Source organism: Lysinibacillus sp. OL1 (genome assembly GCF_004332175.1).
GTDB classification, from domain to species: domain Bacteria; phylum Bacillota; class Bacilli; order Bacillales_A; family Planococcaceae; genus Lysinibacillus; species Lysinibacillus capsici.
On record NZ_SJDS01000008.1, the window covers coordinates 173015 to 230685 of the forward strand.

General features: G+C 38.4%; 51 protein-coding genes and 3 riboswitches (1 of these 54 cut by a window edge). Of the genes, 18 read left to right on the plus strand and 33 right to left on the minus strand.

The window, feature by feature from the left end; all coding sequences use genetic code 11:
• The 3 genes in view from EW028_RS15650 to EW028_RS15660 are tightly spaced (at most 14 nt apart) and all read right to left on the minus strand, a layout consistent with a single transcriptional unit that may run on beyond the window.
• Positions 1-450: the beginning of a sirohydrochlorin chelatase gene (locus tag EW028_RS15650; RefSeq protein WP_131521541.1), read on the minus strand. 531 nt of this gene lie to the left of the window's left edge; only the first 450 of its 981 coding nucleotides appear in the window; the start codon lies at positions 448-450; its stop codon lies off the left edge, out of view.
• A 14-nt stretch (positions 451-464) separates the two neighbouring features.
• Positions 465-2132 (minus strand): precorrin-3B C(17)-methyltransferase, encoded by a 1668-nt coding sequence (cobJ, locus tag EW028_RS15655; protein ID WP_131521542.1) that lies wholly within the window; start codon positions 2130-2132, stop codon positions 465-467.
• Positions 2133-2136: 4 nt separating this feature from the next.
• Positions 2137-2508 carry a (2Fe-2S) ferredoxin domain-containing protein gene (locus EW028_RS15660; protein ID WP_004231296.1) on the minus strand — a complete coding sequence of 124 codons (372 nt, stop codon included), beginning with the start codon at positions 2506-2508 and terminating at the stop codon, positions 2137-2139.
• Positions 2509-2654: 146 nt separating this feature from the next.
• Positions 2655-2836, minus strand: a riboswitch (cobalamin riboswitch).
• A gap of 251 nt (positions 2837-3087) precedes the next feature.
• A riboswitch (cobalamin riboswitch) is annotated at positions 3088-3272 on the plus strand.
• Positions 3273-3421: 149 nt separating this feature from the next.
• On the opposite strand from EW028_RS15660, the gene EW028_RS15665 reads away from it, so the two are divergent.
• From EW028_RS15665 to EW028_RS15685, 5 genes are all read left to right on the plus strand, one after another.
• Positions 3422-4168 (plus strand): energy-coupling factor ABC transporter permease, encoded by a 747-nt coding sequence (locus EW028_RS15665; protein ID WP_115673360.1) that lies wholly within the window; start codon positions 3422-3424, stop codon positions 4166-4168.
• Positions 4169-4171: 3 nt separating this feature from the next.
• On the plus strand, positions 4172-4444 hold the full coding sequence (locus EW028_RS15670) for an energy-coupling factor ABC transporter substrate-binding protein (protein ID WP_009370241.1): 273 nt from the start codon (positions 4172-4174) through the stop codon (positions 4442-4444).
• Positions 4445-4449: 5 nt separating this feature from the next.
• Complete coding sequence (gene cbiQ, locus EW028_RS15675) at positions 4450-5223, plus strand: cobalt ECF transporter T component CbiQ (protein ID WP_054549197.1); 774 nt, start codon at positions 4450-4452, stop codon at positions 5221-5223.
• Positions 5220-6056, plus strand: coding sequence for an energy-coupling factor ABC transporter ATP-binding protein (locus tag EW028_RS15680; RefSeq protein ID WP_131521543.1), 837 nt, complete (start codon positions 5220-5222; stop codon positions 6054-6056). Before cbiQ ends, EW028_RS15680 begins: the two co-directional genes overlap by 4 nt.
• Before the next feature lie 147 nt (positions 6057-6203).
• Positions 6204-9701 carry a S8 family serine peptidase gene (locus tag EW028_RS15685; protein ID WP_131521544.1) on the plus strand — a complete coding sequence of 1166 codons (3498 nt, stop codon included), beginning with the start codon at positions 6204-6206 and terminating at the stop codon, positions 9699-9701.
• A gap of 97 nt (positions 9702-9798) precedes the next feature.
• Here the strand turns inward: EW028_RS15685 and EW028_RS15690 are convergent, their stop codons facing one another.
• Together EW028_RS15690 and EW028_RS15695 are read right to left on the minus strand one after the other, a co-directional pair.
• The gene (locus EW028_RS15690; RefSeq protein WP_048392339.1) at positions 9799-10239 is read right to left on the minus strand and encodes a GNAT family N-acetyltransferase; all 441 of its coding nucleotides are present in this window, start codon (positions 10237-10239) and stop codon (positions 9799-9801) included.
• 117 nt (positions 10240-10356) lie between these two features.
• Entirely contained in the window at positions 10357-11445 is a 1089-nt protein-coding gene (locus tag EW028_RS15695; RefSeq protein ID WP_131521545.1) for a glycosyltransferase family 4 protein, read from the minus strand.
• A gap of 256 nt (positions 11446-11701) precedes the next feature.
• Here EW028_RS15695 and EW028_RS15700 point away from each other — a divergent pair, with 256 nt between their 5' ends.
• From EW028_RS15700 to EW028_RS15710, 3 genes are read left to right on the plus strand one after another with little or no spacing between them, the layout of a single operon-like run.
• Entirely contained in the window at positions 11702-12301 is a 600-nt protein-coding gene (locus tag EW028_RS15700) for a glycosyltransferase family 2 protein (protein ID WP_016993848.1), read from the plus strand.
• Between the two features lie 30 nt (positions 12302-12331).
• Complete coding sequence (locus EW028_RS15705; RefSeq protein ID WP_131521546.1) at positions 12332-13360, plus strand: polysaccharide biosynthesis protein; 1029 nt, start codon at positions 12332-12334, stop codon at positions 13358-13360.
• Positions 13357-14211, plus strand: coding sequence for an SDR family oxidoreductase (locus EW028_RS15710; RefSeq protein WP_131521547.1), 855 nt, complete (start codon positions 13357-13359; stop codon positions 14209-14211). Before EW028_RS15705 ends, EW028_RS15710 begins: the two co-directional genes overlap by 4 nt.
• A gap of 47 nt (positions 14212-14258) precedes the next feature.
• On the opposite strand, the gene EW028_RS15715 is transcribed toward EW028_RS15710, so the two are convergent.
• Genes EW028_RS15715 through EW028_RS15725 form a run of 3 tightly spaced genes read right to left on the minus strand, consistent with a single transcriptional unit; the run spans position 14259 to position 17720 of the window.
• On the minus strand, positions 14259-15011 hold the full coding sequence (locus EW028_RS15715; RefSeq protein ID WP_112118346.1) for an alpha/beta fold hydrolase: 753 nt from the start codon (positions 15009-15011) through the stop codon (positions 14259-14261).
• Between the two features lie 24 nt (positions 15012-15035).
• Positions 15036-16274, minus strand: a complete 1239-nt coding sequence (locus tag EW028_RS15720) for a DNA polymerase IV (RefSeq protein WP_004231271.1) — start codon at positions 16272-16274, stop codon at positions 15036-15038.
• A 48-nt stretch (positions 16275-16322) separates the two neighbouring features.
• On the minus strand, positions 16323-17720 hold the full coding sequence (locus EW028_RS15725; RefSeq protein ID WP_131521548.1) for an aminotransferase-like domain-containing protein: 1398 nt from the start codon (positions 17718-17720) through the stop codon (positions 16323-16325).
• 128 nt (positions 17721-17848) lie between these two features.
• On the opposite strand from EW028_RS15725, the gene EW028_RS15730 reads away from it, so the two are divergent.
• Positions 17849-19012, plus strand: coding sequence for an aminotransferase-like domain-containing protein (locus EW028_RS15730; RefSeq protein WP_048392333.1), 1164 nt, complete (start codon positions 17849-17851; stop codon positions 19010-19012).
• A gap of 42 nt (positions 19013-19054) precedes the next feature.
• Here EW028_RS15730 and EW028_RS15735 read toward each other — a convergent pair whose 3' ends face one another.
• Positions 19055-19609: a helix-turn-helix domain-containing protein gene (locus EW028_RS15735; RefSeq protein WP_131521549.1), complete on the minus strand. Its 555-nt coding sequence runs from the start codon at positions 19607-19609 to the stop codon at positions 19055-19057.
• Between the two features lie 113 nt (positions 19610-19722).
• On the opposite strand from EW028_RS15735, the gene EW028_RS15740 reads away from it, so the two are divergent.
• Positions 19723-20310, plus strand: coding sequence for a LysE family transporter (locus EW028_RS15740; RefSeq protein WP_131521550.1), 588 nt, complete (start codon positions 19723-19725; stop codon positions 20308-20310).
• A gap of 41 nt (positions 20311-20351) precedes the next feature.
• Here EW028_RS15740 and EW028_RS25905 read toward each other — a convergent pair whose 3' ends face one another.
• From EW028_RS25905 to EW028_RS15765, 6 genes are all read right to left on the minus strand, one after another.
• A complete protein-coding gene (locus EW028_RS25905; RefSeq protein ID WP_004231260.1) occupies positions 20352-20474 on the minus strand; it encodes a hypothetical protein in 123 nt (40 codons plus the stop codon).
• 319 nt (positions 20475-20793) lie between these two features.
• Entirely contained in the window at positions 20794-21789 is a 996-nt protein-coding gene (bioB, locus tag EW028_RS15745) for a biotin synthase BioB (protein ID WP_048392330.1), read from the minus strand.
• On the minus strand, positions 21786-22379 hold the full coding sequence (locus EW028_RS15750) for a biotin transporter BioY (RefSeq protein WP_048392329.1): 594 nt from the start codon (positions 22377-22379) through the stop codon (positions 21786-21788). The genes bioB and EW028_RS15750 overlap by 4 nt, the downstream gene beginning before the upstream one ends.
• The gene (gene bioA / locus EW028_RS15755; protein WP_115673368.1) at positions 22372-23748 is read right to left on the minus strand and encodes an adenosylmethionine--8-amino-7-oxononanoate transaminase; all 1377 of its coding nucleotides are present in this window, start codon (positions 23746-23748) and stop codon (positions 22372-22374) included. The genes EW028_RS15750 and bioA overlap by 8 nt, the downstream gene beginning before the upstream one ends.
• Entirely contained in the window at positions 23729-24433 is a 705-nt protein-coding gene (gene bioD / locus EW028_RS15760; RefSeq protein ID WP_131521551.1) for a dethiobiotin synthase, read from the minus strand. The genes bioA and bioD overlap by 20 nt, the downstream gene beginning before the upstream one ends.
• A gap of 191 nt (positions 24434-24624) precedes the next feature.
• Complete coding sequence (locus tag EW028_RS15765) at positions 24625-24807, minus strand: DUF4177 domain-containing protein (protein ID WP_004231251.1); 183 nt, start codon at positions 24805-24807, stop codon at positions 24625-24627.
• A 139-nt stretch (positions 24808-24946) separates the two neighbouring features.
• Between EW028_RS15765 and EW028_RS15770 the strand changes: the two genes are divergently transcribed.
• Together EW028_RS15770 and EW028_RS15775 are read left to right on the plus strand one after the other, a co-directional pair.
• Positions 24947-25411 carry a hypothetical protein gene (locus tag EW028_RS15770; protein WP_131521552.1) on the plus strand — a complete coding sequence of 155 codons (465 nt, stop codon included), beginning with the start codon at positions 24947-24949 and terminating at the stop codon, positions 25409-25411.
• A gap of 163 nt (positions 25412-25574) precedes the next feature.
• Positions 25575-26276, plus strand: a complete 702-nt coding sequence (locus tag EW028_RS15775; RefSeq protein ID WP_131521553.1) for a response regulator transcription factor — start codon at positions 25575-25577, stop codon at positions 26274-26276.
• Between the two features lie 21 nt (positions 26277-26297).
• Here the strand turns inward: EW028_RS15775 and EW028_RS15780 are convergent, their stop codons facing one another.
• The 4 genes from EW028_RS15780 to EW028_RS15795 form a co-directional block, all read right to left on the minus strand.
• Positions 26298-31433 (minus strand): ATP-binding protein, encoded by a 5136-nt coding sequence (locus EW028_RS15780; RefSeq protein WP_131521554.1) that lies wholly within the window; start codon positions 31431-31433, stop codon positions 26298-26300.
• A gap of 22 nt (positions 31434-31455) precedes the next feature.
• The gene (locus EW028_RS15785; RefSeq protein ID WP_131521555.1) at positions 31456-33123 is read right to left on the minus strand and encodes an HD-GYP domain-containing protein; all 1668 of its coding nucleotides are present in this window, start codon (positions 33121-33123) and stop codon (positions 31456-31458) included.
• Between the two features lie 749 nt (positions 33124-33872).
• Positions 33873-34913 (minus strand): beta-carotene 15,15'-monooxygenase, encoded by a 1041-nt coding sequence (locus tag EW028_RS15790; protein WP_131521556.1) that lies wholly within the window; start codon positions 34911-34913, stop codon positions 33873-33875.
• A 98-nt stretch (positions 34914-35011) separates the two neighbouring features.
• Positions 35012-35905 (minus strand): AraC family transcriptional regulator, encoded by an 894-nt coding sequence (locus EW028_RS15795; RefSeq protein ID WP_131521557.1) that lies wholly within the window; start codon positions 35903-35905, stop codon positions 35012-35014.
• Positions 35906-36011: 106 nt separating this feature from the next.
• Between EW028_RS15795 and EW028_RS15800 the strand changes: the two genes are divergently transcribed.
• Positions 36012-36929 (plus strand): DMT family transporter, encoded by a 918-nt coding sequence (locus EW028_RS15800; protein WP_131521558.1) that lies wholly within the window; start codon positions 36012-36014, stop codon positions 36927-36929.
• A 160-nt stretch (positions 36930-37089) separates the two neighbouring features.
• Positions 37090-38139, plus strand: a complete 1050-nt coding sequence (locus EW028_RS15805; RefSeq protein ID WP_131521559.1) for a Cj0069 family protein — start codon at positions 37090-37092, stop codon at positions 38137-38139.
• Positions 38140-38170: 31 nt separating this feature from the next.
• Here the strand turns inward: EW028_RS15805 and EW028_RS15810 are convergent, their stop codons facing one another.
• The 3 genes from EW028_RS15810 to EW028_RS15820 form a co-directional block, all read right to left on the minus strand.
• A complete protein-coding gene (locus tag EW028_RS15810) occupies positions 38171-38803 on the minus strand; it encodes a LysE family translocator (protein ID WP_048392317.1) in 633 nt (210 codons plus the stop codon).
• A 114-nt stretch (positions 38804-38917) separates the two neighbouring features.
• On the minus strand, positions 38918-39661 hold the full coding sequence (locus tag EW028_RS15815; RefSeq protein WP_131521560.1) for a tetratricopeptide repeat protein: 744 nt from the start codon (positions 39659-39661) through the stop codon (positions 38918-38920).
• A gap of 90 nt (positions 39662-39751) precedes the next feature.
• Positions 39752-41464: a methyl-accepting chemotaxis protein gene (locus EW028_RS15820; RefSeq protein ID WP_131521561.1), complete on the minus strand. Its 1713-nt coding sequence runs from the start codon at positions 41462-41464 to the stop codon at positions 39752-39754.
• 202 nt (positions 41465-41666) lie between these two features.
• On the opposite strand from EW028_RS15820, the gene EW028_RS15825 reads away from it, so the two are divergent.
• The 3 genes from EW028_RS15825 to nspC all read left to right on the plus strand — a co-directional run bounded on the left by EW028_RS15825 (position 41667) and on the right by nspC (position 44684).
• Positions 41667-41873, plus strand: coding sequence for a hypothetical protein (locus EW028_RS15825; RefSeq protein ID WP_131521562.1), 207 nt, complete (start codon positions 41667-41669; stop codon positions 41871-41873).
• Positions 41874-42318: 445 nt separating this feature from the next.
• The gene (locus EW028_RS15830) at positions 42319-43548 is read left to right on the plus strand and encodes a saccharopine dehydrogenase family protein (RefSeq protein WP_048392314.1); all 1230 of its coding nucleotides are present in this window, start codon (positions 42319-42321) and stop codon (positions 43546-43548) included.
• Positions 43545-44684: a carboxynorspermidine decarboxylase gene (nspC, locus tag EW028_RS15835; protein WP_131521563.1), complete on the plus strand. Its 1140-nt coding sequence runs from the start codon at positions 43545-43547 to the stop codon at positions 44682-44684. The genes EW028_RS15830 and nspC overlap by 4 nt, the downstream gene beginning before the upstream one ends.
• Positions 44685-44729: 45 nt before the next feature.
• On the opposite strand, the gene EW028_RS15840 is transcribed toward nspC, so the two are convergent.
• The 6 genes from EW028_RS15840 to mce form a co-directional block, all read right to left on the minus strand.
• Positions 44730-45611, minus strand: coding sequence for an amidase (locus tag EW028_RS15840; RefSeq protein WP_227744963.1), 882 nt, complete (start codon positions 45609-45611; stop codon positions 44730-44732).
• A gap of 43 nt (positions 45612-45654) precedes the next feature.
• Positions 45655-45745, minus strand: a riboswitch (cyclic di-GMP riboswitch).
• A gap of 137 nt (positions 45746-45882) precedes the next feature.
• Positions 45883-46371 carry a chemotaxis protein CheW gene (locus EW028_RS15845; protein WP_048392313.1) on the minus strand — a complete coding sequence of 163 codons (489 nt, stop codon included), beginning with the start codon at positions 46369-46371 and terminating at the stop codon, positions 45883-45885.
• Between the two features lie 23 nt (positions 46372-46394).
• Positions 46395-47510: a M20/M25/M40 family metallo-hydrolase gene (locus EW028_RS15850; RefSeq protein WP_131521565.1), complete on the minus strand. Its 1116-nt coding sequence runs from the start codon at positions 47508-47510 to the stop codon at positions 46395-46397.
• A gap of 134 nt (positions 47511-47644) precedes the next feature.
• Entirely contained in the window at positions 47645-48598 is a 954-nt protein-coding gene (locus EW028_RS15855; RefSeq protein WP_131521566.1) for a hypothetical protein, read from the minus strand.
• A gap of 106 nt (positions 48599-48704) precedes the next feature.
• Positions 48705-50252, minus strand: coding sequence for an acyl-CoA carboxylase subunit beta (locus tag EW028_RS15860; protein ID WP_131521567.1), 1548 nt, complete (start codon positions 50250-50252; stop codon positions 48705-48707).
• A 5-nt stretch (positions 50253-50257) separates the two neighbouring features.
• Positions 50258-50671, minus strand: coding sequence for a methylmalonyl-CoA epimerase (mce, locus tag EW028_RS15865; protein WP_004231207.1), 414 nt, complete (start codon positions 50669-50671; stop codon positions 50258-50260).
• Between the two features lie 125 nt (positions 50672-50796).
• On the opposite strand from mce, the gene prli42 reads away from it, so the two are divergent.
• Positions 50797-50892 carry a stressosome-associated protein Prli42 gene (prli42, locus tag EW028_RS25050; protein WP_009370219.1) on the plus strand — a complete coding sequence of 32 codons (96 nt, stop codon included), beginning with the start codon at positions 50797-50799 and terminating at the stop codon, positions 50890-50892.
• Positions 50893-50914: 22 nt separating this feature from the next.
• Here prli42 and EW028_RS15870 read toward each other — a convergent pair whose 3' ends face one another.
• The 5 genes from EW028_RS15870 to EW028_RS15890 form a co-directional block, all read right to left on the minus strand.
• Positions 50915-51925, minus strand: a complete 1011-nt coding sequence (locus EW028_RS15870; RefSeq protein ID WP_131521568.1) for an aromatic acid exporter family protein — start codon at positions 51923-51925, stop codon at positions 50915-50917.
• Between the two features lie 152 nt (positions 51926-52077).
• Complete coding sequence (locus EW028_RS15875; protein ID WP_004231203.1) at positions 52078-52518, minus strand: BrxA/BrxB family bacilliredoxin; 441 nt, start codon at positions 52516-52518, stop codon at positions 52078-52080.
• A gap of 161 nt (positions 52519-52679) precedes the next feature.
• Complete coding sequence (meaB, locus tag EW028_RS15880; RefSeq protein WP_131521569.1) at positions 52680-53777, minus strand: methylmalonyl Co-A mutase-associated GTPase MeaB; 1098 nt, start codon at positions 53775-53777, stop codon at positions 52680-52682.
• Positions 53777-55930: a methylmalonyl-CoA mutase gene (gene scpA / locus EW028_RS15885; RefSeq protein ID WP_131521570.1), complete on the minus strand. Its 2154-nt coding sequence runs from the start codon at positions 55928-55930 to the stop codon at positions 53777-53779. Before scpA ends, meaB begins: the two co-directional genes overlap by 1 nt.
• On the minus strand, positions 55927-57630 hold the full coding sequence (locus EW028_RS15890) for a methylmalonyl-CoA mutase family protein (RefSeq protein ID WP_131521571.1): 1704 nt from the start codon (positions 57628-57630) through the stop codon (positions 55927-55929). Before EW028_RS15890 ends, scpA begins: the two co-directional genes overlap by 4 nt.
• Positions 57631-57671: the final 41 nt, after the last annotated feature.

Consider the following 57671-nt stretch of genomic DNA (forward strand, 5'->3'; position numbering starts at 1 on the left):
ATAAAAATCACCATTAGCAGATGGATCACTGCCACCTCGTGCAATCAATAAAATCGCTGTGTCTTCCTGCTCTTGTTCTGAATTAAAGCCAATTTCAGCTAGGCGATCTTGTAAAATGGCAAAGATTTCATCATGGATACCAATTGTTTGACCATATGTGAAGGTAATCGCTGGATAATGCTCACGCGCATGCTCGATTTCCGCTGGAATATGCAGCTTTGAATGGCCTGCATGCAGTAAAATGATTGGAATTACATGTACCTCTGTAGCTCCCTTTTTCACACAGTTTGTAATACCTTCTTCGATGTTAGGTGAAGCAAATTCAAGGAAACAAGTTTCCACTAAAAATTGTTCATCAATACGAGGTGTCATTTGTTCGATAAATGTACGAACCTCATCATTTCCTGCTGCTAAACGGCTCCCATGGCCGACAAATAAAATAGCTTTCATCTCTCTACTCCTTACTAGTCGCCGCACGGAGCTGGCTCTACTTTTATTTTGGAAGACATATCTTGATACGTAAAATGCAGTATTTTTTTCACACGTTTAAAATATTTAAATAAGCGTTCATTTGGATGAGCATTTGCTTTATATTCTTCAATAATATCTGTAATGAGTGGAATCAGCTGCTCAGGCTCCAGCCCTTCTACAACAGGCTGTGCTGCGTGTGCTGTACGACCGACTGGTTTTGCTCCAATAAAGACATCGAATTTACTTTTGCGGTAGACGATGCCAATATCATCAAATACAGCCCGATAACAGGCCATCCCACAGCCATTAAAGCCAATATTTAATGTCTTCGGTAAGGACATACCGCCTAGTTTTTCTTGTATTTCCTCTGCATATGGTATTGAATCAGCCTTTTCACCGTAGCAAAAATCACAAGCCTTCAGTGATAACACATCACCAATCGGGGCTAATAAAAACCCTACTTTCTGTAATTTCTCTGTGATCTGTTCAGGGGCAGTCGTTGGTATTTTCAAATGAATTTGATGATCTGGTGTGTATTCCATCGTCCCCTCATCCCCAACGACCTCCGCTAACGTCATCATTTGCTGGGGAGTAAAAAACTTATTGGCTACACCAGGACTTACTGCTAATTCAAAAATAGATTCTATTTTTTGCTGTACAAGCTTCGGTGTTATTTTGACTGCGCTTGTCCCTTTTACCATTGCAAGTGCCGCTGTAGCCATTTCAAGAGCTGTTTTTTTCGGCTTTGGCGTAGCGGCTATACTGGGTTTATTAAAGCGCCCTGCATTAGGGTCAGCCGTAAAGTCATTTCGCGCTGTTCCTGTCTCTTGGTTCATTGCCCAAGGTTCATTTTCTTCGCGTAAACGTTGATGTGGACGTAATGGCTGTTTCTCTTCACCCAGGGTATATTTACGTTGGTAACCGCGGGGCGTAATCATCTTATTGTCATAGAAAAATGTTGACGAATTCCCGATAATGACAGTTGTCAGCATACCAATATCATGTTCTAGCATTTCTGCTAGTGTTGTCATGGTCACTTCTTGACGTTCTCGATAGGCACTTTTCACAAGCCCAACTGGTGTGTCTGGCGAACGATATTCTAAGAGTATTCGTTGAGCCTCGACAATTTGTCTTGTTCGACGTCCACTTTTAGGATTGTATAAAGCAATGACAAAGTCCGCCATTGCAGCTGCCTCGACACGCTTTGCAATTAAATTCCAAGGTGTTAGATGGTCACTCAAACTGATTGTACAAGCATCATGCATAATAGGTGCACCAAGTATGCTAGCGCATGAATTAATCGCAGAAATCCCAGGAACAATTTCTACTTCAATTCCTGTAGCTTCTGTCCAGCCTAGCTCAATTAACACCTCATAGACTAATCCTGCCATGCCATAGACGCCTGCATCACCACTCGAAATTACTGAGACGATGCTCCCTGCTTCGGCTTGACGAACGGCTTCCTGTGCACGCGACACTTCTTCTGTCATGCCTGTACTAACAATCGATTTTGCACTTACTAAATCTTGAATCAGCTCTACATAGGTTTTATAGCCTATAATCATATCACTTTGTTGTAAAGCCTCTACTGCACGTGTCGTAATATGCTTAAAATCTCCAGGTCCAAAGCCTACTACGAAAATTTTTCCTTTTTGCGCCATGTTGTTACCCCTCTTTCACCTTTTCGATCCCTTTAATGGCAGTTGTTTGAGCAGTACGCTGTAATGTACCTTCACGAAGTGTAAAGACATGTTCGTTGTATAAGGATTCATGATGTAAATCTTGTACTAGTGTTCTAGCATGCTCTGTTGATGGCACACGATACCAGTTTCCTTGAGGATAAGCGATTACCACACAAGCATCCTTGCAGCGTCCATTACAGCGCGTTCTTGTCGTATGTATTTCCTGATCGAGTGCTTGCCGCTGTATCTCATCTCGAATGGCTAAGGTAATTTCCTCCCCATCCTTTTTCATGCAGCTACTGCCATTGCAAATAAAGAGATGTGTTTTCATCCCCTCTAAATTCCAAGTTGTCATGTTCTGTCTCCCCTCATTTGCTTTTTGGAAAAAGAAAAACCTTTACTCTATAACGAAGAGTAAAGGTTTTGTAGAAGCCAAATAAAAACGAATAGAATGAAATACAGGTACCCGCTTTCGCTTCAACTTCTCCCTCCGAAAAGTTTGCATGCACAATCAAATAAGCAGGTTTCCTGACTTAAGCTTCATTTTACTGTCGCACCTTCCCAAGTTTGTACCAGTGGCTTTGCGATTTCATCAGCTATTACAGTAGCGGGGGCTGTATTGGATTTTCACCAATTTCCCTATTATCTCGAGCTATTCGAGCACTTATTGACGTTTTATATGAAATTTTTAGTAGAATTTTAAATAGAAAACTGTCTTTATCATATCTTATTATTTTAAAATTTCAATATTTCTTTAAAAATTTATGACAAATTTATCAATTTTGAATGGAACTAGGTATGAAATTTATACAATCTATATAATTTGCGCACAAACTTTTATCAGAATATTCACCGTTGACCTTTAATTTAAAAAATTTCATAAAAGGTATAGCATATTTATGGAAATTCATGTTACACTTTGTCGTGAAATCTCACAATTTGAATGTTTTTCGGTGCAAAGTGCTTGTCATTTTGCTTAAAAGGGAAGCCGGTTTGAGTCCGGCGCGGTCCCGCCACTGTAATAGGGAGCTTTATAGAATATGTCACTGTCCAACGGATGGGAAGACCTATAAAGCATTGAACTAGAGCCAGGAGACCTGCCGAAAAATAAGTGATCGTTTCAACCTACGAGGATAGGTGTGCGGCTTAGCAGATGAGACTGTTATTTGCTTTTTTAGCTATGCACTTTTCCACCTAAGGAGAAGTGCTTTTTTTAATTACGCACGCAATATTCTAAAAATCTATTAATTAGTTAGGAGGAAAGCTTTTTGACATTATCATGGTGGAAACTTAGTTATTTTTTACTGGCCTTTTTAATCGTGCCAAAACGTGCCTTTGCCATGCATATCATGGAAGGTTTTTTACCAATCGAATGGGCTATTTTTTGGTGGGTGATCTCTATCCCATTTATCATTCTAGGATTGCGTTCTATTCGAAAAACCATTGATGAAAATCCTGAAACCAAAATGCTTTTGGGGCTTTCAGGAGCCTTTGCCTTTGTGCTATCCGCCCTAAAAATCCCTTCAGTTACAGGTAGTTGCTCTCACCCAACTGGTGTAGGACTTGGGACAGTACTCTTTGGCCCTCTAGCAATGAGTGTAATTGGAACAATCGTTTTATTATTTCAATCTTTATTATTAGCTCATGGAGGAATTACAACTTTAGGGGCTAATGCCTTTTCTATGGCTATTGTTGGTCCTTTTATTGCTTACTTTGTCTTTAAAGGGGCTCAAAAAGTAGGGTTGTCATTTTCACTAGCCATATTCTTTGCAGCTATGCTTGGTGATTTAGGTACATACATTGTGACTTCTGTACAACTAGCACTAGCCTTTCCTTCAGAGGTTGGAGGCTTTATGGCATCCTTTACAAAGTTTGCAGGTATTTTTGCCTTAACTCAAATTCCTTTAGCAGTGAGTGAAGGAATTTTAACGGTCATTGTGATGAATTTCTTGAAAAAATACAATGTTAGCGAATTAAAAACGTTACGTGTTTTCTCAACAAAGGAGGCACATTAACAAATGAAAAAAAATTTATTGTTATTAGCAATTGTTGTGTTGTTAGCCATCATTCCCTTATTCATACAAAAAGGTGCTGAATTTGGTGGTGCTGATGGAGAAGCAGAAGCAGCTATTGGTGAAATTAATGCGGAATATGAACCATGGTTTGAAAGTCTATGGGAGCCACCAAGTGGTGAAATCGAAAGCTTATTATTCGTGCTACAGGCAGCTATAGGAGCTGGCTTTATTGGCTACTTCATCGGCTATATGCGTGGCAAACACAAAGAAGGTTAACCATTATGTTACTCATTGATAAGTATGCCTATCTGAATAAGCTAGCGTCCGTTCATCCGCTAGAAAAAATGATATTTTCACTTGGACTACTTCTCATAACGCTCATCATGAGAGATGAACGACTTTCACTCATTACATTTTTTGTAATGAGTGCTTTTATCATTTTAGGTGCAAAAATTCCGCTTGCATACTACGGCAAATTATTATTGCTACCTAGCTTTTTCTTATTAACAAGTCTCGTATCTATTTTACTTTCCTTTACATCATCAACGAATACACTCCCTGCCCATATTTGGTCGTTTACATTTAGGAATTGGACTGTCTTTATCGGGAATGCAAGTGTGTTAGCAGCGCAACAGCTGTTCTTTATTGTCCTTGGCAGCATTAGTTGTTTATACTTTTTAATTCTAACCACTTCCGTACAAGGAATATGTTATGTGCTACGACAATGGCGACTCCCCTCTTTATTAGTGGAGCTCGTCGAACTAATCTATCGTTTTATTTTTATGTTTTTAGAAAGCATGCAAAATATACATCTCGCCCAGCAAGCACGTCTTGGCTATCATTCACCGATGCAATGGCTACGCTCTGTCTCCATGCTTATTGTGGCATTATTTGTGGAAATGTTTCAGCGTAGCCGAGAGCTCAACAATGCCATGCAATCACGTGGAGGCGAGGCCGTCTACTGGCAAGAGATGGGCTCTTATAGCAAGAAAAATTGGCTAGGCATGGCAGCTATTTTACTAGTCCTCATCGTATATGGAGGGTATTTTACATGACAGCATTTTATTTTGAACTCAACCAATTATCTTATGCCTATGCGGATGGTACGAAGGCGTTGTCAGATATTACATTAGACATTCCAAAAGGTAAAAAAATCGCCATACTCGGACATAATGGCGCAGGAAAATCGACTTTATTTCAGCATCTTAACGGTATTTTAAAACCTACAGCTGGAACGATTGTATTCGAAGGCAACGATCTGGAATATAGTCGAAAAGCTTTAAAGGCCCTACGCCAAAAAGTCGGCATTGTTTTTCAGAATGCAGATCATCAGCTTTTTTCAGGGACCGTCAAGCAAGATATAGCATTTGGCCCATTGAATCTCGGCTGGTCTACTGAAAAAACGGAAGAAAAAATAGCATGGGCCGTTGCGCAAACCGAAGTGGAAGATTTGCTTGATAAACCCATTCATTTTTTAAGCGTAGGTCAGAAAAAACGTGTAGCAATGGCAGGTGTTTTAGCGATGGAGCCCTCTGTCCTTTTGTTAGATGAACCAACAGCAGGTCTTGATAATTATTATGCTACACAAGTATTACAATACTTAGCCAAATTAGATGATGGTGAGAGAACCATTTTACTAGCAACCCATGACATACCTCTCGCCTATGAATGGGCAGATCTAATCATTGTTATGGAGGCTGGAAAAATTATTTATAACGGTGATCCAATCACCTTGTTTTATGAAGACGAATTGTTACATCGCGCGCATCTTGAACGTCCATGGATTTTTGAAATGGTCATAGCTTTGCAAAAAAAGAAGCTATTGCAGGAAAATATCAACATCCCTCGTTCCAAGCAGGAGCTACAACAATTAATAGAAATGATCTAAAGCTTTTAACAATGCTAGGTTTTTTCGTTAAACCTACCAAAAATTAAAATAGCAAAGAAAAATTTTCCTACATTACGAAACTTTTCTAATCTTTGTCCGTATTAATATAGTCGAGATTTAATTTATAACACCAAGGAGAGATAACAATTGAAAAGTTGGTATAAAAAATCAGTCGCTGTTGTAGCATCTGCTGCACTCATGGTTCCTACTGCTTCTGCCTTTGCTGAGGCACCTCAGCATAAAGCGAAAAACATGCTGGCAAACAGTGCGAAACAAACAGAGAAGAATGAAGAAAAATGGATGAGTAAGGATACAATTGTTATCAAGCATTCAGGTCTTGATAAAAACGTACATAAAAAAATTGGCTCCAAGGTCATCCGCTCCATTCCTTCATTAGGGTATGATGTTGTACAACTAAATAAAGGCGTATCGATCGAAAAAGCCGTCTCTTACTATTTAAAGCAAAACGGAATATCAAGTGTATCTCCTAGTTACATCTATCATTCTTTTAATAAAGAAGCTGATCCTAAAAAACAAGAGATGTATCATTTAAACTTACTGCAAATGGATAAGGCACTAGAATTAGCAGGCAACCATGATGTCACAGTTGCTGTCATTGATTCTGGTGTAGATTTTAAACACCCCGATCTAAAGTCACAAGTACTCCCACCCTATAATGCAGCAGCACCTGCTAATACTACCTATTCAGGCGATCACGGAACACATGTGGCAGGTATTATCGCCGCAGCAAAAGATAATGGCGTAGGTGGGCATGGGATTAATCCGAATGCAAAGTTACTGCCAATTGATGTATTTAATGGCAAAGAAGGTGCTAATGATTTCATCATTGCACAGGGTATTCTTTATGCAATTGAGCAGGGCGTTGACGTTATTAATATGAGTCTAGGAGGCTATGGTGAATCTCCCCTGATGAAGGAAGCCGTTCAGAAGGCGATTGATAGTGGGATTACAATTGTGGCGGCCGCAGGCAATGAATCGACAGATGAATATTCCTTCCCCGCTTCTTACGAAGGTGTCATTAGTGTTGGTTCAACAAACGAACGCAACAAACTATCAAGCTACTCCAATTACGGCCCGTCTGTGGATATTGTTGCACCAGGTGAAGACATTTATAGTACCGTTCATGATGCGAAGAAAGGATCATCTTTTGTCAAGTTTAGTGGAACATCCATGGCCTCTCCTGTCGTGGCAGGTATCGCCTCTCTTCTTAAATCCAAAGACCCATCTTTAAAACCGCATCAAATAGAAGCGATTTTAGAAATGACCGCGCAAGATTTGGGCGAGAAAGGCTATGATCTTACTTATGGTCACGGATTAGTTGATCCTGTAAAAGCATTACAATTTGATTTAAATAAATTGCCTAAGCATTATTCAGAGACAAAGGAAGATCGTATTAAGAACGCCAAGATCCTTGCTAAAAATAAGCTAAATACAGAACAGGGTGCTTTTGAACAGCAAGACGAAAAGAAATGGTATAAAGTCGATTTAGAAGAAAATGAATATGCTCAATTAACATTAAAAGGCGCTGACAAATACGACTATGCCTTTGATTTATATTTCTACCCAAATAGCGGGATTGGAGATGTAGAGCCTATCCATGTCAATGATGTTCGCGTAGGAAAAAAAGAAGGTTATCTATTTAAAGCAGATCAAAAGGGAACGCTTGTCATTGGTGTCAAAGATCATAATGGAAGCTATAGTTTAAAAGGCAAATCTACTTACATTTTTACAGCACAAACGACGAAGGACTTGCCAATTGATACAATAGACAAGTCTACGATGGAGCTTATTAAAAAGTTCCCATATAGTACAGCAGGTAAAAACTATACATTACTGTCAAAAGATCAACAACAAGATCAAGATTACTTCACGTTCTCTGTCAAAAAACCGACGACGTTACAATTTGATCTATCGGGAATTCCAGGTGTCACTGCCTCTATGGAGCTTTATCTAAAAGATGACTTTAATCCTGTGCCACCAGAAGAAATCGATCAAGCTGAAAATGATGAAGGTGAAGAAGAAGCCTATCCAATGCAGACCGCTTATGGTACAGCAAAAGGTGAACCGGTTCGTATGATTATCGATGCTGTTCCAGATCAAGAGTACGTTTTAAGTGTATCTAATGAAAGTAATAGCGAGTTTTCTATGGAGATGTTCTTTAGTGGCGGCATCGAAAAAGAAGAAACGATCAGTGAATCGATGATCCCTTACACATTAAAAGGCGAAGTAGTTTCCCTCCCACCTGATGAGGATGGTCTCCCTATAGATGAAGCCATGATCGAAGAAAATGTTCCAGAGAGCCAATTACCGCTTATAGAAAACAACATAAAAAAACGTAATGAAATTGACAGCCTGATGAGTATGTTATTGAATCCTACGGCTTCAGGCAACCTAGAAAATGTTGACCCTATCATTAAGCAGGCAATCCGGTTTGAAATAGGTGACGATCAAAAAGCTTATTTCCAAACAGATTATGATGAGGATTATTTCTTATTTAAAGCGAAGGAAGACGCCCTTTATAGCTTCAGCTTTTTGAAAGGCATGAACCAAATGCCGACAGGTACAGTGTTTGAATATGATGAAGAAACAAAAGAATTAATTCCCGTTTCTTCCTTAACTAATGACCTTGGTATACTGGCACTACTACTTGGTTCAGCTGGTAACGAAGACGATGCAAAGGTCATCCCATTGAAAAAGGACAAAACATACGTGGTAGCCGTTGTCAATGCTGGAGAACGATCTGCTGAGCCTTATACATTGAAAACAAAGAAAATAGGCGATATTCCAGCAGAGTACAATCCAAACAATCATGAGGAAGCAAAAGCGCTAAAAATTCAACCAGGTACAACTTATAAAGACCACCTGATTTATCAAGATGATGTAGATTATTACTACTATAAGCAACAAGGCAATGATGAGGTCATGAGTCTGCTTCTTTCTTCGGTTCCCTTTACAAATGAACAATTAGCTCAGCTACCTAAAGAACTACAAAAAGACTTAAAATTTGCAGGAGCTATCATCGAAGATACGAACGGCAATATGAAGATTGATGCCAAAGAAATGGAAACAGAAATTCCATTCGGACTAGGTGATAATATTCTTGAAATGTTACTTGGAATGATGGGTACAAACGATGTAAATACATCGTTTAAGGCAAAGAAGGATCGAGGCTATTTTATTCTAGTCAACAGCATGGGGCTTGGCCAAGTATCGATTCAGCCTTATACATTAACATTGTTTGATCATAAGCATGTGGATGAAGATGCGGATTCAAAATTAGTAAATGGAGTACCTAGCAAGCCATCTGTTCTTGTGAAAAAGGATGAGAAATGGGTTGCAACGCAATATTTAAATGCAGGTATACCATTTGGTGATAAAGACTATTTTGAATGGAATAACGACCAGAAACGCGAAGTCTTCTTCTCACTCCAAACCGAAAAAGCGTTGGATGGTGTTATTCGAGTGTTAGATGCAAACGGAAAAACCGTCAAAACATTCGATCTTTACGGTGTTGGTGATGCCGAGGTTGGTACGGTGGAGCTAGATGCGGGTAAATATTATATTGAAGTAAGTGAGTTTGATGGCAAAGCTAGCACACAACCCTATACACTTGAAATAAAATAGTTAGAATTAAAAATATCCCCTAGATCAAAACGATCTAGGGGATATTTATGATCTGAAAGAAGCATTTTCATCCAACGATGTGCTTCACCACTTCAGCTTACATAAAATATTTAACATAATTACAATATTCATCTTGCTTCATTTGTAGCTTTTCATAAAGCTTACGTGCATTTACATTATCAGCCGCCGTTTGTAACGTGACATAGCGAGCATACTGTTGCTCGCAATAATGAAATACCTTTTCCATCAATGCCTTGCCCACCCCTAGGCCTCTAGCATCTTCTGTTACATAAATATCATTTAAAATATAGGCTCGCTGTAAAGCAATGGACGAAAATGTTGGATATAATTGTGTAAATCCAATTATCTTGTCATCCATCAGCGCGATAAAAATGACGGATTCTTTCAAGGCCAATCGTAATTGTAAAAATGCCTTGGCACTGCTTATATCTGACTCAATTCCATAAAATTGACGATATTCATCAAACAGTTTTGCTAAGTCCTCTAGTTCATCCATTGTTGCTTGTAGTATTTCCATTCTAGTCTCCCCTTGTGTCTACCCATGATTGTCTAGCTTTATAAAACTAGTTTTTATTATATAGGAAATACTGGTATAAAGAAAAGAATCTCCTCTCAATCCAGAAAAGATTCACTTTTATTCACCTAAATAATTGGCAACCTTCTTGACGATCTGCCTCCAATTTAATTCCTTGCGGGCAAATGCTTGAAGCTGGACACAAGTATCTGCCAATAATGATTCCTGTGCTGCAACTTGTTGCAATGTCCGACCTATCGCCTCCCAATCATGTGTAGGATGGATTGTACCAAAACGCTGTTGTTGTGTAATATCAGCAGCACCATCCACATCTGTTGTCACGATATAGCAACCATTTTTAGCTGCCTCCGCAAAGACATGGGCATAGCATTCGACTAAAGACGTTAAGCAAAAAATTTTAGCCTTACGATACTCCTCTTCTAGCTGGACCTTATCAACAATAGGTCCTACCATCGTTACTTGAGCGGCAAGCGGATGACTATCTAGTAATAGTCTCAGCTCTTCTTGAAATGAGACTGACATCGGCCCTACTAAACGAAGCTCCCAATCTGGCAGTTGTGCTGCTAAAAATGCCTTGACTGTCAAAATTGTTTGCTTCTCTGGTGCATCCAATCGCCCAACTGTTAGAATTCTATTTTCTTTCTCATGAAACGGCACTGGCTCAGTGGGAAAATGTTCATAAAAACCATTGGGTATATGTTTAACATCCGATTGTGAAAAGTCTTTGATGGCTGTTTGAATAGATATGCATTCAGAGGTAAGGAGATCACAAAGCTGCAACAACTCTAAAAAATAGGGATAGGTTTTTAATCGATTTAGCCAAAATCGATTAACATCTAATTTCATATAAATTTTGCCATTTGGATTAAAATGCTTATAGTTTTTCAAAATAGCTAAATAGGATGGATAGGGTCCAATAGCAAAGGCAATGTCGATGTCCCTTGCATGCTGGGCTAAATAAGCATTCATATTCACCACATAATCATCTTCAAATGGTACAGACTCAAATTTTACAGTGGGAAAGACTTGTTGAAGTAGAGCTTCATTCATTTCTGTCGTGACAATAGTGACCTCATAGCCTAAATGTTCCCCCAACAAAATAGGCACTAGACACAAATCTTTGAAAATATGGGCATCCGAAAGTTTGTAAGATTCTACGCTACAAATAAATGCTATCCTTTTTGTCATCGTATCCCTCTTTCTAAAAAAAGCGCTCTCGCTAGTTTATGACCTCTCTTGCTAAATGTGCTTATGTTAGTAAATTTTCGTCTTTCTTATGCCATATCTCTAGTAACCATAAAAATTCTATCTAAAAACACTCTCTTAAAAACATCCTAAAATAAGCAATTGCCTACAGTAGCACTACGTCTACGCATATTGTATTAAAGGATCTACTCAGTCACATGGAACAACTCTACTAATGAACATAGAATGGAGGGATCAGATGAAGATTAGTTTTTTATCACCTGCATTTAATAGCGAAGAATGGATCGTAACGATGCTTGATAGTATTCCTAAAGAATATGCCTATGAAATTATTGTGGTAGATGATGGCTCTACAGACAATACGCTAGCCATTTTACAGGATTATCAGAAAAACTGTGCAGCTTTAAAAATCATCGTTCATCCTACGAATTTAGGTGCAAGTGTTGCCTACAATCGATGTATTGCAGAAGCGACAGGAGATTATATAGCCATCATCGATAGTGATGACCACTATTTACCTGCTATTCGCAATGTACTAGCACAAGTGGATGGCACATTTGATATTTACTATTACAACATGATTATTAAAAATGGCTTTGCTTTTATTAAAGATGAATCCAACCGCTATTCCTTGCCCGGGCAATTTAAGATTATCAGGAGAAGTTTAATTGGAGATGCGAAATTTACGATACGGAAAGATATTGCAGGAGATTGGGATTTTAATTGCGCCCTGATGGATAAAAATCCGACAAGTAAATATACTAACGAATTTGCTTATTGGTACAACTACCCTAGGGAGAACTCAGAATGTGACCTACATCAAAGAGGATTGAAATAAGAGCATGCAGGAGGTGTAACGAACTATACAATGTTTACAGATAAAATATTATTGATTACTGGAGGCACGGGCTCTTTCGGGAACGCCGTATTAAAGCGATTCTTAAATACGGATATCAAGGAAATTCGGATTTTTTCAAGGGATGAAAAAAAGCAAGATGATATGCGAAAACACTATCAGCATACAAAAATTAAATTTTATATCGGGGATGTCCGCGATATTCAAAGCATTCACAATGCGATGTATAATGTTGACTATGTATTTCATGCCGCCGCTCTCAAGCAAGTTCCCTCCTGCGAATTTTTTCCCTTAGAAGCTGTGAAAACCAATATTTTAGGAACAGATCACGTACTAACAGCCGCCATTCAAGCTGGCGTCAAGAAAATCATTTGCCTGTCAACAGATAAGGCCGCGTACCCTGTCAATGCGATGGGTATATCCAAGGCAATGATGGAAAAAACGTTTATTGCGAAGTCACGAATGGTTGACCCTCGCCATACCCTAATTTGTGGCACTCGATACGGTAATGTCATGGCTTCACGAGGCTCGGTTATCCCATTATTCATTGAACAAATAAAGGCTGGGAAACCTTTAACGATTACGGACCCTCATATGACACGTTTTATGATGAGCCTTGAGGAAGCGGTAGAATTGGTATTGTACGCATTCTCACATGCTCAAAACGGGGATATTATGGTGCAAAAATCACCTGCTGCCACAATAGCAAATTTAGCACAGGCTTTACTTGAGATCTTTCAAGCAAACAACGCCATACAAATTATCGGAACACGGCACGGAGAAAAAATGTATGAAGTATTATGTACGAAGGAAGAAGCGGCAAAAGCTATTGATATGGGCCATTTCTATCGAATCCCCGCGGATAATCGGGATTTAAATTATGGAAAATACCTCGATGAGGGCTCTCCAAAAATTACATTAACGGATGAATATAACTCGAACAATACCCAACAATTAAGTGTGGCTGACATTAAAGTAAAGCTATTAACATTGCCTCTTATACAAGAAGAGCTCCTTCATTGGACAGGAGGAAAACCATGAAATTTTTAGTGCTCGGTGCTACAGGCATGGCTGGTCATACTATTGCCATCTATTTATGTGAACAAGGGCATGATGTAACAACATACTCTCGAACCCCTTTTCCCTATGGCAATAATAGAACAGGTGATGTGACAGACGCCCATTTTTTAAGGTCGCTACTACTAGACAATGAGGTAGATGTCGTCATTAATTGTATTGGTGTTTTAAACAATGCTTGTGAGGCTCATCCTGCCCAAAGTGTTTTACTGAATAGCTATTTACCACATGCCATTGTATCTCTCCTTGAAAATCGTCACACAAAGCTTATTCATCTAAGTACCGACTGCGTATTTTCAGGCAAAAGTGCTCCCTACTATGAAAATAGTGTACTAGACGGGGAAACCTTTTATGACCGCACCAAAGGTATAGGGGAAGTGAATAACGACAAGCACATAACATTTCGTAATTCCATAATTGGTCCTGATTTGAAAAAGGATGGCATCGGACTCTTCAATTGGTTTATGCAACAAAAAAGTCCCGTCTATGGCTATTCGGGTGCTATTTGGACGGGAGTGACAACACTTACTTTGGCTAAAGCCATTGAACGTGCTGCACAACAAGATTTAACAGGACTTTATCATCTCGTCAATACGACAAATATTTCTAAACACGATCTACTGCATCTATTTAATAAGCACTTCCTGAACAACAGTATAAAAATTCTTCCTCATCACGTTGTTCAAATCAATAAAACATTAATAAATACAAGAAATGACTTTTCATTTCTTGTCCCTAGCTACGAAGAAATGTTGATAGAGATGAAGGAATGGATATTGCAGCATAAACACTTATATCCTCACTATTTTCAATGATCCATACATCAACTCCATTATGGATGACGATTCGTAATGGGGTTCCCCTACCGAATAACTGTCCCTTCAGGTAATTGACCATCCTTAATCCAATTCTCTACAAAGCGATTAAAAAATGCAGGCTGGGCTAATGAGACGCCGTGACCGATGTTCTTCAATAACACACCCTTGCTATTTGGATGACTTCGCACAAGTGCTTTAGCGGATTTTCTCATGTTGCTTTTCTCTTTTTCTCCCACAGTTATTAGGATCTTTCCTTGAGCTTTGTTAAAGTCAGCTGGGATGGAAAACGACATATTTTCTCGCAAAATTTGAATCAATGTATCTACTTTCATCGTGGCACTCTCTTGATAGTAACGCTCAAAATAATCTTCTTGAATGTACAGGGCTTTTGCTTGAAGTTTCGCAAATGTTTTATTTTTTATAAGTGGAAATGACAGCCGAATAAACGGTTGAAGCATCCTTTCTACAGTAGGAGAGGGTATCACGAGCGCACTATTGATGATCGTAAAATCGATTAAACTAGGCTGTAGACTTAGCATTTGAATAGCGATTTGCGCTCCTAAAGAGAAACCAATTACTATAACAGGCTTCCCATTGGCTTTTTTCTCAATAAGCAGAAGAAGCTCTTTCGCACTTTGTTCAATGGAAAATGGATTGTGTGTCATTAGCTCAGGTATAACACAGTGATAATGGGAAAAATGGTGAACTTGCTGATCCCACATCCACCCTCCAACCCCCCCTCCGTGAATAAACATCATAAAAGGATTGTTAGCATCCCCATACTCCTTGTATTGCATAGATACACCTACTTTCATTCTTTCTCATTCATGGTCATCTAAAAAATCTTTACTAAAGCTTGTTTGTGATTGATAGGAGGAACGTTTCCCTAAATCTACACCACGTTTTATAATCCCCTTGCCAAACCGTCCCTCAATTTCATCGACAAGCTTGAGAATCGGTTCATCTTTCGCATGCTCCTGAAAATCAAATATCGATAATTGCTGTGAATAATCTTTACGATCCACCACATTGGAAACCGTTACACCAAGTAATCTTACAGGAGATTCATCCCAATGCTTATCAAATAAAGTACAAGCAATGTCGTAAATTTCTTCATAACGATACAGGACATTGGACATTGTTTTCGAACGTGTATGATTATGCCAATCAGCATCCCGAATTTGAATGCTCACAGTTGAACCTGCTAAGCGCTTGGCATCAAGACGCTCCACCACTTTTTTACATAGACCTTCGATTGTTTTATGAAGTGTACGAACATCTGTTACATCTTCTGGTAAAGTTGTTGAATTCCCAACGCTTTTCGTATCAAAAATTGCCTCAGGATCGACCATGCGCTGATCCACCCCATTGGCCCTTGCTCGAAGCCGTACCCCATTCTTCCCTAAAATTTGCTTCATTTTAAATTCTTCTGTCTTAGCTAAATCACCTATTGTAAAGATGCCTTGTGCATTTAATTTTTTAGCAGTACTTGCTCCAATCCCATGCATGTTGACAACCTCACGATGCCATAATTGCTGTTCAATATCCCGTATTCGTAGTACGGTAATCCCCATTGGTTTCTTCATATCAGAGGCTGTTTTCGCTAAAAATTTATTCGGTGCAATACCGATGGAACAAGGTAAATCCAGCTCAGCTAAAATGCGCGCTTGTATTTCCTGGGCAATACTTAAGGCATGCCGTTCCTTGCTTAGCTCAGTCACATCCAAGTAGCCCTCATCAATCGAAACAGGCTCTACTAATGGTGTATAGCTTCGAAGAATGGTGAACATTTCTTTAGATGCATGACGATACTTTTGAAAATCTGGAGGTAATAACAATAGCTCAGGACATTTACGCTTCGCTTCATGAACAGTCATAGTTGTATAAATGCCTAGCGCTCTTGCTTCATATGAACAAGTTACTAAAATGCCACGCCGTTCCTTTGGGTTCCCTGCAATTGCGATAGGCTTCCCCTTTAAACTTGGGTCATGTGCTTGCTCCACAGAAGCATAGAAACTGTTCATATCCACATGCAAAATAACACGCCCTTTATGTGCCATGTTCATCACCTCGTTTCTTTCTTAGCCTTATTATACGCCCCATAACCTCTAATCAACAAATGCATAATCACCATTACTTTCGAGGAGGTCCTTTAAAATAATTAACGCTTGCTCAAGTTGAGATTCTGGTGCTGCAATGGCTAAACGAACGGCATTGACAGGCTTTGTATTCCCTACGGCAAAGCGTTCCGCTGCATAGACTTGTACACCAGCTTTCGAAGCTAACAATTCAAATTGAACACCCGTAAATTTGTCAGGCAATTGGAGCCACCTAAAAATACATTCCTCATCCCCTAATATGTGATAATCCCCTAAATACTGATCGACAAGCGCATTTTGCTGCTTGGCATATGCTCGGTGTTTTTCTAATATCGTTTGGGCAACACCTTCATGGATTAATCGTGCTGCAAGCTCCAGCATGATAGGAGAAACAGAAATGTTGATATTATAGAGCGTTTCCATTATTTTTTTACGTAGCACAGGCGGTGTCACAAGGAAGGATAATCGTAAACCAGGTGATAGTGTTTTAGATAGGCTAGCAATGTAAATAACCTTATCGGGTGCATAAGAAGCAATCGGAGCAAGCGGTTGCTCCTTGAGAAAGCTATAGATAGCATCCTCGATTACAAGCAAATCCTTCTGTCTTGCCACGTCTGCAATCATTTTTCTTGTTTCTACTGACATCGTATGAGTCGTTGGGTTATGAAAATCAGGGATCACATAGATTCCTTTGATATGTTCATTTTTACACGCATATAGTAATCCTTCTTTTGTCATTTCACCCTGACATTGTTGGATAGCCACAAGCTGGATACCAAGCATATTTGCAGCTGTTTTAATGCCTGCATAGGTAATTGGATCTGTACCAATGCGGTCGCCTGGCTGAAATAAAGCTGCAAGGGTTCCCACAATGGCATTTTGTCCGCCTGCTCCTAGAAGAATAGGCTGATCTGTTTGAAAATTTACTAGTTCGAGTAGCTTCATCACGGCTTCGTTTTGCCATGCATTGCCCTCAGGTCGTCCATATTGAAATAGCATGCTAAAACTAGGTTCGTTTATCATTTTCTTCATAAAGCGTGTAATATCATCATTCACAAAATTATCTGGTAAAACAGAGCCCATTTCAATGATAGGTGTGGCATGGTTGGTTGGCAGTAACATTTTATTGCTAGCCGCATCTGTTGAAACGAATGTACCGCTGCCAATCGAGGCATAAATTAATCCTTTTTGGCCACAAAGCTTAAAGGCTCTTGTAATCGTACTCAAATTCACATCTAAAAAATCAGCTAATTCACGCTGGGGTGGCAATTTTGTGCCTGGTACTAGCTTTCCATCCTTAATATCTTGTTCTAGCTGATGTGCGATGGCTATATATAACGGAGCAGAAATATTGCTAATATCCGGCTTCCAACTCATTGGATACTCGTCAAATGAATTAATAGGCATTCACTAGGCCCTTCTTTCTCTTAATTTGCATACAATAGTTTAATTGTCTTGCATACAATGATAATATTGTATGCACACGATGACAATGATATAATTTTTAAAAAATCAGAAAAAAAGGACCGATAATTATGCAATATTCTGAAAGAATCTTAAAAACACCATCCTCATTTATTCGAAATATTTTAAAAGTGACAGATGCAGAGGACGTTATTTCCTTTGCAGGCGGGCTTCCAAACCCAATTTCTTTCCCGATTGATGCATTGAGAGCATCCGTAGACCATGCTATTACAGTAAATGGCAGCCGATTATTCCAATATTCATCCACACAGGGTTATGCACCATTGCGTGAATATATTGCCGCGAAATATCAACGTGTCCATGGACTTGATGTACATGCTGACGATGTCTTTATTACTACAGGTTCACAGCAAGCGCTTGAACTAATTGGTAAAGTACTTATCAATAAAGGCGATGGCATTATCATCGAAGAGCCAGGTTACCTAGGGGCTATCCAAGCCTTTACTTTAACAGAGCCCACTTTCCATGGTGTTACGCTAGAAAATGATGGTCTTAACTTAGAAGAGTTAGAGCGTGCTCTACAACAACCAAATGTAAAATTCATTTATACGGTGCCGAACTTCCAAAACCCAACAGGACTCACATATTCGAAAGAAAAGCGTGAGCAAATTTGCGAAATAGTGGCAAAATATGATGTTGCTTTAATTGAGGATGATCCATACGGGGAGCTACGTTTCCAAGGGGAGCCACTTCCATATATCGGTGCTGGTAAATTAGAAAATAGTATTTTACTAGGTTCTTTCTCTAAAACGGTCACACCAGGCATGCGTCTTGGCTTTATTATCACAAAAAACAAAGAGCTTTTGCAGCATATTGAAACAGCGAAGCAAGCGTCTGATCTTCATACTAATATTTTTTCACAATATGTTATCTACGATTACTTAGCAAGTAATGATTATACCGAACATGTAAAGAAAATTATTGCTTTATATAAAAATCAGTCGGATGCGATGCTTGATGCTATGCAGGAGTTTTTCCCTGCCCATGTTGAATATACACGACCTGAGGGTGGCATGTTCATTTGGGCAACCATGAAGGACGGTACACCGGCCCTTGATGTATTCAATAAAGCGATGGAACAAAAGGTTGCCTTCGTGCCTGGCGATCCATTCTACACATCAAAAACGAATGTGAACACAATGCGTCTTAATTATACAAATGCAACACCTGAAGTCATCCGTGAGGGAATTAAACGTTTAGCTAGTATTTTATAAAACGAAAACGTATAAACGCTGTGAAAAGCGTTTATACGTTTTTTAATGTGGATAGTAAATAGTCATACTAAGTCGTGTTACTGTACTACCTGGATTGCTGTATGTGTGTGGACGGTCAGCCTTCAATCGTATGGCATCACCACTTGTTAATCGATAATCCTGACCCTGTATATGGATGATTAATTCCCCATCAAAAACGGTTATATATTCCTCCGTTCCTTCTCGATGAGCCTCAGCATCTAACGTTCCATTTTCTTTGATTTCAATTGTATATATTTCAAAACGACTATCCTTTTGATAGGGGAAATGAGGATAAACCATATATCGGCCATGATCTTCCTTCAATACTTGAATTTCTTTACCGCGAATAACCTCCGTCTCAGGTTGGGGAGGATGAATAAGCTCTGTAAACGAAACCTTTAATCCATTTGCAATTTTCCAAATCGTTGTCAAAGTTGGACTGGATTCTCCCCTCTCAATTTGACCAATCATCGTTTTACTCACGCCACTAAGCTGAGAAACTTTCTCTAAGCTTAATTTCTCCCTTTCTCGAATTGCCTTTAAATTTCTCGCAAAAACGAGATGAATTTCTTCCATCCAAAAGCCCTCCTTGTATGTACAATATAACGTACATTTTGTATAATAAAAAGACCGACGTTATACAGTCTATTTCGTGCATTATATCACACAACTTGAAAGATGGGATTATTTTGCCTGTATTTTCCTTTTTATTATTTATCATCATTACAAGCTTTACACCTGGCCCTAATAATTTTATGGCGATGGTTTTTGCTAAACAACATGGCTTAGCGAAAACGATTCCATTCTGTTTAGGTGTAGGGATTGGTTTTTTCATCATTATTGGTCTTAGTAGCTTTTTTAACACGATCATGTTAAACATTTTACCTGCCATTGAATTACCCCTAACCATATTTGGTGTAGGCTATATGTTGTACCTGGCTTATAAAATTTTAACAAGCAAAGAATTAGAGGAGCACGACAACGAAGAAGAAAAACGAAACCTATTTTTTTTAGGAGCGTTCGTTCAATTTATTAACCCAAAAGGTATTTTATTTGGTCTTACTGTTGTCGCAACTTACATCCTACCCTACTACTCATCCTACATAAGCTATCTACTCTTCTCGTTCTTTTTAGCGCTAATAGGGGTAATCAGTACATTTAGTTGGTCATTATGTGGCTCCGTTTTTCAAAAAGCACTACAGCAATACCGAAAACCATTTAACATGATCATGGCACTATTATTAATGTACAGTGCTGTTTCCATTGTTTTACATTAAAAAACAGCCCTCTGTCGGTAGAGGGCTGCTTTATCAGCAACTTATTTTGTATACGTTAAAACGGCGTTTTTCTTGAATTTTGCTAAAGCTTCTGTTGCCTCATTTTTGCTCGCGTACTCAAAAATTCGAACGTCCTTTTTATCAAAAACTGTAATAACCCACATGTGAAAAGCTCCCTTCACTCATTATTTTTGTAATATAACAACCACCAAAATTTGTGATACGACTTATCAACTGTTTTATAACAATTCCTTACTTGATTCTTATTTTACGCTGATTTTTTCAAAAAGAAAGCTTTATGTGAAGGTCTTCACAAACTGTTCAATTTCAAAACGCTTTCATTGAACAATTTGTGAAAACCTTAATTTTATAGGTATATCAACAGCCAGTGATGTCAGGTCTATCCGTCTCTTTTCATCTATAGCCAAAAAACCGTACAAAAGTACGGTTTTTGCTGTAGTAGTAGATTTGCATGTCATAAGTTTAACAAAATACTTCTTCTTGTTTATGTGTTAATTCAATTTCGAAGCCCAAATCCTCCAGCATGCGATAATCGCTATTCGCTTCCTGTCCTGCTGTTGTTAAATAATCCCCAACAAAAATACTATTAGCTGCATAGAGACCAAGTGGCTGAAGTGAGCCTAAATTGATTTCACGACCACCCGAAATACGGATTTCCTTTGTCGGATTGATGTAGCGGAATAAAGCTAAAACCTTTAAACAATAACGGGGATTTAAATCCTTTGTCCCTTCTAGCTTTGTGCCATCAATTGCATTTAAAAAGTTTACAGGAATAGAATCAGCGTCCAATTGATGGAGGGCGCGTGCAATATTGACGACATCCTCTTTTGTTTCCTTCATCCCAATAATGGCACCCGAGCAAGGTGAAATTCCATGCTTTTTCACAATCTCTACCGTATTGACACGATCCTCATATGTATGTGAGGTCGTGATGAAGGAATGATGACGTTCCGATGTATTTAAATTATGATTGTAGCGATCCACCCCCGCTTCCTTTAGTTGCTGTGCCTGTTCTTCTTTTAATAAGCCAAGACAGGCACAAACCTTCAAGCCATACTTTTCTTTTATTTCAGCAACCGCCTCACTCACGACATTGACATCCTTACGTGTTGGCCCACGACCACTGGCTACAATACAATACGTCCCAATCTTATTGTCAAACGCTCGTTTTGCACCTGCTAAAATTTCCTCTTTTGTAATAAATGGATATTTCTCAATAGGAGCCGTTGATTTAGAGGACTGGGAGCAATAGCCACAATCCTCGGGGCAATAACCGCTTTTGGCGTTCATAATCATATTCAATTTAACTTTTTTACCATAATAATGACGACGAATCGTAAAAGCACCATCCATAAGCTGTAATAGCTCATCATCCTCACTATTTAATATGGCAAGTGCCTCTTCATTGCTAATGATCTTTCCAGCAATAACTTCTTGTGCTAATTGGTAATAATTCATATTACATTCTCCCCCTCTACGTGTGAAAATTTCACATTTCTTGCTGACTGAAATACTTTATACAAGCGCTCAGCTAATAGCGCTGATGTAATAGCTAAGCAAAAATCAGCGACAATACTACTTAAAAAGCCGACAACAAACACATGTGACCAGCTTGACTTCATGTCTAACCAGAAATTCAATGCTACATACAAATAAGGAACAGCCACAGCATAAATAATAACCAGCCCAATAATGGTTGCTGCAATAAAATGCTTTTTCGTCGGCGTCTCAATCCTTTCAATAATGAACCCAATCACATAGGCGGCTAGGGCAAAGCCAATCAGATAACCAAAAGTTGGCTGTAAGACATATGTGATACCACCACCCTGTGTAAAAACAGGTAAGCCTACTAAGCCCACGCTGATATAGACAAGTTGACTATAAAAACCATTCCGACTACCCAATAAACAGCCTGCTAAAAATACAAAAACAATCTGTAATGTAAACGGTACGACAGGCAATGGAATTTTAACAAAAGCTCCGATTGCTGTTAGAGCAGCAAACATGGCAATCATGACTAGCGCTAATGTTTGTTGTCGCTTACCCACCCTTAGCCCCCCTGTCCTGGAAAAATTGTTCGATTGTCTCTTTCGTTGTATGAATCATAAATGACATTTCCTCTTCAGAAATAATATAAGGTGGCATAAAATACAGAACATTGCCGAGCGGTCTGATGAGTAAGCCTTTCGTTAAAGCCCGTTGATAAATTTGATAGCCGATACGCTCCTCACTTGCGAACGCTTCCTTTGTCCGCCGGTCCTTTACTAGTTCAATCGCTCCCACTAAACCAACTTGTCGGTATTCACCCACATAAGGCATATCACAAAAAGCTTCCATGGCTAACGCTCGCATGTATTGTCCCTTGTGCTGAATCATCTCCATCACTTGTTCCTCTTGAAACATCGTTAATACTTCCAGTGCCACACGACAGGCCAATGTATTGCCTGAATAGCTATGCGAATGTAAAAAAGCCTTCATTGTTCCGTAATCATCATAAAAAGCGTCATAGATTTGCTCCGTCGTTAAGACAACTGATAAAGGTAAATAACCACCTGTTAGCCCCTTTGATAAACACATAAAATCTGGCATGATGTCCGCTTGTTGACAGGCAAATAATGTACCGGTCCGACCAAAACCTACAGCAATTTCATCTGCAATGAAGTGCACATCATAATGTGAGCACAACGCCCGTAAGCGCTGTAAATAGACAGGTGGGTACATTTTCATACCTGCTGCAGCCTGAATTAATGGTTCAATAATAACTGCCGTGATTTCCTCATGATGCGCTTGAAGTTGTTCCTCAACAAATTGACTACATGGTGCATTACAGCTTGCTGGATCTTCCTGAAATGGACAGCGGAAGCAATCTGGTCCTTTGGCACGAACAGTATCTAATAACAGAGGCTGGTAAACTTCATTGTAAAGCCCTACCCCTCCTATGGATAAAGCACCAATAGTTTCTCCATGATAGGCATCCGTCAAGGCGAGAAAGCGCTTTTTTGCTGGTTTCCCCGTCTGCATATGGTATTGAAAGCTCATTTTCAGTGCAACTTCAATAGCAGATGAGCCATTATCGGCAAAAAAGACTTTATGTAATCCCTGTGGTGCTAATGCAGTTAATTTTTCAGCCAATTGTATGGCTGGTTCATGTGTAAAATTAGCAAAGATCGTATGCTCTAATGTAAATGCTTGCTCACTTAAAGCTTGGCTAATACGCGGATTGGCATGTCCAAATAAATTAACCCACCAGGAAGATACAGCATCCAAGTAACGCTGATCATGTTCGTCATAAAGCCACACGCCTTGCCCCTTTTTTATGACGATGGGTGGAAATGCCTCATAGTCCTTCATTTGTGAGCATGGATGCCATACATGACGTAAATCTCTTAGCTGTAAATCAGTTAATGCTTGTTTCATAGTTAAAAAGCCTTTCAAACAGTGTGGTGTGTGTCATGGCATAATCCATTAGCTGTGACAAATTTTGTAGCTTTGGAATAATCGCATAGGGCAAGGGATGGTACTGTAAAATCGTTTGTATATTATCTTGCTCCATACGGCTACCTGTGTTCCCATTAAACACTATGCCAAGAACGTCAACTTCACGAGAGCGCAATGCCTCTATTGTTAATAATGTGTGATTGATCGTCCCTAGGGATGTCCTTGTAACAAGCAATACTGGCAGCTTGCTACTGACGATGACATCAAGCAGCGTCATCCCATGGGGAGCAGTAAAAGGAACAAAAAGCCCACCCGCTCCTTCACATATCACAACATCATAGGATGCTTGTAATAATTGAATCCGCAATAATAGCTCATTGACATCAATTTGCTGCCCCTCCAGTTGCGCAGCAAAATGTGGCGATGCAGCTTCTCTAAATGAATAGCTATTGAGATGCTCTTGTTGAAGCTTTTGTAAGGAATACTTCTCATACATGGCTGTATCATGATAATAGCCACGACCGTTTTCGTATACCTCTCCTGTTTGCACAGGCTTGTATGGTGAAACTTTCAAGCCTTGTTTTTGTAAATGACACATCAACATGGTGGTGACAATTGTTTTCCCAACATCCGTATCTGTACCGACAACCCAAAAATGTTGCATTGTTAACCTCCCTCTTTTAAGTTAACCATTAACACTATTTAAGTTAACACATATATTTTTGTTTTGTAAATGCTATTTCTATATTTTTCTGAATACACTATTTTTGTTAATAAAAACAGCAAATCTTGTATTAAAATAAGAAAACGCTAAACTCCCACCATTTATGGCAAGAATCTAGCGTTCATTGATAGTCATGATAATAATCTCTCAAAAATGATTTCATAGTCTGTTGGTTTCCCATGTCCATTATAAGCAATCGGCAATACTTGCACTAAACGCCAACCTTGCTTCGCGTATTCTTCGATTGTTTTCCGATAGGTAGATTCCTGAAAAAAGCTACCTAAATGTGCTTGTACAAATTTATACTCATACATTGACTCACCCCCTGTAAATCTTTACGTAACTACGGAGTCAAGGTTTCAATAATTAGTAGGTTCTCGCTTTTGAATATTATGATTATTTTAAAGGATTTTAATCTTCACTCGTAGTATTAAACTACATGGGGGTGGTAGTATGTTTGGCATTTTTAAAGAACCAGCGAAGTTCATCGATACATATGAACAAGTGCATTCAATTTTAAAATCATTACTTACCTATGAACTAAAAGAATTACCAAATCGCTATGAATTTTGGTATCGGGTGGCCATCCGTCAAGAGGAGTATCGGACATTACAAGCAGAGCATCGGGCAAAAATCTCAATGACTTCTGCCGTAGGGCGTTTTCATCAAACACAATATGAAGTGATGACACAGAAATTAGCAAAGTTTGAACGCTTATCCGATATTTATAAACTATTTTGTATGGAAGAAGAACGAGAGCTATTAAACCATCGTCTCTCTTTTCATCAAGAAACGATTGCTGCCATCTATGACCATGTTCAACATAAAGAGCTGTATACGTACAGTGATAGTGTTCAACAGCAATTTTGGGAGGCCGTCCGTGATGATCTACTCCATGCTATCGCACACCTAGATTAATTTTTTAGAGACTTCATTTTCTCATGGGGAAATAGAAGTCTTTTTAGTGATTATTTTAACCTAAAGGTTATGAGGGATTCTAAAATCATGCGAGTTCTAAGTCTTCTAATTCCCAACCTAGACAAAAGTTGGTATATTTGAAATAGGAAGGTGATTAATAGATATGTCGAACGAGAAAATTTTAATAGTGGAAGATGATATAGATATTATGGAGGTTTTGTCGCTCACGCTAGCTAATGCTAATTATAGTGTATTAAAGGCATCCTCTCTATCCAGTGGCTGGCATCTCGCTGTCACGCAACAACCAGATTTAATCTTGTTAGATGTTAATTTACCAGATGGTACAGGCTTCGAGTTAGCCAAAAGAATTCGTGATGTGTCGGATGTCATTATCATTTTTGTGACCGTCAATCACCTAATTGAACAGAAACTTGAGGGCTTTGAGGTGGGGGCAGATGATTATATGACAAAGCCATTTATTCCAAAAGAATTATTGGCCCGTATCCAAGCACATTTAAAAAGAAGGAACCCATCAAAGAAAAGTAATATTGTACATATTGATAATTTGTCCATACATTTAGATGAGAAAAATGTTTATAAGGATGGTCAGCTTTTAAATTTATTTACGAAGGAGAAGCTGCTCCTCTTTTTTCTAATTGAGCATGCGAATCAAGTGATTAGTGTTGATCAACTCATTGATCATGTGTGGGGCTATGACGGTGTCACTGATTTGAAAACCGTATCTGTCCATATTAGTACACTTCGTCGTAAAATTGAAGATATCCCCTCAAAGCCGAAATGGATTCAAACAGTGAGAGGTTTTGGCTACCAATTTGTCTATAAAAAAGAGAGTGGTGAGAAGTAAAAAAACACTCACCACCCCTTTTTAATTTTTTATCAATGTCTTAACTAGTGGTAATGTAAAGCTAAATATGCTTCCTTCATTTTCAAGACTTTCAACAAAAATCTCACCATTATGCTGGTGAACAATTTGTTTACAGATAGCTAAGCCAATGCCGTGCGAATGTGCTTCATGGATGTTAGTTGCTCGATAATAGCTATCAAAAATAAAGGGAAGATCACTCTCAGCAATACCAATGCCACTATCTGCTATTGAACAACTCAAGTGCTTGTTCTCTACATGAATGGACACTTGAATACCACCATTTGATGTATATTTCATTGCATTGGTCATGATATTTTCAATCACTTGATTGATTCGTGTTTTATCAATCAAGAGCTGAGCTTCTTCATGACCATAAAAGTGAGCACTGAATGTTAATCCTGATTGTTTTACTTCATCCTCATAACGGGTTACCATTTGTAAAAATAATTCCTTCGCCTTTACCTCAGTAAAAGAAAATTCTGCTCTACCAGCTTCTAGATTTGCTAAATCAAACAAATCTTGAATTAAGCTATTTAATGATAGTAGCCTTTCTTTACTCCGTTTTAAATATTTCTTTCTGGCTACTGCGTCAACTATCACTCCCTCTAGCATAAGTTCTATATACCCTAATGTAGAGGTTAACGGGGAGCGTAATTCATGGGAAATACTATGCAAGAGTTTTTTACGTTCCAGTTCATTTTTTTCTAAACGTTCATTCATTTTTATCAAATGCCGATTCGTCTCATCTAGCTCCTTAGTACGCAACTGAACACGTTTTTCTAAATCTCCATATATTTTCGCATTTTCAAAAGAAACGGCAATTTGAGCCGCAATCACTTTCAATAGCTGAACATGAGATGGATGGAAGGCATTCGTCATTAAGGTATTCTCAAAATACAAAATCGAAATAATTTCATTTTGATGGATAATCGGCAGGCAAAGAATAGATTTAGCCGTCGAGTAGGAGAAAAGAGGATGCTGTGTCATTTGTGCATTGTCGATAATCACATGCTCTTTACTATTAAGAACATAGCGTATAATCGATTGCATATTCGCATTAAAATTCTCCATACTTTGGTGTTCATACATCGTAAACGTTTTTTCTGCAGCTTCCGCCTTTGCCAACACCAATAATTCCTGCCGCTGTTTATGAATGAAATAACCACTATTTGCCCCCACATGCTTTAACAGTGAAAACAATATTTTATGCAGTAAATCTTCCATACGAATAGCTGTTGCAAATGATTGAGTCGTTTCAAAAACCGTCATCATATCAAACGTGAGTGAATCTCTACTATGATTCTCCAGTTTGCGATGTATTTGATAATCTCTTGCCCATCTTCTAGCAACTGTTTCTGCTCCCCACGTTTCAATATTTTGAATACCATTTAGTATATAATGTCTTGCCGTTTTCTTTTGCTGTTTTGCGAAATAATAGTTTGCCGCTCGTTCATATGCTAAGGCTGTGTCCTGGACAAATCCATTCATACTTGCTAATCGTATTGCTCGGTCATAATAGAGTTCTGCCTCATTGTCGTTGTTGTGTAAACGGTAATTCTCTGCCATTAATAAAGCATAGAGATGCTCATAATTTTCTGAAGAATAAACAGCCCATTTCTTAAATTTCTTAAGGCTTTGACGTATATCCTTTAAAAACAACCTCTGCTCCTGTACCTGACAATTTTGACTATGCAGAAAGTGAAATTGCCACATGGACCGATAAAAATAATAGACCGTGGTGATTGGTAATGTATAAGTGTCCTTACTTAGCTTCTTTAATTCAACCAGAATCGCTTTCCCTTGTTTTTCATCAGCTAATAAAAAAGACATTTGTAAACGCACTGAATAATGCATGATTTTAATAGCAGGCTGATCCTGTATTGTGATGGGATAAGCCCAATGTACAGGATGATGAGGAGTGCGGAGGATATTCATCCATCTCCCCATTTCCGCTAAAAAGTCAATCGAAAGGGTACTTGCATGATTAGAAAATTCCTCTTGTTGTCGTTTAATTTCTTGTTGTAAATCCTCTAGGGCAACACCCTGAATAAGTCGTATCGCAACAATAAAACATGAAGCTGAGGATACTAGATGATATAAGCCGAGTTCTTGGCATTTTGCTTGAGCCTCGTCAATATATTGAATACTGGTTTCATAGGGTTCTGTCCAATGACTGATAAACACGCCATACACATAATAAGTATGGCCCTTGATATATATGCTTTCTTGGTTATCTGCCACAATGATGGCTAGTTTGCCAAAGCGAGTGGCTTCTTTTATATTGGTAAAACCTGCATTTAAAAGCATAGCATAGTTAATCAATACCATGCCGCTTTTCGATGTAGCGCCATACTTCAACTGTAAACGTAGCCCTTTCATTAAAAGAATACCTGTTAAGTTAGGATTTAATAGGAAAGCACTTGCCGTCATATTAATAATTAAATGAATCAAAATATCAATTTCTTTACTATTCGTTGGTGGATGCTGCAACAAGTCTTGGTCAGACATACGTCGCAATGCCCATTTCAACAATAAATACTCTTTTAGAAGCTGTGACTTTTTAGGATATGCTGAAATTTTAAGATTCGCAACTTGAAAACCTGCCAAGCCTGCTTCTAGACCAATAATAGGGTTATCGGACTCAATGTATAATACTGTTTTCAAATTGTTAATCATCAGTTTTTCTAATTTTGTCTGTGCATGCTGCAAAGCTTCTGTTAAATGCCTTTCCGATTGTTCGTAGTGACCAGTTAAATATTCACATTCACCTAAATTTGCATATAATTTAACCGACTGTTCTCTCCTAGTCTCCCAATGATCAGGTGTCAATAGTTCTTTACTAGTTGTAAAAAATTTTAGCGCATTATCAAAGAGCCCTATTCTTTTAGCCTCAATACCGAGTTGATAATTCCAAATAGCCAGCTTTTGCTTTTCTTCCCCAGTCAATAAGTGTCGACTGTAATTGAAATGCATGACGATTTCGCTTAATCGATCATGATCAGCAGCTATTTGAGGATCATCTGTTAAAAGTTGGCCAATTTGATAATGAAATTTTGCACGCAATTGCCCTGATAATTCCTGATAAGCTACTTGTTGAATACGATCATGGATAAATCGGAATTTGGTAGAAAATGTATGTAAAATCCCTTCATGCTCTAACGTACTTGCCCATTTATAATGGGCATCTAACGGAATAATAAAGCCATTTTCAACAAGTGTTTCCAGGTGTTTTAATAACGCTTGAGCGGATAAGGACACGAGCTTTAAGACATCTGTAAATTCAAAGCGCTGCCCAAAACATGCAACTATTCGTAAAATCTCATGGGCTTCTGTTGTTAAATTAGCCATTCTAGTTTCAATAAAGGCTAGTAGCTCGTTATTTAAACGGGATAAATTAAATTTCTTACGATTAAACTCCCATTCTTTTGTTGTTGCATTAAAATAAATTGTGTTATCTTGCTGGAGTGAACGAAACGCTTCTTTCACAAATAACGGATTCCCTTTGGTCAAATTAAATAATTGCTTGGTAATGAGCTGTATGGTATGAGGCTTTGCATGGAAAGACGCCTTCAACCATTGTTGAACATGTTGTTCCTGAAGCAGAGGTAAATGGATATGATGACCGCTCGAAAAACTAGTAGTTCTTTGCTGATTTTCCTCCCCTGTGCTGTCCTTATTCACTCGGAATGTACCAATCATCATAAAGTATCCTGCTCGGTGTTGCTCAAAGATTTGGGTCATAATTTCAATTGTACTTTGATTGGCCCAATGCAAATCATCTACAAACCATATAACTGGTTTCTTCTGAATAGCAAATGTCAATAAAATTTTTTGAATCGATATAAACGTATACGAATGAAGCTGTTTTGTATTTTGGCTAACTTCTTTTTGGAAGTGTACTTCCTCCTTCACAAACCATTTAAGTTCAGGTAATAGATGGATAAGTTCATCTGTCACAACTAATTTAACCTCTTGAAATAATTTTTCCCACAAATGGACAGACCTTTCACCTTCCATATAAATAAATTTTAATAAACTCCTTAAAGGATGGATGACAATGGAATAGTCATTTTCTAATTGCAATTGCTCATACTTAGTTGTAATAAAATAGCCTTTTGCGGCCGCAATTTCACCCTTTAGTTCTTGAACTAACTTGGACTTTCCATACCCTGCTTTTCCTGATATCGTAACCATCTTTTTGTCACCTTTTGCAACCTGACGAAAAATAGAGGAAAGCTCTGCGAATTGCGATTCTCTCCCATACAGCTTCGTAGACAGCCCCATATTCAGATGCAAATCCTGTTTACCAAGCAGGAAATTTTCAAGCGGTTCGTTTACTAAAAGTTTCTGTTGGATATGTAGTAAATCCTCTCTTAAACCAATGGCACTTTGATAACGATCAGCTGGATTTTTAGCTAATAGCTTTTCAATGATTTCCCAAAGCAAAGAATGATAACGACTGTCTATACTCACCAATGCCTCGGGTTTTTTGGTGATGATTTCATAAATCAAATCGACGGCATCCTTTGCTTGAAAAGGTAATTGCCCCCCCAGTATTTCGTAAAAAATGATCCCCAGTGCATATAAATCTGTCCGATAGTCTACCTCTAAATGAAGTCTGCCCGTTTGCTCAGGTGCATAATAGGGTAGCTGTTCTAGTCGTTCATAGGGATTTTCTATCACAACTGGAGATTCTACATCATATTTTGTACTAAATTCAGAGCTTAATAGTTTTATTTTTAAAGAATTAGGATTGATTAAGATTTGATTAGGATGTAGGTGTAGGTATAGTAAACCACTTTGTTGCATTTTCATACAAATATTGACAAGGTCAATCGCAATCTGTAGAAATTGATGCAAAGAAATCAAGTTATTACTGAATTGCTTTAAGGGGACTCCATTAAAATTTTCATAAATGATCGCATATTGATCATCTATATAATCAATAGCAATTGGCTTTAATAACCAAGGATTTTGCTCATTCGAAAACAAAGAAAATTCATATTGTAGTTTGGCTCTCGTCTCTGCTGAATTATGATGAACACTTTTTACCAGTACCAGTTTGTTAAATTTCTTCATATACATTCTTTGTAGATGCCAATCTTGACTAGACTGTAAAAGAATACAATCATTCACACATAAACCCTCCTCTTCAATACTAGTTGTTTATTATCTTTGTAACCGCTTTATATTTTTGCAACGCTACCTTTATATTGATTTGTTTCATCGATTGTCCAGCAAAGCTAAAAACAAGGCTCTCTAACTTCTTTGGTGTAATATTATAGAGCTCCAATTTTCGGTTTGTACCGATTAATGGGGTATATTCCTCTTCAAATGAACAGATGGCAGTCGCTTCACAATAATCTGCGATTTGCAATAACTCCTCTTTGCTTGTTGTAATGTCTATGATAATAGGACAGATTCCCTTTACATAAAAAACACCTTCTAATAACAGTAAAGGAATACTTGCTCGTAGATTTTGATCGACTAGAAAGATGGAAGAGCTTTTTGTTTTCGTATCTTTTCGCAAATGGAATATAGCCTTGTTTAATAACCCTCTTAACTTTACTCGTACATTTTCTAACATTACTTGTTCTTTGAGCACATCAAAGATTTGGTATACGGGGATATAAATTTTAGTAATGCATTCGGAAATGGTGTGTTGCTCAACTAGCTTATTATAATATTTCTCCATTAAATGCGCTTCGCCTTTTATTAAATACTCAGAAAATTTCTGAAACAACTGATCCGGTGTTTCTACATAATATGTAATAAGTTTCTCAATTTTTATTTGAAGATTTACTGGTAACTTAAAAATTGTATTCGAATCTAATCTTCTAACCGTAGGAAGAAGCGGGAACATAAGATTGACATGTTCTACTAAGGCATGCGTTCCATCTGACAAAAGGACAATGGACTTTTCTGGATAGATACCAATAAAATCAACAAATTTAGCCAAAAGCTTTCCGTCTAATAAATGCTTTTCTTTATAGATAGTAGCTATAGCTTCTGCAGCCCCTATTTCTTGTTGATAGGGGCGATTCATCGTGATAGCCGAGTAGATATCAATCAGCTGTAGTAATAATACTACCTTTGGAATCTCTTTTCCTGCTAATCCATCTGGATAACCAGAGCCATCGATCCGTTCATGATGTAGTTTTGCCAAAAAGGCAATGGATTCAAGTCCAAGTTCCTTTAATAGGTCATAGCCAAGCTGTGTATGCTTCTGCATGATAGTAAATTCTTCCACAGTTAGTTTTTCCTCTTTCGATAAAATTTCATGTGGAATATTTAATTTACCAATATCATGAAATAAAAAGCCTAATGCATAATGCTCTAAATCAGGAATACCTTCTTTTTTCGCAAATAATGTACCGAGTGTAAATACGTCAAGCGCATGCATATAAGTATATTCATCATATTTTTTTAGTGTCTGCAATAGCCTTCGATAGCTTAGATTCTCCATATACATTTCAAATAAATCTCGCACAAATACGATATCATCCATATTTTTTAAAGCATGACCATATCGTCTCTCCGTACTCAATGCTGCTAGCGCTTGCAGGAATTTAGGCATTCCATTCCATTCACTACTTACTAAAGAATCTTGTTGCTGTTGTACTGTAATAGACTGTATTTGATTAACCTCTTTGTCTATCGGCACTTCAATATATACCTGTTGAACATGACGGTTTTTTAATAATGTAATAATACGTGCTGTTAATACACTTCCCTTTTTTATTAGCATACGATTTTCAACATATAAATCTTTCCCTAAAACAAAGCCTTCCTGTAAATCAGTAATCTTTCTTGGAACTACCTTCAAAATAAACACTCCTTCTATTTTAGTTCATTAAAACTATAAAATCCGAAGGTTAAAATTAGGTTAAATAGTATTTATCACTTTTTATTAAAACAGGATAAAATAATCATATTCTAGTAAATCACTAGGTCCTTTGTTGTTGAAATGCAATCTCCGAGCTAAGTATATTGAATATTTTATTAAACTATAAAGAATGGATTTCTCTCCATTTCTTAACAGATGAGATGATAATCATCAGTAAAGACTTTTTATCCGAAAGCATGGCTAAAAATCAATCAATAAAAAAATAGTCCATGTTTTGATCATAAAACATTGACTATTTCATGTTGTTAAATAGAGTTGAAGTCAACGGCAGAAAAAGCAACTTTGCAAGGTGAGAGGTTGATTTCCGTTCCGCCAGCGTCCTATCCAGGGGGGCATCCGATATGCCGCTTCACTCACTTCCGTTCGCTCCAAGGACTCCTCTGAGATGCTAAATCCTCCTAGGAGTGACGCTAGCTCCACTACAATCAACCCTGCTGCACAAGTGTTTTCAATATAGAAAAGTAATGCGTGACAACACCTCTCCATAAAGAATTGCGAACCCTTTACTTTATTTGAAAACCAGGAATATTTTTATGGGGTGGAGTGGAAGGCTACTTTACTCCCGTAGGATAGCGAAAGAGGCGAGGCCATAGGAAAACCAATAGCCTGCAACAGAAATTCGTTTCTACCTTTTAATTGACTATTTTGTTTTTTAACACTAAAAATAGTCAATGTTGTTGGCTCATTGCCATTCCTTCTACAAGCATTTGTCTAAATTCTTGAACCTGGTCTGCTTTAATGGCGATATGACTATAGTGCTTCTTGATCCCTAGCATAAACGTTACTTCCACAGGCTCTTTCATTTTCAAAATAAAATGCGGATAGGCCTCACCAAAATCACGTGCTATAAAGTCTATTGTATCTTTTGATAATTTTCCCTCTAATCGCTCCTTGTCTTCGATGATTTCAGCAATATGATCAAAACGAATTTCAGTACGTTTCATTAATCCCAGAGATAAGTACAATGTATCATTTGTGACATACACAGGATTTAGGCGAATAGCCTGCATATCCGCAAGAAAGAAGATTACTGAATAAATATTAAAAACAAGCAACACAATGGAAAGTATCATTGACTTTTCATGTAGCCACCAATGAATACCAATTGTTTCAATAGCAATCCCATGAATAATCATGAGCTGAAAAGCGATATAGCTAGAATTTTTATGCAAAGTTAAACCTTGTCGTTCTTGTCTTTTCCAACTCGCGAAACCATAATAAAGCACTAATAAATCGGCACAGAACATCTGAATAACTGGATGCTTGGGTGCATGTTTTTCTACAGCTTTTGAAAATGAAAAGAGATCAGGTAAAGAGCTGCTCCGCACTTCCCCTAGGATTTTAGGCAGGTATCGTACAAGTGTTGCCACTAGGATAATTTCTAATAGAATAATAGACCCTTCAATCGCAAATCCAGCCCATGTCACTGCCACATAAGGCTGAAGGTGTTCCATAGGAATGATAAAACGTGCTGCAATACAGCCAGCTGCAGCTAATAGGATGGCTTGCTTTAATGAAAATTTTCCTTTATAAAGCATAAATAGCACAGGTACCACCACAATACAATCAATCAATGAGCCCATGACAACACCATTTGTTTCGATAGGTAAAAGAGATGTGCCAAATCCTGTATTATAGAGTGTATAGTTACTTGCTAATACCACTAATAATAAGGCTAGCCAAATATTTTGCTTACTTTTTAAGACCATTCACAACGCCCCCTCTCTACTAATAATTTTACTTTATGCCAAATGGTTCATCTTGTATAGAATTTGAGAATAAAAGATGTTCCTATTTCCATTCACGTTCAATTATTTTTCACACTTAAAAACTTCTTACGATAAACATGTGGCGGATAGCCAGTGTATTCTTTAAACTTTTTAATATAATAACTGACAGTACTAAAGCCTGTTTCAACCGCTATTTCTGTTACAGATCGCTCACTACCTTTCAATAATTCTATGCTTTTGCGCAGTCGATATTGGCATAAATAGGTAAATGGTGTCATGCCCACTATTTTCTTAAAAAAACGACTACATTCAGCGCGACTTATATACACTTGGCTAGCTAAATCTTCTAATGCTATTTTCTGCTGATAATGTGCGTGTAAAAAATCTAGCATAGCTTTTGCTCGTTCATGCTGCACAATAGTGGCAGAATCCATTATTTGTTCTGTCAATAAGGATTGGGTTAGCATGGATTCCCAAATAAATAGAAGCTCTCTCCGTACCTTTAACTCAAAAAAAGCAGTTTGCTCTCGCATTAATTCAGCAATCGTTGCTACTTTCTGTGCTAACTCTTCTGTTAATTTGACATAAGGTATTCGATTTCTTGTAATATACGGTTCTACATATTTGGAGAAAAAGACACTGCCCTCATGCCCCCCCATTAACTTTGGATCTACATTTACACAATAAACGATCGCTTGCTCAATTTGATAAGGTTTTGCTTCATGTAATCCCGAGGCATTAATAAAGAGCCCCTCGCCTTGCTTCAATACAAAAACGTCCGTCCCCACTCGATACTGTGCACATCCCTTTTTTATAAAAACAAATTGTATTTCTTTATGCCAATGGAGAGGTAGAAAATCCATGCTTTCTAATCGCATAATCGTTTCATACAAGGCAACTGGAAATTCCTTTGTTCCATGCAAGGTTAATTCTTGTAAATCTTTAGCAATTTTAATATGTGTTAATGGCATTTATAACACCTCAATATATTGATATTTTATTGGATTAAATCGATATTTTTTTCCACTTAATCACTTTATAATCATCTTATATTGATAGTTTAGGAGATGTAAACAGATGAATCAAATTATCCAAAATAAACGTACACTGGGCTTTCTACTAGTTATTCTTGGAGCAAGTTTCTGGGGAATCGGAGGGACCGTTGCCCAACGACTATTTCAGCAGGACAATTTAGAAGTTGGCTGGCTTGTTTCTAGTCGTTTACTTTTAGCAGGTCTGTTACTAATAGCTATTTATAAAATGACCCATCGGCAAGAATCCATTTTCATCATATGGCGCACAAAGCAAAATGCTTTTAGACAAATTTTATTTAGCCTACTCGGCATGCTTGCTGTCCAATACACCTATATGATGTCAATCGCTATTGGTAATTCAGCTGTAGCCACATTATTGCAATATTTAGCGCCACTGTTTATCATGGCTTATTACTTTCTAACCAGGCAAAGTCCATTGACAAAGCAGGATGGTATAGCTGTGTCACTTACACTTGTGGGGACCTTTTTATTATTAACAAACGGTTCTTTTTCAACATTGTCCGTTCCTTTTATGGCTGTGTTGTGGGGGATCTTATCTGGTCTTTCTGTTGCATTTTATACCATTTATGCCGTCCCCCTTTTACAGCAATTCCATTCATTACTAGTTGTCGGCTGGTCGATGATCATCGGTGGTATAGTAATGAGTATAGCTCACCCACCATGGGCTATCGACCTATCAGAATGGACGTTTTCAACCATTGCCTATTTTCTCTTTATTGTTATTTTTGGGACAATGTTCGCTTTTTGGTTTTATATTGCTAGCTTGCACTATCTTTCACCAAAGGAGTCAAGCCTACTAGGTAGTCTTGAACCATTAATGGCTGTCATCACAAGTGTTTGGTGGTTAAAGATTGCTTTTGGTGGCTATCAGTTTATTGGTACATTGCTAATTCTTCTGATGATTTTATACCTTACAGTATTTCAGAAAAAGCAAGCTTGAAAACAGAAAATTAAGAGAGTTATGAATTTTAATAGTCAATACCTCCTATTACCAAGATAGTAATATATGAATTTATACATAAAATTTACATATTTTATCTATCTTTTCTCCTTATTTGTCTACTATACTGAACATAACAACAGATATAAGGAGGTATTTTATGGATAAAAAAGTTATTTTTTTCGAGGTGGAGGGCGGCACAGATAAAGGACCAGATGGCTATCGCCCAGATACAATGCCAATGGTGGAAGCGCTACAGCAACGTGGACAAGATGCAGAGGTGCTCTTCTTTGATATCACAAAAAAGCAGGAAATCTTTCACTATGTGAAGGAACATGGTGTTGCCTATGTATCTCGTATTAACCCAGGCAACTTACAGCATGAGGATGAGTACTTTGCTATGCTACGAGAGCTATGCCAAGCTGGCGTTATAGGGATGCCACATCCAGACGCCATGATTAGCTATGGTTCAAAAGACGTATTATCAAAACTGACGACAACAAATTTAGTACCTGATGATACATTTGCCTACTACACAATCGAAGCATTCAAAAAACAATTCCCTGCTTCCTTAGCCTTAACAGAGCGTGTTTTGAAGCAAAATCGTGGTTCCACTGGAGAAGGTATTTGGCGTGTAAAATTGGTGGAACCGCTTGCAGAGGGGATCACTGAAGTGCCACTTGATGCACAAATCAAATGTACTGAAGCAAAAGATAACCATGTAGAATATTGGCAGCTTGACGACTTTATGACATTTTGTGAGCAGTATATTACAGGGACGAATGGTATGTTAATTGATATGCGCTTTCTTCCAAGGATTACAGAAGGCGAAATCCGCTTATTCATGTTGCGCGATCATCCTGTACACGTCGTACATAAAAAACCAGCTGCTACCGAGGATGCCTTTAGCGCAACTCTATTCTCTGGCGCTCAATACCGCTATGACAAACCTGAAGACTGGCAAGAGCTGGTACAGAACTTTTTAAAGCAGCTCCCTCAAGTAACAAACCTACTAGGCAATTATGATTTACCGCTAATCTGGACTGCTGACTTTATGCTAGATACCAATGAAGTCGGAGAAGATTGCTATATTTTAGGTGAGATGAATTGTTCTTGTGTTGGCTTTACTTCAGAACTAGCATTAGCGCATGAAGTAGCAGAAGAAATTTTAGCTTGTATAAAAGAGCATACTGAGGCTGTTGCACAATAAAAAAAAGTGCGATCTTTAGGGATCGCACTTTTCATATATAAATCTTAATTCCTTGTATAAATTCATAGATAAAATAACAAGCAAAGCCAATCAATAAGAAGCCTGCGACAATTGTAAATGTCCTAATCATCTTCCGATTCATAGCTTTACGAGTAACCGAGACAATGGTCAGCAAACCGATATCGTGGAGTAAAATTCCACTTAAAACACCAGCAGCAATAATTAAAAAGCTCGTTGACTCCCCTTGTCCATAAGATTTTGCTAGCACCACACCAAATACGTTGACCCAAAAAACAAGATTACCAGGCGAAATGGCCACTAGTAAGCCGTTAAAATAAGAGGCAAAAAACGATTTGGTTACTTTTTCTCCTGCCAATGTAATATCATGGTCAGCATTCTTGATAGAATCATAGCCTAACAAGAATAAAAAGCCCGCTCCAATAATCCACATAGGTAGTTGAATCAAAGGCATAGCCAAGATGGAGGCTAGTCCCATATACAAAGCAAAAACCAATACTATATCAATGGTCATACCACCAAGCCCAACTGCCCAGCCGTGCATAAAACCATTTTTGAGTCCTTGCTTTGTCATTTCTACTGTAATAGCTCCTACAGGCATGGCAATGGCAAGTCCTACCAATACATACGCTACATATAAACTCAAAAAAACACTTCTTTCATGTCATCGATAAGCTTCATACGTCCGTTTATGGTTTCACTATAGCATAATTATACTTGAAAGGAAATAATTATTAAAAGATACATGTCTTTTTACCTGTTAGAGCATTTGCTTTTTCCATTGTGCTAACAAATCTTTTGACTTCTCCAAATCCAATTTCAATGAGATTTGCTTAGCTGTACAACGTTTTTTAGCTTTCTCCCACGCTTCTTCCAAGGCAGGCAAATAACTTAAATTTTTTGTCGCTGCTACTAGCTGGAAAAATATATTACCTTGAATATAGTGCCAACGAGGATTCATTCCATCTAGGAGTATTGCTTCTTCAATCAGTCTTAATGCCAAATAAGGGCTACCTTCGTGGCGATTTAAAAACTGTGCAAATGCTCCCCAATACAATGCCTTATTGGGCTGCAATTTGATTGCCTCCGCATACTGCACTGATGCCTTGTCCTGTTCTTTTGCAAGGACATAATATTCTGCCATTGTATAATAGGCGTTCGCCTGCGCTTCTATAGGTCCTGCTAATAATTCATCGACCACTTTACCAAATTGCTCATCATCCTGACTACCTATATAAGCTGCGAGAACATCTCGTTCTGGATACGAACCATCTGTACGTTCCTTACTTTGCTTTGCTTTGTCATCAGTAGGCTGAGGCATATTTGCATACCCATTTGCCTCTAGCATTGCCACATGCTGCTGAATGACTTGATAGGCCTCTTCTGCGATCGCTGTATCATTGCCCAATATTTCTTTAGCTAGTTGATAACTTTCCTTTACTTGACCACTCAAAAATAAGTCATTGACTTGTTGAACTTGCTCGTTCATTTGTTTTACCACCATTAAAATCCTCACCTTCGCAAAAGAAAAATCTTATTGCTAGTTTACCATTTAAGTAGTATAAGCAAAAGCCAATATGTCCTAATCTTTCTATTATTCTTTTAATTTAAACGCCTTTACATGTTGTTCGAGTGTGTGTGCCATGTGATTTGTTTCATTAGAGCCATGTGCCACCTCATCAATGCTTGCAGTTGTTTGCTGTGCTGCGACAGTAATCATATTCATCGTTTCTTCTATATCACGAATAGATTCTGTTAATTGTTGAATCATCTGCACAATACGTGTAGATTTTTCGTTTTCAGCGGTCATAGCATTAGAAATGGTAATCATTTCTTCTACTGTTGCAGCCACTGCTGTAGAAATATTTCCTAAAGATTGTGCGGTTAGACGCACTGTCTCTGTTCCTTTTTCAATATATTGCGTATTATCATTCGTAGATGACATGACCTGCTGCACATGCTTCATTATATCCTGAATCAGCTGTTCAACTTGCAATACCTCTTGATTAGATTGTTCAGCAAGCTTCCGTACTTCCTCAGCAACAATAGCAAAGCCTTTGCCATGCTCTCCTGCTCTAGCCGCTTCAATGGAAGCATTCAGTGCTAGTAAATTTGTTTGTGATGCGATGTTCGCAATAGACGTTGTAATCGTTTGAATTTTGGTTGCAGATGTAACCAAGTTTTCTACTGTTTGTCGTACCTCACCTGATCCGCTGTGAATTAATGCCATATCACTGCTTATATCTTTTGCTAGTCGCTCACCCTCTGTTGCTAATTCCATCGTTTGTCGAGCATTATCAGCACTGTTATTGGCATTGCTTTGAATCATTTGAAGGTCCTGTGCTAAAGAAGTAAGAACATCTGTCGCATTTTCAGCATGATGCATCCCTGCCGTCACGGCACTTGTTACCTCTTCGATATTATTGGCGACACCTTGAATGGTATTACTCATATCGTTCAAGGTGGAAGCGGTTTCATCTGCATTATTCGTTAAAGTATTAGAAGTGGAACGCATCGTCATAATCATATTTTGTAAATTAGCTGTCATTCGATTTAATGTATTCGCTAAATCTGCTACTTCATCTTTACTGTTTATTTTTGTTTCAGGTACAGCTAAATTACCATTGGCAATTTCTTTCGCCTGCTGAATCAGCACACTAATCGGTCTTACTTTACGACGGATTAAAAAGCCTGTAATAATGGAAGCAATTAGCATAGGGAAAATACTAATTAAAATCCCATTCCGTACAACATCCCAAGTTCGCTCCTTAACAATATTGGCATCAAAGTCGATGACACTAATGGCAATAATCTCTTTACTGGAATCATGGTCTTTAAAAATAGGGGCATAACCAGATAAACGGTCCATCCCTGCATAGGTATAAGGCTGTGAGTATGTTGGATGCTTATGTGTAAGCAACATATCAATAGCTTCTTTATCTAAATAAAATTGATCACCAGGGGTATAGCCTTTTTCAGCCAAATGATCATCAAGCGCTAATAATGTGCCATCCAACGATAAAATATATTGTGTTTGGAAAATATCTTTATGACCTGTTGTCCAGTTCAAATCTTTCCCAATGCTTTCCTGTACAGCCTTGTCGCCTTGAATGGCCTTGTCCAATTGTTGCGGATTGATCAAACCTGTCGTGATATTGGCACAGCCATAGGCCTCAACACCAGCAGCATCATAAAGTTTATTGTAAGCAGTTATGTATGTAGCGAACGAAGTAATCCCTAGCATCACCACTAAAATACCAGCGATAATCGTCCCAAGTTGAAAAGTTAATGAATTGCGTAATTTCACGATCCATCCTCTCCCCTTTCTTGTAATAATCTATGAATATTCCTGTTGTTTTTCATCATACTACAAAAAGATGTATTAAAAAAGCATCTTTAATTATTCTAGTAAGATAAAAACATTGGAAAAAGTTCTGAATTGTGCGATAATTGAAGTTAATTATCTTGAATCCTGAGCATTACCAATTCATCTAATAGGAGGGCTTGCTATGAATAAACGCTTTCATCTTATATCGATTGTTACAGGAAACTTCTTAACAATAGGGGCCATTTTTATTTATGCCATGCAAAGTCAAATGGAAGTAGCCCTCAGTACGTATGCTCTTGTGATGGGTTTTTTTAGTACTTTGCTTGTGGTTTTCTTCTATATATGGGGGGAAGAAAAACACCAAGTATCCAATCGTTTTCTGAAATAATATGTATCTTTTTCCAGCATATAGATACATGCAGCACGATTAATGTGGTTCCTTCCCTTTCTATAGAGGGATTTTTTTATGTAAAGTCAGTAGGAATGATTTAGTAACAAGAATCAAATAGTCAATCGGAAGAGATACTATGTCATAACATTCATTGAGAAAAATTTTTACTTGATGTCGATGTATCTAGGATGAGTTCTGATGTAACGTCACCAATTATTTAGGTCTATACAACAGCTATTTTCCTCAATTTTTACTAAAATGGCGTTGTAGATTTATTCATGATTCCCTTCTTTTCCGAAGCATTCCCCTCCGTATACGTCTAATTGTTGTAGAAAAATAAATTTTTTTGTAGAAAATTTTAAAACAATGATTGAGTAGTATATCAATTTTCTGTATAATCAGCTTGTTTGACAATACTTTATATGAACTTGGGGGTAGACAATTGGGTAAAGCATTGATTATCGGAGCTGGCGGAGTTGCCAGTGTTGTGGTACACAAGTGTGTTCAAAATTCGGACGTATTTGAGGAAATTTGTATCGCAAGTAGAACTGTTTCAAAATGTGACGCTCTAAAAGAAAAACTAGACGGCGGAAAAACAAAAATTCATACTGCACAGGTAGACGCAGACAATACAGAAGAGGTTATTGAGCTTATTAAAGCTTTCGGACCAGATGTAGTGATTAACGTGGCTCTACCTTATCAGGACTTAACGATTATGGATGCTTGCTTAGCGACAGGTGTGCACTATGTGGATACTGCAAACTACGAGCCACCTGAAACGGCAAAATTTGAATATAAATGGCAATGGGCTTATAAAGAGAAGTTTGAAAAAGCTGGCTTAACTGCATTACTTGGAAGCGGTTTTGACCCAGGTGTAACAGGCGTTTTCACAGCTCATGCACAAAAACATGAATTTGATGAAATCCACTATATCGATATCGTGGATGCCAATGCTGGAGATCATGGATATCATTTCGCAACAAACTTCAACCCAGAAATTAACATTCGTGAAATTACAGCGAATGGTCGTTACTGGAAAGAAGGCGAGTGGATTGAAACAGCACCACTTGAGAAAAAAGAAGTGTATAACCTACCTGAAATCGGACCAAAAGATATTTACCTTCTATACCATGAAGAGCTAGAATCACTTGCAAAAAATATCAAAGGTTTAAAACAAATCCGCTTCTGGATGACGTTCTCTGAAAAATATCTAACACACTTAAAAGTATTAGAAAACGTAGGTATGACATCAATTGAGCCAATCGAATTTGAAGGACAAATGATTCAACCAATCCACTTCCTTAAAGCGGTATTACCAGATCCAGCTTCACTTGGACCACGTACAAAAGGTAAAACAAACATCGGTTGTATCATTCGCGGTCTAAAAGATGGTAAAGAAAAAACGTACTATGTGTACAATGTATGTGACCACGAAGAGTGCTACAACGAGGTTGGTTCACAAGCGATTTCTTATACAACTGGCGTACCAGCTATGATCGGTGCAATGCTTGTGATGAACGGTGAATGGCGTAAACCAGGTGTATGGAATGTGGAAGATTTCAATCCAGATCCATTCATGGATGCACTAAATAAATGGGGTCTACCATGGCAAGAAAGCCATAATCCAGAATTATTAGACCTTGATTTAGATGCAAAGGAATTAAGCCGATGAAACCAATTGATTTTTCAAAAGTTCCATCCCCTTCTTATGTAGTGGATGAGCGATTATTAACAAAGAATCTTGAGCTTTTAAAATCAATTCAAGATCGAACAGGCTGCCGCATTTTATTAGCCCTTAAAGGCTTCTCTATGCATTCAACATTCCCACTAGTAGGGGAATATTTAGCGGGCATTACAGCTAGCTCACTGCATGAGGCACGTCTTGGCTATGAAAAAATGGGCAAAGAAGTTCACGTTTATGCACCTGCTTATATTGAGCATGAAATGGACGAGCTTCTAGGCTATGTGGATCACATCGTATTTAACTCATTTAACCAATGGGCTCAGTTCAAGGATAAAGTGAAATCTGCTGGTAAAACAATTGAATGTGGTATTCGTGTGAATCCTGAATACTCAGAAATTGAAACAGCTCTTTATGATCCTTGCTACACAAACTCTCGCCTTGGTACAACATTGGCTAACTTTGATAAATCACAGCTTGACGGTATCGATGGCTTGCACTTCCATGCGATGTGTGAACAAAACTCTGATACATTAGAGCGTATTATTGAAGTAGTTGAGGAAAAATTTGGTGATGTTTTACACCAAATGAAATGGTTAAACTTCGGTGGCGGTCACCATATTACACGTGATGATTATGATGTAGAAAAACTTGTGAACATCATTAATTATATTCAAGAAAAGTATAACCTGCTTGTTTATCTTGAGCCAGGTGAAGCAGTAGCCCTTAATACAGGCTATTTAGTAGCAACAGTGCTAGATATTCAAGAAAATGGAATGGATCTTGCTATTTTAGATACATCAGCAACATGTCACATGCCTGATGTACTTGAAATGCCTTACCGTCCAATGATTATAGGTTCTGGACAAGCAAATGAATTAGCACACACATATCGCTTAGGCGGACTAACATGTCTAGCTGGTGATGTGATTGGCGATTATTCGTTTGAACAGCCATTAAAACCTGGTGATCGTCTTGTATTCACAGATATGGCTCATTATTCAATGGTTAAAAACCATATGTTTAACGGTGTCAACCTACCATCTATCGTTTCTTATAATGATGAAGAAGGTATTAAAATCATTCGTGAATTTAAATTCGAGGACTACAGTGGTCGACTGTCCTAATACCAATAGAAAAGCCCTTCCAGTTTAACACTGGAAGGGCTTTTTTTATGGACGCATAGTCATCCAATTCTCCACATAATGAATGGCTACTCCATGAAAAGCGTCATTATTTGAAAAATGTTGCTGAACAAGTATAAGCTGTTCATTCATAAAGGCTTCTCCATTATCATAAAAAGTAATATTTACCCCTTCCTCTGAAGCGCCTGTTTCTACACCAATTACAATTGATTTGTTCATAGTGGAAGCATAAGCGATTTCATGTTCTACAATAGTGATAATATCTTTTGCAGCATCACGATAGGCCATGATCGTCACACTATCCACATGGTCAATGACCCAATCAGCTAATAACCCTTTTCCAAATTCATTATAATACGGAACTTCATCAAACCAAAATGGCATATCTACTTCTAAAGTAAGTTGTAACTGACTCGCTTTCTCACTTGCTTTCATTATTAGTGTTTGATAGGATTCTATCGTTTGTGCTTGATGTAAGTTCCATCCACTATTTAAATAAGGTTCTACATCAAGGTGAATCCCAGAAAATTGCTCAGATTCAGTTGAATTCTCATTATATGTATGTAACCAATTAAACAATTCATCTTGGCTTCGACTACCCTCAGCTGAAACCCAGCTTGCAGCACCATCCAATGCATAAATGCGAATACCTTTGTCAGAAGCGTTACTAATAAAATGCTTATAGTCATCGCTCGCTATGCCTTGATCGATTTGCAGATAAACTTTATTGACATCGTTATGTTCTAAAAATAATAATATTTTTTCTTGGTCATCCCTGATAAGGGATGTATCCCACAGCCACGTAGCCTTTTCCTGTATAGCCATGGCATCAACCTTTCCACTTGATAAAGCTAATGAACTAATCATGATGACGATTAGTGCGGTCCATACTTTTAATTGTCTCTTCATACGAACTAACTCCATTCTACTCGCCTCGGCTCCTAGAACAGAACCTGGCAACCTGACAATCATGCACTAAATTATAGTGTTTAGACTCATGGCTTGGCGTCCCTCCCTTTCGATGAAGTTTGCCTTTTTCAGTTTTTTCTTAATCATTATCATACGCGGTTAGCGATGGTTTGTCTGTAGGTATAATGCATAATTGTCACATGTATGATCAGGTAAAAACGACAAAATACAGGTTAAATTTACTATTCAAACATAAAAAAACGTAGAGTACTTAAGCCTCTACGTTTTCCTTTTCATTTTCAAGCATTTTGTGTAAATAATTGATGATCTCACGAATGCCCTCTAATGAATTAACCAATATTTTGGGATCAACATACGTAATCATTCGATTTTCAAGATTAGCTACCGCAGTAAAATAGCGTGTTTTACTATAATTGACTAGACCCAATTGCTGAAGTACTGATTCATCGAAATCAAGAATTTCACGTGCTTCTGTAACAAGTAATCCATAATTAACAACATCTGTATTCAACACAATGATACGAGCAGTTGCTGTATTCGATGAACGATTGTACAGTATGCGTTCAAAATCAAGAACAGGTACAAGCTCACCGCGAATTCTTGTAAAGCCTAGAAGATAGTTAGGTAAATGAGGAATAGGTGTTACTTGCTCTAATTTTTCAATTGAAATCGCTTGCTCCACAGGCACAGCATACTCCTCTGTCCCACAAGCAAATACGACTGCTTTGACACTTTCCATAGGGTCACATCCTTATTCGACTGTTAGTTTTTCGCCGATTCTTTGACGATTTCTACTAGTAAATCTGCTAATTTTTCAAGTTCTTCTACTGGTATTTTTTCATTTGTTGTATGGATATCCTCGTATCCAACAGATAAATTAACTGTAGGAATGCCAAAGCCTGCGATGACGTTTGCATCTGAGCCTCCACCAGAAATACCTAGTGTCGGTGTGCGATCAATATTGCGTGCAGCAGCCATAGCTACCTGAACTACTTTATCAGATTCCGTTACACGGAAGCCTGGATACATTAGCTTCACTTCTACCTCTGCACGTGCGCCTAAAGAAGCAGCTACTTGTTCAAACGTATCTTGCATATGCTTTGTTTGCGCATCCAATTTAACTTTGTCTATAGAGCGTGCTTCTGCAAGAATTGTCGCTTCGTCACAAACAATATTCGTCGCTTGTCCACCTTCAAAACGCCCAATATTTGCTGTCGTTTCTTCATCTAAACGACCTAGTTTCATTTGAGCAATACATTTTGATGCGACTGTTATGGCAGAAATACCCTTTTCAGGAGCAACCCCTGCATGTGCCGTTTTTCCAATAATCTTTGTGAAAATTTTCGCTTGGAATGGCGCTGCTGTCACGATACCACCAACTTTGCCATCGCTATCAACCGCAAATCCATATTTTGCTTTAATGTTTGCTGGATCTAACTCTTTAGCGCCAACAAGGCCACTTTCTTCACCAGCCGTAATAATAAATTCAATATCGCCATGTGCAATATTTTGCTCTTTCAAACGTTTGATCATCTCCAATAGAGCAGCTAGTCCTGCTTTATCATCGGCCCCTAAAATCGTTGTACCATCTGATACGATATAGCCATCTTCACGTAAAGACGGTTTGATGCCTTTTCCCGGAACAACAGTATCCATATGAGAAGTGAAATAGATTGGCTCTACATTCAATGTGCCCTTTAATGTAGCAATAATATTACCTGCCCCATGTCCATTACGCGTATGTGCATCGTCTTGAATCACTGAAAATCCTAGTGCAGTTAACTTATCTACAAGAATTGGTGCTATTAGTTGTTCATGTTTTGTTTCTGAATCAATTTGTACGAGCTCAAAAAACTCTTCTACTAAACGACTTGTCATGTTGTAAAACTCCCTTAGTTTACGTGTATTTCCACGTTATAGTATATGTATTATTTTAGCACAACGTCAGAAGAGTTGAAATCATTGAACAATACTACCAAAATAAAAAGTCTGAGAAAAATCTCAGACTTTCCTTAGTCATTGAAAATAAGCTCTTTTTCTTTTTCTAATGATTGTAGGTAGTTGACAGCTTTATTATGTTTATCCTGTAAGCGCCAAATCGTATTATGTACATCATCTTGAACACGTGAGACCTGTTCCCTTGCTGTTGAGATTTTAGAATGAACAGACCATGCTGAAAAAATATCATCAAAAAAGTAATCCGCAAACTTAACAAAGCCATCTGTTTCAATATGCAACGATTTCGTAGACATCTCATGAACATCTAATAATTCATTATGAAACCGTTGTAAGGCAATTTGAGCACTGTGTAAATCGTTTTCAGACTGATCGAGCGCATCATGCTTTAAGTGCGTAGCAATCAGCCCTCCACCAAGAAATGTATCCCATGTGGAATACCCATTGGCCGAATGTAATGAAGCTGCTGCTTGCCCTAGCCTTGTAAGAGCTACTTCTCCCGCTTCCTCCGCCTCTTTAATTTCTCTAATGAGCTGCTTTGTTAGCATTTCCTCATGACCTAAATGCTCTAGCCTTTCTGCTTGGGCAGCATCATGAATCTGTAAATATTTCTTCTTTTTTAGGTAGACCTGTTGAAGTGATTGCTGAAGCGCATTTTCATCAATCTGGGCTAGCTGATTCATCACTTGCATGTTGTCCTCTGCTAAATCTTTTTGCATTTTCTTTGCTTCATTCAGCTTTAATTCAAGTACTGCCGCCTTATCAATTTTTTCTGCCCTCAGTTCATCTTGTTGCCCTGTCCACGTACGAATCATATTCATAAACGAGAAACCATCCAATTTATCAAGTTTGGATCGAATTTGATGGAGTGCTGCCGTATGATTGTCTATTTCCTGTTGTGTATGTTTAATTTGCCCATCAATTAACTGATTTTGTTCGTTTAATCTAGATGCTTTTCTAAGTTGTGTATGAATCTTTTCTTGCTCTATTTGTAATTGCTGCCATTCCATTCATCTCAACTCCTCCTATCTATCAGTACGGATGACAAACAAAAATGTTTCACTTTTTGGCAATGAAAAACCTAGCAACTTTTGAGCTGCTAGGCTTGTATGACTATTATAGAGGAATATTACCGTGCTTTTTCTCCGGACGTGTTTCATGTTTGTTTGACAGCATATCAAGTCCTTGAATCAGTTTGATACGTGTATCTCGTGGATCGATTACGTCGTCTACCATACCGCGAGATGCTGCTACATATGGGTTAGCAAATTTTTCTTTATATTCTTCGATTTTCGCTGCACGAGTTGCTTCTGGGTCATCTGATTTTGCAATTTCACGGGCAAAAATGATGTTAGCTGCGCCAGCAGCACCCATAACAGCAATTTCAGCATTTGGCCATGCAAATACAAGGTCAGCACCGATAGATTTAGAGTTTAAGGCAACGTAAGCGCCTCCATAAGCTTTACGTAAAATCACTGTAATTTTTGGAACAGTCGCTTCTGAATAAGCATACAGAATTTTCGCACCATGACGAATAATACCACCATGTTCTTGTTTAACACCTGGGAAGAAGCCAGAAACGTCTTCAAATGTGATGATCGGGATATTGTATGCATCACAAGTACGAATGAAACGAGCTGCTTTATCAGAAGAATCGATATCTAAGCCACCAGCAAGAACTTTTGGTTGGTTACAAACAAGTCCAACTGATTCGCCAGCAATACGTGCAAAACCGACTACTACGTTTTTAGCAAACTCTGCATGGACTTCCATGAACGAACCTTCATCCACTACTTGCTCAACAACTTTACGTACATCATATGGACGTGTTGTTTCGATTGGTACTGTATCTACGATTTCTGGACGGTAGTCATCCCCTTCAGGTCTAGCTTGTCGAGGTGCCTTTTCTTTATTATTTTGTGGTAAGTAGCTTAATAGTTTTTTAATTTCATCAATTGCCGCCTCTTCAGAAGGAGCACGGAAATGAGCATTCCCACTGACCGCATTATTTACTTTCGAACCACCTAAATCTTCAGCAGAAATTTTCTCTCCTGTTACCGTTTCGATTACTTTAGGTCCCGTAATGAACATTTGAGATGTTTTATCCACCATTAGAATAAAGTCAGTAATAGCTGGAGAATAAACAGCTCCACCAGCACAAGGTCCCATAATCACAGAGATTTGCGGAATCACACCAGAATAAATGGCATTTCGGTAGAAGATATGACCATAGCCATCTAGTGAAAGAACACCCTCTTGAATACGTGCACCACCTGAGTCATTGATGCCGATAAATGGTGTACCATTTTTTGCAGCTAGATCCATCACTGTGGCCATTTTTTTCGCATGCATTTCACCGAGCGCCCCACCAAACACTGTGAAATCTTGAGAGAATACGTATACGGGACGTCCGTTAATTTTACCAAATCCAGTTACGACACCATCACCAGGTCCCTCCATTTTTTCCATGCCGAAGTCTACTGTACGGTGTGTAATAAATGGGTTAATTTCGAAAAATGTACCTTCGTCTAGCAACAAGTCTATACGCTCACGAGCAGTAAGTTTCCCCTTCTCATGCTGCTTATCGATACGATCATAGCCCCCACCAAGTTCAATTACCGTTTTACGGTCATACAAGTCATTGATTTTGTCGAACATATCCATACTAATCACTTATCCCCTTTTCCACTTTTATCACATAATTCATATAACACCCCAAATGAGGATTTAGGATGCATAAACGCAACCTCTGCCCCTCCAGCACCTGGCCCTGGCTCTTCGGATAAGAGACGTACACCTTTTTCACGAAGCTCTGCCATTCGTTCACGAATTCCCGTCACACCAAATGCAACATGGTGAATTCCTTCTCCACGTTTTTCAATAAAACCATGGATGGCACTTTTATCACTCATTGGTTCTAATAGCTCGATTTTCACGTTCCCTGCATCGATAAATGCCACACGAACCTGTTGAGATTCTACTTCTTCCACTTTCATCAACTTTAAGCCTAAAGTTTCTGTATAATATGTAATGCGTTCATCAAGATCGCGCACTGCAATCCCAATATGGTCTACTTTCTCCATGGTGACATCTCCTTCTGTTATGGTACATACTCTATTTTACAGACTTTTTTGTCAAAACTCTACTACTTGAGAAATTTTTCAGATTTGCTAAACTATTTATAAGAAAAGAAGGAGCGAACGAGCATATGAGTAATAAAAAATTTCAAAAAGTCGTTATTTATAGTATGATCGCAATTATGCTAATCTCATCTCTAGCATTCGGATTATCTATGATAATTTAAGGCAAAGCATGAGGCGTCCACACTACTGTGGGCGCTCTTTTTTAGTCTTTAACCCTTTAAATGACTGCTTTATTTCTAAATACCTGTCCATTTCCTCTATAAACTGATAGAGGGCTGCCTGAGCGATAAATTGCTCATGGCTTTGTGGTAAAGGAAGCTGAGAAAAATCGCGCTTAACGTGTTCGAGCTTTTCGCGGTAATGACTAGCCGTATTCCCCGAATGAACATGCTCACCTAGGTCTTGTAAAAAATCTGCCACAATTTCAGCCTCTTGTACTATAACAGGTAATGTCGTCACTTTGGGTAGCACTCTCTCGATAATTTCTAGCTGTTGCTCTCGCATATCGAAATAGACATAGTAATCATTTTTACGTCTTGTAAAATGGTTTTGAACATCTTTAAACGCCAATGATTTTGCCTCTTCTAGTGCTTTGATTGCCTCGATAATTTCTTGGCCGTTCCACAACGTATCTCCTTGCCGTAAATAGCTGGCAATTTCTAAAAAAATCTTACTATATAGCTCCTCTATTTTGACTCTGTAGTAATTTAACTCCTTTTGAATGTCTGGCATATACATATTAATGGCGATCCCTGTTCCATAACCGATAGCCATCAACGCTAATTCATTATAAACAAGTGTCAATGAGTAACCTTCAGCAGCATAAATATGCATAATAATCACGACACTGGAGATAAATCCATCCGCAACCTTTAAAGATACAATGGTAGGTATAAAGAGTATAAGCATGCCTGCTAGTGTAAGTGGATGGTAAGCAAATAACTCAAAGCTTACAAAGGCAAAAAGCATTGCTACAATACTTGCAACCAATCGAGTATAGGCTGCATAAATGGATTTCTTTTTTGTTGGCTGCACACATAATATGGTTAGAATACCAGCAGATGCATATGAGGCTAAATCAAAATACTGTGCAATGGCAATAGCGATGGCCGCACCAATTGCTGTTTTTAAAGTTCGATAGCCGATTGAAAACTTCTTCAGGCCGACTGCCTCCCATCCTTTAGTACTCTTCACTCATTCAGCTAATTATTTAGCCAATATTACAAAAATTTTAACAATAATGAAACTATCTATACATGAGAATCAGTAGGAAGCCTACATAGATAGCATGATCTATGAGGCTTTTCTACTTGATTGAAAATGATTTTTCTTATGCAAGAATAGACTTAAAGCTCGTCACAATATTCTTCAAAGTTTGCTTGTAAATTTGTCACAACTGACATTGGGTCATGCCCTTCAATTTCATAGCGTCCCACTTCTGCGACAACTTGTCCGTCTTTTAATAGTACGAATGATGGTGATGAAGGTAGATGATCTTCTCCAAAATGGTAACGCGCTGCTGCAGTTGCTTCTTTATCTTGCCCTGCAAACACTGTTACTAAATGGTCTGGACGTTTATCATAATGAACGCATTGTGCTGCTGCTGGACGAGCGATACCACCCGCACAACCACACACTGAGTTCACCATTACTAATGTTGTACCTGGACGAGCAAACGCCTCTTCTACAGCTTCTGGTGTTGTTAATTGTTCATAACCAGCTGCCTCAATTTCAGCACGTGCTGTTTTTAAAATTTCCTGCATAAATAAATCGTAATCCATATTCATATAGCGATAGCTCCTTTCAAGTTCGCGCCAATTTAGTTATATTTCAGATAGTAGATTTTTGACGCTTATCCATCTCTTATCATAGCAGTTTGCAAGCAATTTGTGCACCTACTTGCTCAACACATTTCAGTTGAAATTACTACGATTTCAATAAGACTCGTTTACTTGTCTTCCTGCTCCTCGCTAAATAAACGATCCACACCTTGTGTAACTGTCAACTGTCCACTTAAAATTTGACGTTCAAGCTGTTGTACTTGTGCTTTACGTTGCGGGTTTCCATAAAAGAGATCTATTAAATGATCGGTAATCATCGATTGGAACCACTCTTTTGTTTGTTGCTGGCGTCGGGTAGCCCAATAGTGATTTGCTTCTACGATTTGCTTGAATTCCCCAATTGTGTCCCAAACCTTATCAAGTCCTCGATTTTCTAGTGAACTAACAGGCATGGCAGTTGACATCCAACCAGGTGTAGCAGGCTGTAAAAAGTGCAAAATTTGTTTGTACTCTGCAACCGTTTTTTTAGCTAGACGTACATTATCACCATCCGCCTTATGCACGACAATTGCATCTGCTAATTCCATAATGCCTTTTTTCATGCCCTGCAATTCATCCCCCGCTCCTGTTAAAACAAGAAGCAGGAAGAAGTCAACCATGCCACGGACATAGGTTTCACTTTGTCCAACACCAACTGTTTCAATTAAAATCACATCATAGCCTGCTGCCTCACAAACTAACATGGTTTCTCGTGTCTTTTTGTGAACACCCCCTAGGGTACCTGCCGATGGCGATGGACGCACAAATGCACTAGGCTTCTTAACGAGCTCTTCCATACGCGTTTTATCGCCAAGTATACTTCCTCCCGATAGAGAAGAACTTGGATCAATGGCAAGAACAGCAACTCGTTTCCCCATATCACAAAGCATAGTACCGAAAGCCTCTATGAATGAGCTTTTTCCTGCCCCAGGCACACCTGTTATGCCAATTCGGATACTATTTCCTGTATGTGGAAGAAGCTCCTGCAATAGTTCTTGTGCCTGTACTTTATGGGTAGCGTTTGAACTTTCAATGAGGGTAATGGCTTTTGATAAATGTGTGCGAGAGCCCGCACGTACTTGTTGTGCAAGCTCTCCTACATTTAGAGTGTCTGCCTTTTTCTTTCGGAACTTTTTGGGTGTACCATATTGCATCCCGTCGTGAGTCGCCTCTACTCCGTCCATGACAAATAGCGCACTGTCTTCCATTCCTTTATTTTTGTCCATTATTCAGACACTTCCTCATAGCCTAAACGTTTGTAGATTTCTTCAATAATTTTTTGTGCGGATACAGGAATCACTGTACCTGGTCCGAAAATAGCTACTGCACCGGCATTATAAAGGAAATCATAATCTTGTGCTGGTATAACACCACCCACAATAATGATAATATCTTCACGACCTAGTTTTTCAAGCTCAGCTATCAATTCAGGCACTAATGTTTTATGTCCTGCTGCTAGTGAAGACACACCAATAACATGAACATCATTTTCAACAGCCATTTGAGCAGCCTCAGCAGGCGTCATAAATAATGGAGAAATATCTACGTCAAAGCCTAAATCTGCATAACCCGTTGCGACAACCTTTGCACCACGGTCATGTCCATCTTGTCCCATTTTAGCAACTAAAATACGCGGACGACGACCTTCATTTTCAAGGAATTCTTCTGTCATTTGTTTCACTTCCGCAATTTGCTCCTCATCAGAGAAGTTTGCAGAGTAAACACCAGAGATCGAACGAATGACCGCTTTATGACGACCAGAAACTGCTTCAATTGCATCAGATATTTCACCTAAAGAAGCACGAGCGCGCGCTGCATCCACTGCTACCGCTAGCAGGTTTTCTTCTCCATCTTGAGCCGCCTTCGTTAAGCGAGCTAAATGTTTTTGAACTTCCGCTTCATCACGAGCTGCCTTCATCGCTTCTAAACGTTCAATCTGTTTTTGACGAACAATTGTATTATCGATATCTAAAATATCAATTGGTTCTTCTTTTGCTAAACGATACTTATTCACGCCAACAATCGTTTCTGTTTTAGAATCAATTTTAGCTTGACGTTTTGCTGCGGCTTCCTCAACCTTCATTTTTGGAAGTCCCGTTTCAATCGCTTTAGCCATACCACCAAGTGCTTCAATCTCTTCAATTAACGCCCAAGCAGATTTCGTAATTTCTTCTGTTAATTTCTCCACGTAGTACGAACCACCCCATGGATCAATGACTTTTGTCATCGCTGTTTCCTCTTGTAAAAATAACTGTGTATTACGCGCGATACGTGCAGAGAAATCAGTTGGAAGTGCAATTGCTTCATCCAGTGCATTCGTATGAAGAGATTGCGTATGTCCCATCGAAGAGGCATTGGCTTCGATTAATGTACGTGCAACATTGTTAAATGGATCTTGCTCAGTTAATGACCAGCCAGATGTTTGGGAATGCGTACGTAATGCTAATGTCTTCGGATTTTTCGGGTTAAACGTAGACATCATTTGTGCCCAAATACGACGTGCTGCACGCATTTTAGCAACTTCCATGTAATAGTTCATACCAATTGCCCAGAAGAACGATAGGCGAGGTGCAAATGCATCAATATCAATACCTGCTTTTAATCCTGTTCGTACATACTCCAAGCCATCTGCTAATGTATAGGCAAGCTCAATGTCATTTGTTGCGCCTGCTTCTTGAATATGGTAACCCGAAATTGAAATAGAGTTAAATTTTGGCATATACTTCGCAGTATATTCAAAAATATCTGCAATGATTTTCATTGACATAGCTGGTGGGTAAATATATGTATTACGCACCATGTATTCTTTTAAAATATCATTTTGAATAGTACCTGCTAATTGATCTGGCGTTACCCCTTGTTCTTCCGCTGCTACAATATAGAATGCAAGGACGGGTAAAACGGCACCATTCATGGTCATTGAAACAGACATTTGGTCTAACGGGATTTGATCGAAAAGGATTTTCATATCCTCAACTGAGTCAATCGCAACCCCAGCTTTTCCTACATCCCCTGTTACACGTGGATGATCAGAGTCATAGCCTCGGTGTGTTGCTAAATCAAACGCTACCGAAAGACCTTTTTGTCCCATAGCCAAATTTCGTTTGTAAAAGGCATTGGATTCTTCAGCAGTTGAGAAACCTGCGTATTGGCGAACCGTCCATGGACGTGCTACATACATAGTAGGGTATGGCCCACGTGTGTTGGGTGCAATTCCTGCCACATCATTTAGATGTTTAGCCTCTTTAATATCTTCTTTTGTGTAAATATCTTTAATTTCAATTCCCTCATTTGTCATGAACTTATCTGCAGACGCTTGAGGTGCTTCAGCTGTTAAAACCTTTTCTATTTCTACTGCATTAAAATTTGGCTTGCTCATCGTTGGACCTCCTTCATGCTCGCAAACACGGACTGTAATTTTTCAATGATGTTTTGTCCTGCGAAAATAAAGCCGTTTAAGCCATTTGCTAACCATGCTTCTTCTTCGTCTTTAAATTTGCCCGCTACATCTACAAGCATATTCGCTGGTTTCTCAGCTAAAATAGCCGATACAAATGCTTTTGTATCATCATCATTGCCTGCAATCACTACATACTTAGCCTCTGTTGCCTTCAGCCAAGCTACTGCCTCTTCTACAGTTGTCACTGGCTCACTTTTTTCTGGTACAAGACCCACTGTGTTTAAGAAGCCCGCTACAAAATCTGCGCGTGGTTTAGAGTTTTTTAATGATCCTAATGCTAATATACCTGTTTTCACATTTGCTGCTGTCATGTCTGCACGTAAATCTTCAAATGGAGCAGCAATTCGCTTAATATCAGCAAATAATGGATTTGTTTCCTGTTCAAGGATATCAGCTGGATTAGCATAAATATTCGTTCCAATTAATGATTGCTTACGTGTTTGCGCAGCTTTGATGCGCTTTTGATAGGATGCTTCCACTTCTTCTGCAAGCTTGCCAGAGGCTGTATAGTTATCGATACCGCCAGCTGCCTGAATATCTAAAAATAATGCCCATGCTTCTTTCACAAAATCTGCTGTTAACGACTCGATAAAGTAAGAGCCCCCTGCTGGATCTTTTACTTTTAAGACATTTGTTTCTTCTCTTAAAATTAATGACACATTACGAGCGATACGAATGGATTGATCCGTAGGCTTCGTTAACACGTCATGTGGATGAACAGTAAAGAGATCAGCACCACCGATTAAACCAGAAAGCGCTTCATTTGAAGAGCGTAATAAATTTACATACACATCTAATTTAGAAAAGCTTCTTAATGATGTTTCAGCAACAGTAGGGATTTTCACATGATCTGTTACGCCATAAGCCGATGAGAACGCTTTCCAAAGTACTTTAAAAGCACGTAGCTTTGCAATCTCCGTAAAGAATTGTGTATCAATGGCAAAAGATACAAAAAACTTCTTCGAGAATGCTTCAAAGCTTTCTTCTTGTTCTGCAAATTTGGCTGCTAATGCAAGTGCAAAGGCTAATTCTTGTACAGCGTTAGCACCTTCATTATGATAAACCGTTGTGTCTGCACTGACTGAGCGCACGTTCGGAAATGCAGTCAAAGTGATAGGGTTTTTTGAAATAATGTAACCTTTAATGGACTCTTGTTGATCTACTGGAATGTTGTCGAATACTGCTAATAACGGGTCTTTTGAATTTTCAATAGTAATTTTAAACGAATATTCTGAGAAATATGATGCTAATTTGACCAATACTTCTTCTGTCCAAGCAAAGCTCACTCGGCTATCAATCGTAATAACTTCATTGCCTCGAGCTAGGCTATCATCAAGCTGTGCAAAAAAAGCTTCGCTTGAATCAGCGTGAATTTGTTGTGCCACCTGAAATACTTGATCATTTTGTAGGGAACGGATTGTGGCAACTTGTAAATCAAGCTCTTCTCCAAGCTTAGCTACTAAACTTTCTTGCGTGTAAAGCGGCTGTAGTGTAACACCTTCATTTGTTTTTGTGAATAGTGACTCAAATGGTTTCCCTTTTAAAGCTTTGATTGCTGCATCTTGCCAGTCTGAATAGGCTGGTATTTCAAATTCAATATTTTTCATGTTGTTTGACATGCGGACGCTTAATCAGCTTCCCCCCTTAGTAGTTTCTATTT

Coding starts and splice junctions, on each gene's coding strand:
- cobJ (WP_131521542.1), bottom strand. CDS start 2,132: ATGGCGCAAAAAGGAAAAATTTTCGTAGTAGGCTTTGGACCTGGAGAT.
- EW028_RS15660 (WP_004231296.1), bottom strand. CDS start 2,508: ATGACAACTTGGAATTTAGAGGGGATGAAAACACATCTCTTTATTTGC.
- EW028_RS15670 (WP_009370241.1), top strand. CDS start 4,172: ATGAAAAAAAATTTATTGTTATTAGCAATTGTTGTGTTGTTAGCCATC.
- cbiQ (WP_054549197.1), top strand. CDS start 4,450: ATGTTACTCATTGATAAGTATGCCTATCTGAATAAGCTAGCGTCCGTT.
- EW028_RS15680 (WP_131521543.1), top strand. CDS start 5,220: ATGACAGCATTTTATTTTGAACTCAACCAATTATCTTATGCCTATGCG.
- EW028_RS15690 (WP_048392339.1), bottom strand. CDS start 10,239: ATGGAAATACTACAAGCAACAATGGATGAACTAGAGGACTTAGCAAAA.
- EW028_RS15695 (WP_131521545.1), bottom strand. CDS start 11,445: ATGACAAAAAGGATAGCATTTATTTGTAGCGTAGAATCTTACAAACTT.
- EW028_RS15700 (WP_016993848.1), top strand. CDS start 11,702: ATGAAGATTAGTTTTTTATCACCTGCATTTAATAGCGAAGAATGGATC.
- EW028_RS15705 (WP_131521546.1), top strand. CDS start 12,332: ATGTTTACAGATAAAATATTATTGATTACTGGAGGCACGGGCTCTTTC.
- EW028_RS15710 (WP_131521547.1), top strand. CDS start 13,357: ATGAAATTTTTAGTGCTCGGTGCTACAGGCATGGCTGGTCATACTATT.
- EW028_RS15715 (WP_112118346.1), bottom strand. CDS start 15,011: ATGCAATACAAGGAGTATGGGGATGCTAACAATCCTTTTATGATGTTT.
- EW028_RS15720 (WP_004231271.1), bottom strand. CDS start 16,274: ATGGCACATAAAGGGCGTGTTATTTTGCATGTGGATATGAACAGTTTC.
- EW028_RS15725 (WP_131521548.1), bottom strand. CDS start 17,720: ATGCCTATTAATTCATTTGACGAGTATCCAATGAGTTGGAAGCCGGAT.
- EW028_RS15730 (WP_048392333.1), top strand. CDS start 17,849: ATGCAATATTCTGAAAGAATCTTAAAAACACCATCCTCATTTATTCGA.
- EW028_RS15735 (WP_131521549.1), bottom strand. CDS start 19,609: ATGGAAGAAATTCATCTCGTTTTTGCGAGAAATTTAAAGGCAATTCGA.
- EW028_RS25905 (WP_004231260.1), bottom strand. CDS start 20,474: ATGTGGGTTATTACAGTTTTTGATAAAAAGGACGTTCGAATTTTTGAG.
- bioB (WP_048392330.1), bottom strand. CDS start 21,789: ATGAATTATTACCAATTAGCACAAGAAGTTATTGCTGGAAAGATCATT.
- bioA (WP_115673368.1), bottom strand. CDS start 23,748: ATGAAACAAGCATTAACTGATTTACAGCTAAGAGATTTACGTCATGTA.
- bioD (WP_131521551.1), bottom strand. CDS start 24,433: ATGCAACATTTTTGGGTTGTCGGTACAGATACGGATGTTGGGAAAACA.
- EW028_RS15765 (WP_004231251.1), bottom strand. CDS start 24,807: ATGTATGAGTATAAATTTGTACAAGCACATTTAGGTAGCTTTTTTCAG.
- EW028_RS15770 (WP_131521552.1), top strand. CDS start 24,947: ATGTTTGGCATTTTTAAAGAACCAGCGAAGTTCATCGATACATATGAA.
- EW028_RS15775 (WP_131521553.1), top strand. CDS start 25,575: ATGTCGAACGAGAAAATTTTAATAGTGGAAGATGATATAGATATTATG.
- EW028_RS15790 (WP_131521556.1), bottom strand. CDS start 34,913: ATGGTCTTAAAAAGTAAGCAAAATATTTGGCTAGCCTTATTATTAGTG.
- EW028_RS15795 (WP_131521557.1), bottom strand. CDS start 35,905: ATGCCATTAACACATATTAAAATTGCTAAAGATTTACAAGAATTAACC.
- EW028_RS15800 (WP_131521558.1), top strand. CDS start 36,012: ATGAATCAAATTATCCAAAATAAACGTACACTGGGCTTTCTACTAGTT.
- EW028_RS15805 (WP_131521559.1), top strand. CDS start 37,090: ATGGATAAAAAAGTTATTTTTTTCGAGGTGGAGGGCGGCACAGATAAA.
- EW028_RS15815 (WP_131521560.1), bottom strand. CDS start 39,661: ATGGTGGTAAAACAAATGAACGAGCAAGTTCAACAAGTCAATGACTTA.
- EW028_RS15825 (WP_131521562.1), top strand. CDS start 41,667: ATGAATAAACGCTTTCATCTTATATCGATTGTTACAGGAAACTTCTTA.
- nspC (WP_131521563.1), top strand. CDS start 43,545: ATGAAACCAATTGATTTTTCAAAAGTTCCATCCCCTTCTTATGTAGTG.
- EW028_RS15840 (WP_227744963.1), bottom strand. CDS start 45,611: ATGAAGAGACAATTAAAAGTATGGACCGCACTAATCGTCATCATGATT.
- EW028_RS15845 (WP_048392313.1), bottom strand. CDS start 46,371: ATGGAAAGTGTCAAAGCAGTCGTATTTGCTTGTGGGACAGAGGAGTAT.
- EW028_RS15850 (WP_131521565.1), bottom strand. CDS start 47,510: ATGACAAGTCGTTTAGTAGAAGAGTTTTTTGAGCTCGTACAAATTGAT.
- EW028_RS15855 (WP_131521566.1), bottom strand. CDS start 48,598: ATGGAATGGCAGCAATTACAAATAGAGCAAGAAAAGATTCATACACAA.
- EW028_RS15860 (WP_131521567.1), bottom strand. CDS start 50,252: ATGGATATGTTCGACAAAATCAATGACTTGTATGACCGTAAAACGGTA.
- mce (WP_004231207.1), bottom strand. CDS start 50,671: ATGGAGAAAGTAGACCATATTGGGATTGCAGTGCGCGATCTTGATGAA.
- prli42 (WP_009370219.1), top strand. CDS start 50,797: ATGAGTAATAAAAAATTTCAAAAAGTCGTTATTTATAGTATGATCGCA.
- EW028_RS15875 (WP_004231203.1), bottom strand. CDS start 52,518: ATGAATATGGATTACGATTTATTTATGCAGGAAATTTTAAAAACAGCA.
- meaB (WP_131521569.1), bottom strand. CDS start 53,777: ATGGACAAAAATAAAGGAATGGAAGACAGTGCGCTATTTGTCATGGAC.
- scpA (WP_131521570.1), bottom strand. CDS start 55,930: ATGAGCAAGCCAAATTTTAATGCAGTAGAAATAGAAAAGGTTTTAACA.
- EW028_RS15890 (WP_131521571.1), bottom strand. CDS start 57,630: ATGTCAAACAACATGAAAAATATTGAATTTGAAATACCAGCCTATTCA.